At 64.4% G+C, this 57,671-nt stretch carries 47 protein-coding genes, 2 tRNA genes and 1 riboswitch (2 of these 50 only partly in view); of the genes, 15 read left to right on the top strand and 34 right to left on the bottom strand.

The genetic code is table 11. From position 1 onward, the window contains the following. From recN to murB, 8 genes are all read right to left on the bottom strand, one after another. Nucleotides 1-772: the start of a DNA repair protein RecN gene (gene recN, locus J7359_RS03185; protein ID WP_209055093.1), read on the bottom strand. 875 nt of this gene lie to the left of the window's left edge; only the first 772 of its 1,647 coding nucleotides appear in the window; it begins with the start codon at nt 770-772; its stop codon lies beyond the left edge, outside the window. Nucleotides 773-813: 41 nt separating this feature from the next. Beyond that, complete coding sequence (locus J7359_RS03180; protein ID WP_209055092.1) at nt 814-1,665, bottom strand: outer membrane protein assembly factor BamD; 852 nt, start codon at nt 1,663-1,665, stop codon at nt 814-816. A 186-nt stretch (nt 1,666-1,851) separates the two neighbouring features. Next, nucleotides 1,852-2,784: a UDP-3-O-acyl-N-acetylglucosamine deacetylase gene (lpxC, locus tag J7359_RS03175; RefSeq protein WP_209055091.1), complete on the bottom strand. Its 933-nt coding sequence runs from the start codon at nt 2,782-2,784 to the stop codon at nt 1,852-1,854. 228 nt (nt 2,785-3,012) lie between these two features. Continuing rightward, nucleotides 3,013-4,650 (bottom strand): cell division protein FtsZ, encoded by a 1,638-nt coding sequence (gene ftsZ / locus J7359_RS03170; RefSeq protein ID WP_209055090.1) that lies wholly within the window; start codon nt 4,648-4,650, stop codon nt 3,013-3,015. 222 nt (nt 4,651-4,872) lie between these two features. Further along, the gene (gene ftsA, locus J7359_RS03165; RefSeq protein WP_209055089.1) at nt 4,873-6,207 is read right to left on the bottom strand and encodes a cell division protein FtsA; all 1,335 of its coding nucleotides are present in this window, start codon (nt 6,205-6,207) and stop codon (nt 4,873-4,875) included. Nucleotides 6,208-6,213: 6 nt separating this feature from the next. Beyond that, the gene (locus J7359_RS20220; protein WP_348524329.1) at nt 6,214-7,164 is read right to left on the bottom strand and encodes a cell division protein FtsQ/DivIB; all 951 of its coding nucleotides are present in this window, start codon (nt 7,162-7,164) and stop codon (nt 6,214-6,216) included. Further along, nucleotides 7,152-8,042, bottom strand: coding sequence for a D-alanine--D-alanine ligase (locus J7359_RS03155; protein WP_247740176.1), 891 nt, complete (start codon nt 8,040-8,042; stop codon nt 7,152-7,154). Before J7359_RS03155 ends, J7359_RS20220 begins: the two co-directional genes overlap by 13 nt. 193 nt (nt 8,043-8,235) lie before the next feature. Continuing rightward, nucleotides 8,236-9,180 carry a UDP-N-acetylmuramate dehydrogenase gene (murB, locus tag J7359_RS03150; protein WP_209055087.1) on the bottom strand — a complete coding sequence of 315 codons (945 nt, stop codon included), beginning with the start codon at nt 9,178-9,180 and terminating at the stop codon, nt 8,236-8,238. 373 nt (nt 9,181-9,553) lie between these two features. On the opposite strand from murB, the gene J7359_RS03145 reads away from it, so the two are divergent. Next, entirely contained in the window at nt 9,554-10,393 is an 840-nt protein-coding gene (locus J7359_RS03145; RefSeq protein ID WP_209055086.1) for a hypothetical protein, read from the top strand. A 22-nt stretch (nt 10,394-10,415) separates the two neighbouring features. On the opposite strand, the gene J7359_RS03140 is transcribed toward J7359_RS03145, so the two are convergent. The 6 genes from J7359_RS03140 to J7359_RS03115 form a co-directional block, all read right to left on the bottom strand. Further along, complete coding sequence (locus J7359_RS03140) at nt 10,416-10,673, bottom strand: DUF2484 family protein (RefSeq protein ID WP_209055085.1); 258 nt, start codon at nt 10,671-10,673, stop codon at nt 10,416-10,418. Further along, nucleotides 10,670-12,097: a UDP-N-acetylmuramate--L-alanine ligase gene (murC, locus tag J7359_RS03135; protein ID WP_209055084.1), complete on the bottom strand. Its 1,428-nt coding sequence runs from the start codon at nt 12,095-12,097 to the stop codon at nt 10,670-10,672. The genes J7359_RS03140 and murC overlap by 4 nt, the downstream gene beginning before the upstream one ends. Next, a complete protein-coding gene (locus J7359_RS03130) occupies nt 12,094-13,179 on the bottom strand; it encodes a UDP-N-acetylglucosamine--N-acetylmuramyl-(pentapeptide) pyrophosphoryl-undecaprenol N-acetylglucosamine transferase (RefSeq protein WP_209055083.1) in 1,086 nt (361 codons plus the stop codon). Before J7359_RS03130 ends, murC begins: the two co-directional genes overlap by 4 nt. Beyond that, a complete protein-coding gene (ftsW, locus tag J7359_RS03125; protein WP_209055082.1) occupies nt 13,179-14,342 on the bottom strand; it encodes a putative lipid II flippase FtsW in 1,164 nt (387 codons plus the stop codon). The genes J7359_RS03130 and ftsW overlap by 1 nt, the downstream gene beginning before the upstream one ends. Nucleotides 14,343-14,560: 218 nt before the next feature. Continuing rightward, on the bottom strand, nt 14,561-15,304 hold the full coding sequence (locus J7359_RS03120; protein WP_209055081.1) for a cytochrome c biogenesis protein CcdA: 744 nt from the start codon (nt 15,302-15,304) through the stop codon (nt 14,561-14,563). Between the two features lie 111 nt (nt 15,305-15,415). Next, a complete protein-coding gene (locus J7359_RS03115) occupies nt 15,416-18,091 on the bottom strand; it encodes a ribonuclease E/G (RefSeq protein WP_209055080.1) in 2,676 nt (891 codons plus the stop codon). Between the two features lie 718 nt (nt 18,092-18,809). Between J7359_RS03115 and J7359_RS03110 the strand changes: the two genes are divergently transcribed. Next, nucleotides 18,810-19,706, top strand: a complete 897-nt coding sequence (locus J7359_RS03110) for a DUF726 domain-containing protein (RefSeq protein ID WP_209055079.1) — start codon at nt 18,810-18,812, stop codon at nt 19,704-19,706. A gap of 4 nt (nt 19,707-19,710) precedes the next feature. Here the strand turns inward: J7359_RS03110 and J7359_RS03105 are convergent, their stop codons facing one another. The 3 genes from J7359_RS03105 to J7359_RS03095 all read right to left on the bottom strand — a co-directional run bounded on the left by J7359_RS03105 (nt 19,711) and on the right by J7359_RS03095 (nt 22,372). Beyond that, entirely contained in the window at nt 19,711-20,334 is a 624-nt protein-coding gene (locus tag J7359_RS03105; RefSeq protein ID WP_209055078.1) for an inner membrane-spanning protein YciB, read from the bottom strand. 21 nt (nt 20,335-20,355) lie between these two features. Beyond that, entirely contained in the window at nt 20,356-21,255 is a 900-nt protein-coding gene (locus J7359_RS03100) for a DMT family transporter (RefSeq protein ID WP_209055077.1), read from the bottom strand. A gap of 70 nt (nt 21,256-21,325) precedes the next feature. Then, the gene (locus J7359_RS03095; RefSeq protein ID WP_247740151.1) at nt 21,326-22,372 is read right to left on the bottom strand and encodes a DUF1223 domain-containing protein; all 1,047 of its coding nucleotides are present in this window, start codon (nt 22,370-22,372) and stop codon (nt 21,326-21,328) included. 228 nt (nt 22,373-22,600) lie between these two features. Between J7359_RS03095 and acnA the strand changes: the two genes are divergently transcribed. Continuing rightward, on the top strand, nt 22,601-25,372 hold the full coding sequence (gene acnA / locus J7359_RS03090; RefSeq protein ID WP_209055076.1) for an aconitate hydratase AcnA: 2,772 nt from the start codon (nt 22,601-22,603) through the stop codon (nt 25,370-25,372). A 481-nt stretch (nt 25,373-25,853) separates the two neighbouring features. Here the strand turns inward: acnA and J7359_RS03085 are convergent, their stop codons facing one another. Then, the gene (locus tag J7359_RS03085; protein WP_209055075.1) at nt 25,854-30,344 is read right to left on the bottom strand and encodes a tandem-95 repeat protein; all 4,491 of its coding nucleotides are present in this window, start codon (nt 30,342-30,344) and stop codon (nt 25,854-25,856) included. Nucleotides 30,345-30,697: 353 nt separating this feature from the next. Here J7359_RS03085 and J7359_RS03080 point away from each other — a divergent pair, with 353 nt between their 5' ends. Continuing rightward, a complete protein-coding gene (locus J7359_RS03080) occupies nt 30,698-31,063 on the top strand; it encodes a hypothetical protein (RefSeq protein WP_209055074.1) in 366 nt (121 codons plus the stop codon). A 16-nt stretch (nt 31,064-31,079) separates the two neighbouring features. On the opposite strand, the gene J7359_RS03075 is transcribed toward J7359_RS03080, so the two are convergent. From J7359_RS03075 to J7359_RS03060, 4 genes are all read right to left on the bottom strand, one after another. Then, entirely contained in the window at nt 31,080-33,344 is a 2,265-nt protein-coding gene (locus tag J7359_RS03075) for an adenosylcobalamin-dependent ribonucleoside-diphosphate reductase (protein ID WP_209055073.1), read from the bottom strand. A gap of 61 nt (nt 33,345-33,405) precedes the next feature. Further along, nucleotides 33,406-34,305, bottom strand: coding sequence for a lysophospholipid acyltransferase family protein (locus J7359_RS03070; RefSeq protein ID WP_209055072.1), 900 nt, complete (start codon nt 34,303-34,305; stop codon nt 33,406-33,408). After that, complete coding sequence (locus J7359_RS03065) at nt 34,302-35,084, bottom strand: GNAT family N-acyltransferase (RefSeq protein WP_209055071.1); 783 nt, start codon at nt 35,082-35,084, stop codon at nt 34,302-34,304. Before J7359_RS03065 ends, J7359_RS03070 begins: the two co-directional genes overlap by 4 nt. 158 nt (nt 35,085-35,242) lie before the next feature. Continuing rightward, nucleotides 35,243-35,422 carry a DUF3553 domain-containing protein gene (locus J7359_RS03060; protein ID WP_209055070.1) on the bottom strand — a complete coding sequence of 60 codons (180 nt, stop codon included), beginning with the start codon at nt 35,420-35,422 and terminating at the stop codon, nt 35,243-35,245. Between the two features lie 39 nt (nt 35,423-35,461). On the opposite strand from J7359_RS03060, the gene J7359_RS03055 reads away from it, so the two are divergent. Continuing rightward, nucleotides 35,462-36,094 (top strand): histidine phosphotransferase family protein, encoded by a 633-nt coding sequence (locus J7359_RS03055; RefSeq protein ID WP_209055069.1) that lies wholly within the window; start codon nt 35,462-35,464, stop codon nt 36,092-36,094. Between the two features lie 18 nt (nt 36,095-36,112). On the opposite strand, the gene J7359_RS03050 is transcribed toward J7359_RS03055, so the two are convergent. Beyond that, the gene (locus J7359_RS03050) at nt 36,113-37,378 is read right to left on the bottom strand and encodes a glutamate-5-semialdehyde dehydrogenase (RefSeq protein WP_209055068.1); all 1,266 of its coding nucleotides are present in this window, start codon (nt 37,376-37,378) and stop codon (nt 36,113-36,115) included. A 108-nt stretch (nt 37,379-37,486) separates the two neighbouring features. On the opposite strand from J7359_RS03050, the gene J7359_RS03045 reads away from it, so the two are divergent. Continuing rightward, a complete protein-coding gene (locus J7359_RS03045) occupies nt 37,487-37,951 on the top strand; it encodes a DUF1203 domain-containing protein (protein ID WP_209055067.1) in 465 nt (154 codons plus the stop codon). A 47-nt stretch (nt 37,952-37,998) separates the two neighbouring features. Here J7359_RS03045 and J7359_RS03040 read toward each other — a convergent pair. From J7359_RS03040 to J7359_RS03030, 3 genes are all read right to left on the bottom strand, one after another. Next, nucleotides 37,999-38,075: transfer RNA gene (locus tag J7359_RS03040), tRNA-Asp, on the bottom strand. A gap of 26 nt (nt 38,076-38,101) precedes the next feature. Then, nucleotides 38,102-38,178: transfer RNA gene (locus tag J7359_RS03035), tRNA-Asp, on the bottom strand. A 119-nt stretch (nt 38,179-38,297) separates the two neighbouring features. Continuing rightward, nucleotides 38,298-39,398: an anhydro-N-acetylmuramic acid kinase gene (locus tag J7359_RS03030; protein ID WP_209055066.1), complete on the bottom strand. Its 1,101-nt coding sequence runs from the start codon at nt 39,396-39,398 to the stop codon at nt 38,298-38,300. 56 nt (nt 39,399-39,454) lie between these two features. Between J7359_RS03030 and tyrS the strand changes: the two genes are divergently transcribed. Both tyrS and J7359_RS03020 read left to right on the top strand, forming a co-directional pair. After that, nucleotides 39,455-40,699, top strand: a complete 1,245-nt coding sequence (gene tyrS / locus J7359_RS03025; RefSeq protein WP_209055065.1) for a tyrosine--tRNA ligase — start codon at nt 39,455-39,457, stop codon at nt 40,697-40,699. Nucleotides 40,700-40,813: 114 nt separating this feature from the next. After that, nucleotides 40,814-40,963, top strand: coding sequence for a hypothetical protein (locus J7359_RS03020; protein ID WP_209055064.1), 150 nt, complete (start codon nt 40,814-40,816; stop codon nt 40,961-40,963). A gap of 78 nt (nt 40,964-41,041) precedes the next feature. Here J7359_RS03020 and J7359_RS03015 read toward each other — a convergent pair whose 3' ends face one another. The 6 genes from J7359_RS03015 to J7359_RS02990 form a co-directional block, all read right to left on the bottom strand. Beyond that, entirely contained in the window at nt 41,042-42,091 is a 1,050-nt protein-coding gene (locus tag J7359_RS03015) for an SPOR domain-containing protein (RefSeq protein WP_209055063.1), read from the bottom strand. A 71-nt stretch (nt 42,092-42,162) separates the two neighbouring features. Next, nucleotides 42,163-42,795: a uracil phosphoribosyltransferase gene (gene upp / locus J7359_RS03010; protein ID WP_209055062.1), complete on the bottom strand. Its 633-nt coding sequence runs from the start codon at nt 42,793-42,795 to the stop codon at nt 42,163-42,165. Next, nucleotides 42,792-43,751, bottom strand: coding sequence for an adenosine deaminase (locus tag J7359_RS03005; protein ID WP_209055061.1), 960 nt, complete (start codon nt 43,749-43,751; stop codon nt 42,792-42,794). Before J7359_RS03005 ends, upp begins: the two co-directional genes overlap by 4 nt. Then, on the bottom strand, nt 43,748-44,935 hold the full coding sequence (locus J7359_RS03000) for a phosphopentomutase (RefSeq protein WP_209055060.1): 1,188 nt from the start codon (nt 44,933-44,935) through the stop codon (nt 43,748-43,750). Before J7359_RS03000 ends, J7359_RS03005 begins: the two co-directional genes overlap by 4 nt. Continuing rightward, nucleotides 44,932-46,215, bottom strand: coding sequence for a thymidine phosphorylase (locus J7359_RS02995; protein ID WP_209055059.1), 1,284 nt, complete (start codon nt 46,213-46,215; stop codon nt 44,932-44,934). The genes J7359_RS03000 and J7359_RS02995 overlap by 4 nt, the downstream gene beginning before the upstream one ends. Then, nucleotides 46,212-46,607, bottom strand: a complete 396-nt coding sequence (locus J7359_RS02990) for a cytidine deaminase (protein ID WP_209055058.1) — start codon at nt 46,605-46,607, stop codon at nt 46,212-46,214. Before J7359_RS02990 ends, J7359_RS02995 begins: the two co-directional genes overlap by 4 nt. Nucleotides 46,608-46,737: 130 nt before the next feature. Here J7359_RS02990 and J7359_RS02985 point away from each other — a divergent pair, with 130 nt between their 5' ends. Both J7359_RS02985 and J7359_RS02980 read left to right on the top strand, forming a co-directional pair. After that, a complete protein-coding gene (locus tag J7359_RS02985) occupies nt 46,738-49,017 on the top strand; it encodes an NADP-dependent malic enzyme (RefSeq protein ID WP_209055057.1) in 2,280 nt (759 codons plus the stop codon). A 239-nt stretch (nt 49,018-49,256) separates the two neighbouring features. After that, entirely contained in the window at nt 49,257-51,146 is a 1,890-nt protein-coding gene (locus tag J7359_RS02980; protein WP_209055056.1) for a propionyl-CoA synthetase, read from the top strand. A 27-nt stretch (nt 51,147-51,173) separates the two neighbouring features. Here J7359_RS02980 and J7359_RS02975 read toward each other — a convergent pair whose 3' ends face one another. Further along, nucleotides 51,174-52,082 (bottom strand): DMT family transporter, encoded by a 909-nt coding sequence (locus J7359_RS02975; RefSeq protein ID WP_209055055.1) that lies wholly within the window; start codon nt 52,080-52,082, stop codon nt 51,174-51,176. Then, the gene (locus J7359_RS02970; RefSeq protein WP_209055054.1) at nt 52,079-52,774 is read right to left on the bottom strand and encodes an HAD family hydrolase; all 696 of its coding nucleotides are present in this window, start codon (nt 52,772-52,774) and stop codon (nt 52,079-52,081) included. Before J7359_RS02970 ends, J7359_RS02975 begins: the two co-directional genes overlap by 4 nt. A gap of 342 nt (nt 52,775-53,116) precedes the next feature. Here J7359_RS02970 and J7359_RS02965 point away from each other — a divergent pair, with 342 nt between their 5' ends. From J7359_RS02965 to J7359_RS02945, 5 genes are all read left to right on the top strand, one after another. Beyond that, entirely contained in the window at nt 53,117-53,419 is a 303-nt protein-coding gene (locus J7359_RS02965) for a hypothetical protein (protein ID WP_209055053.1), read from the top strand. Between the two features lie 4 nt (nt 53,420-53,423). Beyond that, on the top strand, nt 53,424-54,104 hold the full coding sequence (locus J7359_RS02960) for an NAD-dependent deacylase (RefSeq protein ID WP_209055052.1): 681 nt from the start codon (nt 53,424-53,426) through the stop codon (nt 54,102-54,104). A 74-nt stretch (nt 54,105-54,178) separates the two neighbouring features. Beyond that, nucleotides 54,179-55,285: a hypothetical protein gene (locus tag J7359_RS02955; protein WP_209055051.1), complete on the top strand. Its 1,107-nt coding sequence runs from the start codon at nt 54,179-54,181 to the stop codon at nt 55,283-55,285. A gap of 35 nt (nt 55,286-55,320) precedes the next feature. Beyond that, nucleotides 55,321-55,514, top strand: a riboswitch (cobalamin riboswitch). A gap of 120 nt (nt 55,515-55,634) precedes the next feature. After that, nucleotides 55,635-57,446, top strand: coding sequence for a TonB-dependent receptor (locus J7359_RS02950; protein ID WP_209055050.1), 1,812 nt, complete (start codon nt 55,635-55,637; stop codon nt 57,444-57,446). Next, on the top strand, nt 57,433-57,671 hold the 5' portion of the coding sequence (locus J7359_RS02945; RefSeq protein WP_348524328.1) for an ABC transporter substrate-binding protein. It continues 577 nt past the right edge of the window; the window shows 239 of its 816 coding nt (coding positions 1-239); it begins with the start codon at nt 57,433-57,435; its stop codon lies beyond the right edge, outside the window. Before J7359_RS02950 ends, J7359_RS02945 begins: the two co-directional genes overlap by 14 nt.

Raw genomic sequence — 57,671 nt, 5'->3', positions numbered from 1 at the left:
CATCGGCTGCGTCGGCCGACGTCTCCAACCACCGCGAGGCATCCAGCATGGCGCCTTCGGCCGCTTCCGGTCCCAGCAACTGCAATGCCTGCGCGACATCCTTGCGGATCCGTTCGGCCGCCTGCATCGCACGTCGGCGGGTGTCCAGATCCTGTTCCTCGCCAGCAACCGGGTCCAAATCGTCCAGTTCCTTGACCGCGTGGCGCAGGAAATCCTCTTCCTCGCGGGCGGCTGTCAGCGCCGCTTCGGCAGCTTCCAGTTCCTTCAACGCCTCGCGCCGCGCCGCCCACGCAGTGCGGACCGGGCCAAGATCCTGTGCACCGAACGCATCAAGCAAGGCCCGGTGCCCGCGCGGATTGAGCAGCCCCCTATCATCGTGTTGTCCGTGCAGTTCGATCAGCAGTTCGGACAGCCGCCGCAGGACCTCGCCCGAGGCGCGGCGATCATTGACGAACCCGGTCTTGCGCCCGTCTCCGCCATTGACGCGCCGCAAGATCAATTCGTCATCGTCGATGGACAGACCTGCCTCATCCAGCACTGCCCGCGCAGGATGATCCGCCGGCAGATCAAATACGGCAGTCACCTCGCCCTGGGACGCACCCTGCCGGACCAGATCCGCACGACCGCGCCAGCCGAGCACAAAGCCCAGACAATCCAGCAGTATCGACTTGCCCGCGCCCGTCTCGCCGGTCAGCACGTTGAGACCCGGCCCGAACGTCAGGTCCAGCCGGTCGATCAGCAGCATATCCTGGATTTCGAGGCTTCGCAGCATACCGCCCCCACAAGCCACGCGTCAGCGCGGCATGTCCCCGATCACAGCCAGCGGCCCTGGATCATCTGGCGATAGACATTTCTCAGCCAACTGTCGCCACGTGCCTCGGCTGCCAGTCCGCGCCCACGCAACTGCCGATAGGCATCGTCATAGAAGGGCGACGACTGGAAGTTATAGCCGAGGATAGCCCCTGCGGTCTGCGCCTCGTCGTTCAGGCCAAGTGCCAGATAGGCCTCGGTCAGGCGCAAAAGCGCCTCGGGCGTCTGCGTCGTGGTCTGGAATTCCTCGACAACGACCCGAAATCTGTTGATCGCGGCCGTATAGTGCCTGCGCTTCAGATAATAGCGACCGATTTCCATTTCCTTCGCCGCAAGGTGATCGAAGGCAAGGTCGAATTTCAGGATCGCGCTGCGCGCATATTCGCTGTCGGGATATTGTTCGATCACGGTGCGCAGGGCCTGCAACGCCTGGAAGGTCAGACCTTGGTCGCGACCGACCTCGTCGATCTGGTCGTAATAGGACAGCGCCAGCAAATACTGTGCATATGCCGCATCCTCGTCACCGGGATAGGTGTCGAGGAAACGCTGCGCGGCGCCGCGCGCCTCTTCATATTCCTTGGCCCGGTGATTTGCATAAGCCTGCATGATCAGCGCGCGCTTGGCCCATTCGGAATAGGGGTAAAGCCGCTCGACCTCGCTGAAATAGAAGACGGCGTCTTCCGGGCTGCGACTGTTCTCCAGTTCGAATTCACCGCGTGTATAGATCTGTTCGGCGGTGAAGCGTTCCAGATTCCGCTTGTCCGAGTCGTCCGAACCAAGCGACGAACACCCCGCCAGCGTCATCCCCGCCAACACCGCAGCCATCATGGAAGCCGAGATTTTCGAGCGCGCCATCTTTACCCTGCCCTGCGATTCTGCTGTGCGACCGCCCGTTTCAGGCCGGGCTGCCGGCATCTCCTAGCACAGAACATCAGGGGGCGCAAAATGGCAATCCGTTGAATTTCACGAGTGATTTGAGGCTGTGTCTGGTCCTGATCGGACTGCCACGACGAAACACGACTCGGGCAAGGCGGCCGCGCCTTACAGCGCGGCCATCTCGATTCCTGCCAGTTCCTTGTAGGCGGCAACGCCCGCACCAGGCAGACGATCCTCAAGCGCGGGCGAACAGGTCTCCCACGTCCATGCGGTCGGATCGGCGAACAGGGCCCGCAGCAGGCGGTTCGTCATCGCATGACCGGCGCGATGGCCGGTATAGCGCGCCAGAAGCGGTGCCCCGGCCAAGGCCAGATCGCCCATCGCATCCAGCATCTTGTGACGCACGGCTTCGTCGGTGTGACGCAGGCCGCCCGGCGACAGAACCTGTGCGCCGTCAACGACGACCGCATTTGTATAGGTGCCACCCAGCGCAAGTCCGTTCTTGCGCATCGCATCGACATCGGCCTGACGGCAGAAGGTGCGGCTGTCGGCAAGCTCACGCAGGAACGCGCCGTTTGCCATATCCAGCGTTTTCTGCTGCCGCCCGATCGCCGCGTCCACGAAGTCGATGTGAAACTCGATCTCTAGATGGTCGGCCGGGCTAAGCCGGGCAAACGCCGCCCCTTCGCGCACCTCGACAGGGCGCAGAACGCGAATGGCCCGCAACTGGGCCGACTGCATCGCAATACCGGCGCGCAGGATGCCGCGCACGAACGGCGCTGCCGAACCGTCCAGGATCGGGATCTCGGGTCCGTCCACGACGATCAGCGCGTTATGAATGCCGGTGCCGGCCAGTGCCGCCATCACATGTTCGACGGTCGACAGGGTCACACCTGCCCCGTTGTCCAGCAGCGTGCAAAGCTTTGACGGCGTCACATTGTCCCAACGCGCCACGATATCGACCGCCGGATCCAGATCGGCACGGCGGAAGACGATGCCGTGATCTGCCGGCGCCGGGTGGATGTCCAGCCGTGCGGGCGCGCCGGAATGCAGTCCCACACCGGCGAAGGTCACCATTTTTTTCAGCGTTGCCTGCATGACGAGCCTGCTTTTGAATTCGTTGTCCAAAGCCTGATCGCTTCGGCACAGTTTCAGCTAGGCGCAGCGGCGTTAGCGTTCAATTAACGAATTGTAACGGCATGAAACATTCAGACGCGAACCCGGTGCAACCCCGGCGGGTGCTGTCGTAATTATCTGATAAACAAAAGAAAAAGGCCGCGCGAGGCGGCCCTTTAGGTCAGTCTTCGTGACAGTTTCGTGATCGGCTCAATTCGCCTGACGACGCAGGAAAGCCGGGATCTCGACATTGTCCTGGCCGTGATCGGGATCGGCCAGATCGTCGAAATCGGTTTCCTGCTGGCGTGCGCGTGCGGCGACGCGATCGCTGACCCGTTCGGCAATGGATGAACCGCCCGGCTTCGAGGGAGCATGCCCGCCCTGTTCATTGTGTCCGGCCATCCGCTCCAGCATCCGGCCAAGACCGCTCATCCGGCTTTGACCATGGCTGCTGCGCTGCTGAGCATCGGCGACCTGCTGCGGGGCGCGTTCAGCGGGCTGCTGCTGTGCGCGACCCTGTCCATGATGTTCGACTGCGCGGCGCAGGCGATCCATCACCTCGGGTGCGGGTTGGCCGCGTCCACCGGCAGGCGCGCGCGGAGCGACAAAATCGGGCATGTCGTCATCGACCCGAACCGCAGCCGCACGCGCAGGCTCTTTCGGCTGATACGCGGGCTTCGGCATGTCCTCTTCAGTCCGGGACGCGGAGACCGGCGCGGCAGGGCGCGTTTCGGCGGCCGGGGCCGGGGTGCGGCGCGGTGGCACCGGCAGGTCGTCGCCAGCGACGGCGGCATCGGCCGCGTCATCCTTGCGGGCAACCGACGGCGTCTGGGTCAGCGGCTCAGCCATGCTGCGGCGCGGGGCCGGAACTTCCTCGACAGCGCTGGCGTCGATGCCGGTCGCGACGACGGAAACGCGGATATTGCCTTCCATATCTGGATCCAGCGTCGAGCCGACGATGATGTTCGCGTCGCTGTCCACCTTGTCGCGGATCACGTTCGCGGCCTCGTCCAGTTCGAACAGGGTCATGTCGTAACCGCCGGTGATGTTGATCAGCACGCCCTTGGCGCCGTTCAGGCTGATCTCGTCCAGCAGCGGGTTGGCGATGGCGCGTTCGGCGGCTTCCTGCGCGCGGTTGTCGCCAGCCGCTTCGCCGGTGCCCATCATGGCCTTGCCCATTTCGTCCATTACCGCGCGAACGTCAGCGAAGTCGAGGTTGATCAGGCCCGGGCGCACCATCAGGTCGGTGACGCCCTTGACGCCCTGATACAGCACGTCGTCGGCCATCGCGAAGGCTTCGGTGAAGGTGGTCTTCTCGTTGGCCAGGCGGAACAGGTTTTGGTTCGGAATGATGATCAGCGTGTCCACGACCTTCTGCAGGGCTTCGACGCCCTCTTCGGCCTGACGCATCCGCTTGGTGCCTTCGAACTGGAAGGGCTTGGTCACGACGCCAACCGTCAGGATGCCCATCTCGCGGGCGGCCTGCGCGATGATCGGGGCTGCGCCGGTGCCGGTGCCGCCGCCCATGCCGGCGGTGATGAAGCACATATGCGCGCCCATCAGGTGATCGACGATATCCTCGATCGTTTCCTCGGCGGCCTTGGCACCGATCGACGGCTTGGCGCCTGCGCCCAGCCCTTCGGTCACTTTCGGCCCCATCTGCACACGACTTGTCGCGCGCGATTGCGCCAGTGCCTGCGCGTCGGTGTTGGCAACCACGAACTCGACCCCGTCAAGTTGCTTCTCGATCATGTTGTTGACCGCGTTGCCACCAGCGCCGCCGACACCGAATACGGTGATGCGTGGCTTCAGCTCTTCTTCGTCGTTCATCATCAGATTGAGATTCATGGTTTCCGCCTGTTTGTCTTAGTTCGCCGCGGACGTGGACCGCCCGTTCGAATCCCCCGAATTAACTGCAATCGTAGCGGTTAGGATACCGCGCGTCACCCGAAAAACAGTTCGTCACCGCAAAATCTGGCGTTCCGGCCGGTTCGTATCGGCGGTATCTTGCCAAGCACCCTGAATATGGTAGCCGCACTGCGACAACCCCATAGCGAAACTTTCCTGCAATCACCAGTTGTTGCGGAACCAGCGATAGGCCCGACGCAAGCTGCGGGCCGGATACGCCTCGGCCGGCATTTCGAAATCCCACCATTCGTCCTGCGGATGGGCCGCGAACAAGGCCAGCCCTACTGCGCTGGAAAAACTAGGGTCGGTCAGTTGATGCGCCAGCCCGTCGATTCGCAAGGGTCGGCCGCAGCGGATATTCGGACCCAGGATCCGTGTCGCCAACCCGTCCAGCCCGGGAATCTGGCTGCCGCCGCCCGTCAACACGATCTGCTGACTGGGCATGAAATCAAATCCCGCGGCATCAAGGACTTGCCGCACATTCTCTAGAATTTCCTCGATCCGGGGCCGCATCACACCGATGACGTCGGCGCGGCTGACCAGCCGACGATCCGCCTCCCAGTCACCGGTTTCGCCGCCGACCTCGATCATGTCCCGGTCATCGCGCCCGGTTGCCTCGACCCCGCCGTTCAGAGTCTTCAGCCGTTCGGCCATCGGCAACGGAACCCGCAGCCCTTGCGCGATATCCTGCGTCACCAGCGCGCCGCCAATCTGAACATGATCCGAGAAGATCATGTGTTTCTTGACAAAAATCGAAACGGATGTGCCGCCGCCGCCGAAGTCGATACAGGCGGCGCCCAGTTCCTGTTCATCCTCGACAAGGCTGGCCCGAGCCGAGGCGTATGATGCCGACGCGATACCCGCAAGTTCTAGGTCGCAGCGCCGGATGCACTGGACCAGGTTACCCAACATGTCGCCGTCCACCGTCAGCACATGCATGTCGCAGGCCAGCTTGTTGCCCACATGGTCCCGCGGATCGGCCAGGCCGCTGCGGTTATCAACTGCGAAATTGACCGGCTGCGCGTGCAGCACTTCGCGACCGCGCCCGAAATCCGGCGCATCACATGCCGCCAGCACCGACGCGACATCGTGTTCGCCGACCTTGCCGGATTCCAGCACGATCTCACCCGCCAAGCCGTAAGAGGCCGGCCGACCGCCCGACAGGCAGGCAATGACGTGATCGACGCGCACGCCCGCAAGTTTCTGGGCGGCGGTCACGACCGTCCGGATCGCGCGTTCCGTTTCGGCCATGGTCTCGATCTCGCCACGCCGCATGCCGCGCGACCGGGTCGATGCCGCACCGATTACCCGGAAATTCGCCTGACCCGCCATCGGGCCGACGCCGTCGGTCTCGCGGAACGTGCCGGTGCCATCGAATTTCAGGACCAGGCACGCAATCTTCGAGGTTCCGATATCAAGGATGCCGATCACCCCGCGTTGCAGGGCGGCGCGGCGCATGTTCCGCATTGCCCGCTGCGTCTGATACAATTCCGCCATCTGGTCTCAGCCCCCCTTCTTGTCGTCTTCAAGAATATTGCCGTCCGGTCCCAGCAACGGCTTGCCGCGTGCCTGACGGATGGTGTTGCGCGCGTCGACGCCCAAGCGCAGAACAGGTCGCGAGGGATCGCGCAGATCGACGGTCGTGACATCGCGCCCCAGCATGTCCTGGGCCCGGTCCAGCGCGATCGCCGCTTCCAGCGCGATCACGGCACCCTCTTCGGGCAACATGATCCGCTGGCCGTGATTCAGCACAACGTCCCAGCGCCGCTCGCCGCGGCGCACCAAGCCCCGCAGTCGCGGCAGGATCGGCCCCGCCGCGTCGATCAACTCCAACGCCTCGGCACTTGCCAGATCCGCACCATCGCCTGCGATCAGCGGAAGATCGGGACGGACCTCGCGCGAGGTGACGCCCGCAACCCGATGTCCGCCCTCGTCGAGGATCTCGATGCCGCGCGCATGGCGCCACAACAGCGCGGGTTCGCGTTCGGTGACCACCGCCGACAGGATGCCGCCCGGCTTGATCCGCAGATCGATCGATTCAATGGCGTCAAGCTGCATCACCTGAAACCGCAGCGCCGGAAGGTCGATGTCAAAGCTGGACGCCGGCAGATCGACCGGCAGCATCGCCCGCAACGCCTTGTCCACGACTGGCGATGCGCCTTCGACCGTCATCATCCGGACCTGAAATTCCTCGCGGCTTTGAACCTTGTCGATCAGTGCGGTGACGCCCCCGGTCAAGGTGGCACGGCGATCCTCATCGGACAGCCAAAGCCCTACGGTCATCGCGATCAGGAAGGCCGGCACACCGACACGAAGCAGGCGCCGATACAGCGGCGTCAGCCACATCCGTTCCAGCCGATATTTCAGCCGCGACGGCGCCGGATCGCGCTTGACGCGGGGCGACGGCGGCGCATCGGCGCGCTGCCGGGGACGATGATCGATCACGTCCGGCACAGCGCATCCTCCACCATCCAGCGCATCAGCGCGGGGAAGTCCATACCGGCATGGGCTGCCTGCTCGGGCGCCAGTGAGGTCGGGGTCATGCCCGGCTGCGTATTCACCTCCAGCAGGATCAGACCGGCAACGCCGCGCGCCTCGTCCCAACGGAAATCGGTTCGGGTCAGGCCACGGCAGCCAAGCGCCGCGTGCGCGCGGACGGCATAATCCAGACAGGCTTCGGCAATCTCGGCGGGAACGGCAGCGGGGATGACGTGGCGCGATCCGCCCGCCTTGTATTTGGCGTCATAATCGTACCAGCCCTCGGTGATGATCTCTGTCACCCCAAGTGCGCGATCGCCCAGAACCGTGGTCGTCAGCTCGCGTCCGGGGGCATAGGTCTCGACCATGACCCGCGCCGGCATCGTGTCGGCAAGTTGCGGCGGACCGTTCGCCGCCTCGTGCACGATATAGACCCCGACGCTGGAGCCTTCGTCGTTGGGTTTGACCACATAGGGCGGAGACAGCACATGCCGCGTCCGAACCTCGGCCGCGTCCGCGATCACGCTTTCCACGACCGGCAGTCCAGCATCGCGAAACGCCTGCTTGGCCACGGTCTTGTCCATCGCCATGGCAGAAGCCAGGACACCGGAATGCGTATAGGGCAGGCCCATCCATTCAAGGATGCCCTGCACGCAGCCATCCTCGCCCCAGCGGCCATGCAATGCGTTGAAGACGACATCGGGCGCAATCCGGGCCAGCCGCGCAGCGACATCGCTGCCCAGATCCGGCCCCAGTTCGACCTCGATCACGTCATAGCCCGCCACCCGCAGCGCCGCGGCGCATTCGCGCCCCGATGACAACGACACCTCGCGCTCGGCCGAGGGGCCACCCATCAGAACGGCTACGGTATGGGCTGTCCTGCTCGACCTGCCCGTCACGTTTTCGCCTCATTCGCCCGGTTTTTCCGGGCTGGATTGGTTGAGACGCGGCCGGATTGTTCCCGATCCTGCGCCCTGCTCCGGCAGGATAGCCGCAAAGCGGAAATCGCAAAAGGACATTTTTGCGTTTCCGCGCAGAATGTTGGCCCTAGCGCGGGTCGTCGCCGTCTGGCAGCGGGTCGCCGATGCGGATGACCTCCCATCGCAGGTCGTGACCGCTGTCCTCCAGCACGCGCCGGCGCACCAGCTCGCCCAATGCCTCCAGCTCAGCGGCGGTCGCGCCACCCGTGTTCAGCAGGAAATTCGGATGTTTTTCAGACATCTGCGCGCCGCCCCAGCTGTGACCGCGCAGGCCCGCGCGGTCGATCAGCGTCCAAGCCTTCAGGTCGTGGCTGTCGTCGTCGCGGCCGGTCGAGCTGAAGCCTGCCGGGTTGCGGAAGGTCGAGCCGGCGCTGCGGTCCTTGGTCGGCTGGGTCTCGTCGCGCCTGGCCAGTTGCCGCGCCATCCTGTCGTGCAGCGCGTCAGGGTCGCCCGATGCGGCGCGGAACACCGCTTCGGTGATGATCGCGCCCGGCGGCAGGTCCGCGTGACGATAGGCGAAGTTCAGATCCTGCGGTGTCAGGGTGATCTGGCGACCGCCGCGGGTGACGGCGCGGGCCAGGGTCAGATGATCGGCGACATAGCTGCCATAGCAGCCCGCATTCATCCGCACGGCACCGCCGATACTGCCGGGAATGGTGCGCAGGAAGGTCAGGTCCAGCCCCGCATCGGCGGCGCGGCGGGCGACATGGGCATCCAGCGCCGCTGCCCCGGCTGTCACGGTTTCGTCAGCGATTTCAATGCCGTTGAAGCCGCGCCCCAGACGGACCACCACACCGCGGATGCCGCCGTCACGGACGATCAGGTTGCTGCCGACGCCCATGGGAAAGACCGGCACGGCGGGGTCCAGCGCGGCCAGGAATTCGGCCAGATCCTGCGGATCGGCGGGCTGGAACAGCCAGTCGGCGGGGCCTCCGACGCGCAGCCAGGTCAGGCTGTCGAGGGGCCGGTTCGGGGTCAGCATGCCGCGGGGGGTGGGAAGATCGAAGGTCATCCGATGCTGGTAGCCAGAGCCGCGCGAGGCGTCAACATCGCGACTGTTGCACGGGCCGCGCAACAGGCCGTGCGTTGCGTGATACCGCGACGCGCGCCCCGATGGCGGCAGGGCCAGCAAATGCAGGGATTTCGGCCGCACAGGCCGTGCACCGGGGCGGCACAGCCCGTGCACAGGGCGTACACAGCTTGCGAGCCCGGCGTTAAGGAATCGTTAGGGACTGGAGAGAGCTTCCGCGCAGATCAAATTTCCATTCCCGCGCGCGAGATACGCAAGAGGGTCCTTTAGGCGTTGATTTCCAAACAGCACAGTTCATTGTCTAGACGCGGGGAGTTTCTCACGAGCAGACGATAAGCATGGGAAGGACGTGGACATGGGGCCGTTCGATCATGAAGACGAAACATTGTCGCCGCAGCAGGCGCGAGTTTTGATCGAGAAGGAGGGTTGGACCTACGAAGGCGATATCCGGACTGAGATCGAGACTGCCTTCGCAGACGCGGATCAGGATTTCTTGCGTTTCGTCAGCGCAGGTTACCCTGATGATGGTCATATTCAGCGCGACATGCGATTGCTGCAGGCAAATCTGCGTGCGGTGTTGATCGACGACAATCCCGAGTATCACTTTTTTGAACTGGATCGAAAATCCGAAGATCCACGCCATGCCGAGCGTTTGGAAATGCGCCTCGGACGAGGCCGCATCTTGAAGATAAAACCCACTCTGAAAGGAAGCATCGCGCCGCTGGTCGCCGTTGCCAGTAGCCTGAAGCTGGCGATCGCGACCGATCCCCAACTGGGACATCTTCTCGGGTTGGGTGCGTTGGCCGGAGCGGGGTTCTATTCCAACTTTCTGAAGACTATCCTTGGCGCATATGAGAAGCTTCGGGATCCACGCGAAGTCTGCATCTACGAGGTTCTCTGCATCCGGCAAGCGGTGCTAAGCCCGGAAATCGTGAACCATGATGCCTACAGGGAAAAGGACTTGGACCGCGCGGTCGCGCATCGTTTTCCGACCAAGGACGGGCTGGCCAATGCGATCAGCAATACGCCGGACTGCAGCTATGTCTATCCACTGGGCAAATCGCGCGCCATCAAGCCTGATGCGTGGCGCGGCGACAAGAAAGAATGGTTTACGGATTTCGAAGCGGTGCTTGAGGAAATGGTCAAGCGACAGGTGCTTACCACCAGAAACGGACGCTATTACCCGACATTCTGAACGCAGGCCCCAGAGAACCGTTTCAGTCCAGCGGCGGCAGCATCGGGTCGCGGGGATGGCGGCGGGGTGGCCAGAACAGCGCGGCAAGGCCAAGCGCAAAGCCCGCGACGCCCAGGATCGGCCCCCAGTTCAGGGTCAGCCAGCCCAGCACCGGCACGCCCGTGCCGACCAGCGCCCAGAAGGCGCGCGGGCGATGATGGGCGCGCAGCCACGGCAGCAGGCAGGCCAGCAGCAGCCAGACCGCCGCGACGGCAAAGGTGGCAAGATGCAGCCCGGTCACGCGGCCTTGCCTTGCAGCCGCGCGGGCAGCGCGTTGGCCCAGGCCGAGATGGTGCCGGCGCCCAGGCACACCACCATGTCGCCGGGCCGCGCCTGTTCGCGGACCAGCCGTTCCAGGTCGTCTTCGCTGAGGATCGCGCGGGCGTGGCGGTGGCCATGGGCGATCAGCCCGGCCACCAGATCGTCGCGCGAGGCGCCGGGGATCGGATCCTCGCCCGCCGCATAGACATCGGCGATGGCGACCACGTCCGCCTCGTTGAAGCAGGTGCAGAAATCGTCGAACAGGCTGGACAGGCGCGAATAGCGGTGCGGCTGGTGGACGGCGATCACCCTGCCCTCGGTCGCCTGGCGCGCGGCCTTGAGCACGGCGGCGATTTCCACCGGGTGATGGCCGTAATCGTCGATGATGGTGACGCCATCGACCTCGCCCACGCGGGTGAAGCGGCGCCCGACGCCGCCGAACTTGGCCAGCGCCTCGCGGATCTCGGCCTTCTTCATGCCCAGATGGCGGGCGACGGCGACGGCGGCAAGGCAGTTCGAGACGTTATGATCGCCGGGCATCGGCAGGGTGCATCCCTCGATTATCTCGACCTGCGCGCTGTCCTTGGCGCGTTCGCCCTGCAGCGCGATGTCGAAATGGGCGATGCCCTTTTCATAGCGCAGATTCATGGCGCGGATATCGGCCTGGGCGTTGAAGCCGAAGGTCACGACGCGGCGTTCGGTCAGCCGGCCGACCAGCGACTGCACCTCGGGGTGGTCGGTGCAGCAGACGGCGAGGCCGTAGAAGGGGATCGAGCTTGCGAAATCGTAGAAACCCTGCCGCAGCGCGTCGAAATCGCCCCAGTGTTCCATGTGTTCGGGGTCGATATTGGTGATGATGGCGATGTCGGTCGGCAGGCGGTTGAAGCTGCCGTCGCTTTCGTCGGCCTCGACCACCATCCATTCGCCCTCGCCCGCGCGCGCGTTGCTACCATAGGCGTGGATGACGCCGCCATTGATGACGGTGGCGTCCAGGTTGCCGGCGTCCAGAAGCGTGGCGACCATGGTGGTGGTCGTCGTCTTGCCGTGGGTGCCGGCGACGCAGATATTGGATTTCATGCGCATCAGCTCGGCCAGCATCTCGGCCCGGCGGACGACCGGAAGGCCGCGGCGGCGCGCCTCTTCCAGTTCGGGATTGCCCTTCTTGATGGCGGTCGAGATGACCACCACGCCAGCCTCGCCGATATTCTCGGCGCGCTGCCCCTCGAACACGGTCGCGCCCAGGGTTTCCAGCCGGTCGGTGATCTTCGAGCGTTTCAGGTCGCTGCCCTGGACCTGGTAGCCCAAGGTCAGCAGCACCTCGGCGATGCCCGACATGCCGATGCCGCCGATGCCGGTGAAATGGATCGGGCCAAGCTCTCCGGGCAGTTTGGTGGCGGCGTTCATGGCACTATCTCCGTGATCAGATCGTAAAGGCGGCGGGCCGCATCGGGGCGGCCCAGTTCCAGGGCGGCCGCGGCCATGCCGGACGCGCGCGCAGGGTCTGTGAGGATCGCGAGGATGTCGCGCGTCAGGCTGTCTGCGTCAAGCCCGGATTCCGGCCGGACCAGCGCGGCGCCGGACTGGGCAAGCGCCTGCGCATTGGCGGTCTGGTGATCGCCGGTGGCCGCGGCATAGGGGATCAGGATCGCCGGGCGGCCGATCACGGTGATATCCGCGATCGAGGACGCGCCCGAGCGGCTGACGACAAGCTGCGCCTGGGCAAGCCGTTGCGGCACATCGGTGAAGAAGGGCTGGACATCGGCGCTGACACCGGACCGGGCATAGGCATCGGTGACGCGGTCGGCATCTTCGGCCCGCGCCTGATGGCTGACGCGCAGTCGCGTGCGCAGATCATCGGGCAAGGCGGCGATCGCTGTGGGCACCACGTCCGACAGGACGCGCGCGCCCTGGCTGCCGCCGATCACCAGCAGATGCAGCGCGCCCTGCCCCGGCGCGGCATAGGCCGCGGCGGCGCGGTCCAGCACGGCGGCGCGGACCGGGTTGCCGGTATGGACGCCTCTGACGCCTGCGGGCAGATCGGTCGGCCAGGTGCCGCAGGCCACGCGGTTCACCCGCGCCGCGAAGATCCGGTTGACCCGCCCCATGACGCCGTTCTGTTCGTGGACAAGCCGCGGCAAGCGCATCGTGAATGCCGCCGACAGCGCCGGAATGGTCGGATAGCCGCCGAACCCCACCACGACCGAGGGCCGGTCGCGGCGGAAATCGGCGCGTGCCGCCATCACCCCCGCGGCGATCTTCAGCGGTGCGGTCAGCTTGCCGATGACGCCGCCGCGGGCGGTCGTGGCCGAGGGGACGACGACACGTTCGACCGCATCGGGAAAGCCGCCCGCATAGCGCGCGCCGCGATCGTCGGTCGACAGCTTGACCCGCCAGCCTTCGGCCAGCAGCAGCTCCGCCAGCGATTGCGCGGGAAACATGTGTCCGCCGGTGCCACCGGCAGCGATCAGGGCCAGCCTTGCAGCCATCATCGTGCCCGCCGCAGGATTTCGGCCATCTCGCCCTGTGGCCGCGTCCGGGTCAGCGCCAGCAGCATCCCCAGCGCGATCCCCGAGGCGATCACCGACGAACCGCCATAGCTGACGAAGGGCAGCGTCATGCCCTTGGCGGGCAGCAGCCGCACCGCGACGCCCATGTTGATCAGCGCCTGCACGCCGAAGGCGCAGGCCAGACCGGTTCCGGCGATGCGGGTGAACGGGTCACGTTCCTTCAGCAGGCGCAGCAGCGACCGCACGACGATGGTGCAGTACAGCGCGATGATCGCCAGCACCATGATGGTGCCGTATTCTTCCGCCGCGACGGCGATGATGAAATCGGTATGCGCGTCCGGCAAGGACCATTTCACCGTCCCCTCGCCCACGCCCACGCCGAAGAAGCCGCCCTCCTGAATGGCATTGGTGGCATAGCCGATCTGCGTGCGCGGATCGATTTCGGGATTGAGAAACCCATTGATCCGGCGGGCGAAATGTTCGGACGCGCCATAGGCGAAGACGCCGCCCGCGACCGCCATGCCCGCGACCGCCATCAGCAGGATCAGCGGCGCACCGGCCACGAAATACATCACCAGCCACGAGAACAGCACCAGCGAGGCCTGGCCGAAATCGGGCTGCAGTGCCAGCAGCACCACGATCGCCCCGGCAGTGACGAAGGAATAGAACTTGCCCGGCGGGCCGCCGACCTCCTGGCTGGCGGCCATGAACCACGCGCAAAGCGCCACGAAGCCCGGCTTCAGGAATTCCGAAGGCTGGACCGACACGAAGCCCAGGGACAGCCAGCGCGTCGCACCCTTGCCGAAATCCGTGCCGATCACCGGCAGCGCAAGGATCAATGCAAAGGCCGCCAGAAAGCCAAGGACACCCAGCCTACGGATCTGTCGCGGCGACATCATCGAGATGACCAGCATCACGCACAGCGCGACGCCGCCGAAGAACGCCTGGCGCTGAACATAGTAGAAGCGCGGCAGATTGTTCTTTTCGGCCAGCGGCACCGACGCCGCCAGACCCAGCAACAAGCCGATCGTGAACAGCCCCAGGACGCAGGCAAGTGACCACTTGTCCAGCGTGCGCCACCAGCGTGGAAGAATAGGGTCGCCCGCCCTTGCGGGCGTGGCACCAAAGACCATCTCGGTCATGGGAATACCGCCGTCACTGCCTCTGCATCGTCCGGTTTTTCCGGATCTGTCGGCAAGGATAGCGTGATTTCATCTGTCGCGCCACTCCCGATTGCGGGGCAGACCGCAAAACCGTCGGCACGCGACCACCGAACGGATTCTTCTTTGCGGAAATACCCAACGGGGGTGCGGCGGGGTGAAACCCCTGGCTTTCCAGGGATCGCCGCGCAGACCTGCGATCAGCCCAGTTCGGCCAGCGCCGGAAAGGTTTCAAGCAGCCAATAGGAAAACGCCGAGAATGCCCCGAACAGCAGCATCAACCCGACCACGACCAGCAATGCACCCATGATCTTTTCGATCGTCTTCAGATAGGGTTTCAGCCGGTTCATCAGACCGATGGCACGGCGGATGAAGATCGCCGCCAGCAGGAACGGGATGCCCAGCCCTAGCGCATAGACCGCCAGCAGCGCCGTGCCGCGCGACAATTCGCCTCCGGTCGCCGCAAGCGACAGGATCATGCCAAGCTGCGGGCCGATACATGGCGTCCAGCCGAAGGCGAAGGCCAGCCCCAGCACATAGGCCCCCAGCGCCCCGCCGCCCTGTTGACCGGCGTCGATCCGCGCCTCTTGGTCCAGGAAGGGGATGCGGATGACATGCAGGAAATGCAGCCCCATCACGATCACCACGATCCCCGCCAGTTTGGCCAGCATGTCCTGATATTGCAGGAAGGCGCGCCCGAAGGCCGAGGCGGCGAAACCCATCACCAGGAAGACCGTGGACAGGCCCATCACGAAGAACAGCGCCGGCAGGACCGCGCTGCGTTCGCCGGTCTTCAGCCCGTTGACGCCGACCCCGGTCATATAGGCCAGATAGGGCGGCACGATGGGTAGCACGCAGGGCGACAGGAAAGACAGCAGACCTGCCAGCAGCGCCACGAAAGCGGCGGGCAGGAAGGCGGCACTGGCAAGTTCGATTCCAAGCATGGCGCGACAATAACCACTTGGCGCGTCGCGCCTAGGGACAAATCGTCACGGTTGCGTGGGGGGCGCCGGGGCGCGCGCCAATGCCTGCGCGCGCCCCGGCGCCAAAGCCGTTCAGCGACCCAGCGACCACCAGCCGCGGCGCTTGGGACGATCATCCTCGGGCTGCGCTTCGGGCGCAGCCTCGGCCTCGGCCATTTCGGGCGCACGGCCCTGATCGCCGTCCTCGTCGGCGCGGTCATCGGTCACGGGCGCCGCGGCGTCGGCGAGTTGCGGTGCCGGTTCGGCGGCCGCGGGTTCGTCACGTTCGACCGCCTCTTGCGCCGCGACGTCCTCGGCCGCGACCGCATCCGCGGCGGCGTCCTGCATATCGGCTTGCGGGGCGGGTTCGTGCGCCGCGTCATCAGACTGGGCCGCGACGGGTTGGCGCACCTCCGCAGCCACGTCGGCGCCGGCCTGCGGCGTGGCGTCGCTGGCCGTGGAAGCCGCCTTCGGATAGCCCGCATTCACGCCGGGCAGCGTGTCGGCGCGGGTTTCCTCGCCCTTGTCGTCAAGATCGACCGCGTCCGGCAAGGCGCCTGCGGCGGTGTCGCGATCCGTGTCCTGACGGCTGTCGCGGCGACGGCTGCGCGTGCGCGAACGGGGTTTGCGGCCGGATTCGGGCTGTTTTTCGTCGGCGTCGGTCGAGGCATCGGACGTATCCCCCGACGCGGCCTGTTCCGCCTCATCCTCGCCGCCATCACTTTGGTCAGACGCGGCTGCGGTGTCGTCACCGTTCTGATCCTCGCCGCGGTCGCCCGATTTCCTGCGCCGGCGGCGGCGACGGCGGCGGCCGCGGCCAGCGTCGTCGTCATCCCCGTTGGACGGGCTGGCGTCAGCTTCCGCCGGCTTGCTTGTTGCGGCATCCGGGGTGGCCTCCTCGGACGGCGCAGCGGCGTCGCTGTCGTCGTCCTGATCGCCCACATCCTCATCATCGATCTGCGCCATCAGTTCGGCATCGACGGACAGGACCGGGTGGGCCGCATCGGGAACCGTGCGGGTCGCGGTCTTGAATTTCTCGATCGTGTAATCGGGCGAGATCAGCGCGGGATCACCCTCGATCCGAACCGACATGCCGTAACGCAGCTCGATCCCGGCGATATGTTCGCGCTTGGAATTGATGAGGAAGTTCGCGACAGCCACCGGCGCGCGGACCAGCACCTCGCGCGACCGCTTGCGCGTTCCCTCTTCCTCGACTGCGCGCAGGATCGTCAGTGCGAGGCTGTCATCGGACCGGATCAGCCCGGTGCCGTGGCAATGCGCGCAGGGCTGTGTCGTGCTTTCCAGCATGCCAGGACGAAGCCGCTGGCGCGACATCTCCATCAGTCCGAAGCCCGAGATGCGCCCCACCTGAATGCGTGCGCGGTCGGATTTCAGCCGGTCCTTCATGCGCTTTTCGACGGCGGCGTTGTTCTTGCGCTCTTCCATGTCGATGAAGTCGATCACGATCAGACCGGCAAGGTCGCGCAGACGCAGCTGGCGCGCCACCTCGTCGGCGGCTTCCAGATTGGTCTTCAGCGCCGTTTCCTCGATCGAGCCTTCCTTGGTGGCCCGGCCCGAGTTCACGTCGATGGCCACCAGCGCCTCAGTCACGCCGATGACGATATAACCGCCCGATTTCAGCTGCACGGTCGGGTTGAACATGCCCGAGAGATAGCTTTCGACCTGATAGCGCGCGAACAGCGGCATCGGATCGGCGTAGTTCTTCACGTTCCTGGCGTGGGACGGCATGATCATCTTCATGAAGTCCTTGGCGACGCGATAGCCGCGATCACCCTCGACCAGCACCTCGTCGATATCCTTCGAATAGAGGTCGCGGATATTGCGCTTGATCAGGTCGCCTTCCTCGTAGATCGGCGCAGGTGCGACCGATTTGAAGGTCAGGTCGCGGATCTGTTCCCACAGGCGCAAAAGATATTCGTAGTCGCGCTTGATCTCGGTCCGGGTGCGCTGGCTGCCGGCGGTGCGGATGATCAGCCCGGCGCCCTTCGGCACCGACAATTCGCCCGCGATGTCCTTCAGCTTCTTGCGGTCCGCGGCATTGGTGATCTTGCGGCTGATGCCGCCGCCACGCGCGGTGTTGGGCATCAGAACGCAGTAGCGTCCGGCCAGCGACAGATAGGTGGTCAGCGCCGCGCCCTTGTTGCCGCGTTCTTCCTTGACGACCTGCACCAGCATGATCTGGCGGACCTTGACGACCTCCTGGATCTTGTAGCGGCGGGCGCGCGGCTTTCTGGACGGACGGATTTCTTCGGACACATCCTCGTCGGCGACCGACTCGATGTTGTCGTCCTTGGAGGCGGCGTCGCCCTGTGCGTCGGAACCGGTATCGCCATCGGCATCGCCATCCTGCGGCGCGGCCTCGGCCGAGACGGTTTCATCGCCGGTCTCTGACTTTTCGGCCCTGGGCGCGGATCTGCGACGGCCGCGGCCACTGTTTTCCTCGGCCTCCTGGGCCTCGGCATGGGCGCGTTCCTCGGCCAGCAGCGCCTCGCGGTCGGCTGCGGGGATCTGGTAATAATCGGGGTGGATTTCCGCGAAGGCCAGGAAACCGTGACGATTTCCGCCGTAATCCACGAAGGCCGCCTGCAGCGAGGGTTCGACCCGCGTAACCTTTGCCAGATAGATATTGCCCGAGATCTGACGCTTGTTCAGAGTCTCGAAGTCAAATTCCTCAACTTTCGTTCCATCGACCACGACCACCCGAGTTTCCTCGGCGTGGGTGGCGTCGATCAGCATTTTCTTTGCCATTTTTATGTCTTTCGCGCAGGCATGCGTCCGGCGGCGCCAATGGCACCGACGAAAGATGGCTGCTTGATGATGTGGGCGCGATGGCGGCGATGGCGGTGGTCACGGGTCCGGCTTGGCCTGCGGCCCGCCCTCCGTGCTCTACTCCGACCGTCGCGCGCTTCATCGCGTCTGTTCCTTGTGATGGCCCGTCAGCCGCAGGGCTGGCCGGACCGCTGTCCTACATCGCCCCGGTCGCGATAGGTCGCTGCACAGAGGCTGAGTTTTCCGCGAGACACATGTCGCCTGGCTGTCGGCCGGGACCAGAGGTGCCGCGCTGCGAAACTGTTGGCGTCGCAACCCGAAGTTGAGGGCGCATGACGCATAACCGCAACATAGAGGTGGATGAGGGCAAGTTTCAATGCCCAAAAGAAATCACGTGTCGAATCGGCGCCCGAGTGCCGTGTCGGTCATCGGGGCCGCAAGACCGCGACGCTTCGGGTCGATCGACCCGGGCCTTGTTGCGCGACACCGACGGAAGACAGGCCGCGACCGCGCAACAGCCGTCGTGAAAGCGACACACCATTCATTACATAACGTCTTCAAAATCCTGTTTTGAAACAGATTTATGAAATAACCCCTCAGCGGCCCCAGCCTTCACGCTAGCTTAACGCTTCTTTCACGCCGTTGTCGCAACATCCACCTACCACGTCGCGTAACGGTGGTTGTTCAGGAGGTCGGAATGCCGGTCGTCAAGGTCAACGCACAACACGACGCGCCGCGGCGGTTGTGGCAGACCGCCGAGACGCTGCAGGAAGGGGCACCGATCGTCGTGATGGTGCACGGGTACCGTTACTCGCCCTCCAGCCCGGCACATGACCCGCATCGCCATATCCTGTCGCTGGACCCCGATCACAGCTGTCGGCGCGCCCATTCCTGGCCGCGTGCGCTGGGATTCGGCACCGGTGCACGGGACGAAGGGCTGGCACTGGCCTTCGGATGGGAGGCGCGGGGCAGCCTGGGCGGCGCCTATCGCCGTGCGGGCGAAGCCGGTGCATCGCTGGCCCGGATCGTGTCGCAACTGGCCGAACGGGCCGGACGACCCGTCGCGGTGATCGGACATTCCCTGGGCGCACGCGTGGCGTTGCAATCGCTGCACCATGCCGATCCCGGCAGCATCGGCCGGGTGATCCTGCTGACCGGCGCCGAATTCCGTTGCGCCGCCGCCGACGCGCTGGACAGCCGGGCCGGGCAGGACGCCGAGATCATCAATGTCACCTCGCGCGAGAACGACATCTTCGATTTCGCTCTGGAACAATGGCTGTCCCGGGGCCGGCGTCAGGCGCTGGGGTTCGGGCTGGACACGCCGTCGCGCAACTGGATCGACGTGCAGATCGATCACGGCGAGACGCTGGCCGCGCTGGAATCTCTGGGGTTCCCGACCGAACGGCGGCCGCTGCGCCTGTCGCACTGGACGCCCTATCTGCGCCGCGGCCTGTTCGATTTCTATCGCACCGCGCTGTGCCGGCCATGGGCGCTGCCGATCGGCATGCTGCACGCCCGCCTGCCCGGCCGGATCGAACCGCGCTGGTCACGCCTGCTGGCCGGGCCCGCCCAGTTCGGACTGGCGCGCGGCTAGCGGGTCATTTCCGGCCGTTGTCCGGGTTTCCTTCATCTGCATCTGTCTGGATCGCATGGGCCCGATACAGCCCGGCATTGCCCATCAGGAACACGAACAGGATCAGCGGCAGGCCGAAGGTCTTGAAATAGACCCATGTGGTTTCGGACATCGTGCGCCAGACGACCTCGTTCGCCACGGCCAGTGCCAGGAACAGCAAAGCCATCCGCAGGGTCAGCTTGCGCCAGCCAATCGCGTCCATCGGCAGCGCCTCGGACAGCACCGCCTGCAGCCAGTTCTTGCGCGCAAGCAGGCTGTAGCCAAGAATCGCCGCGAACAGCAGATAGATCATCGTCGGCTTCATCTTGAAGAAGCGCGGATCGTTCAGCCAGACCGACAGCCCGCCGAAAACGATCACCAGCACCAGCGTCGCGATCTGCATGGGCGCCAGCTTGCCGGTCAGCCGCCACTGGATCAGCGTGGCCAGCGCCAGCGCCGGGATGAAGACCAGCGTCGCCAGGATAAACGCGCTGTATTCCTGGCCTGCGATCACGGTCGTCTCACCCCGCTTGAGGATGAAGACCAGGAAGAAGATCAGCACGGGCCCCAGTTCCAGCACCGGTTTGACCCAGGGTTTCGGTTCCTTCATCGCGTCGCTACTCCTGCCTTGTCAGGCGGCGAACTCTACCACCACCGCGCCGGCCGCGATCAGCGCCATCAGCGCGGCCCGCACCGGCCCCACCTTTTCGCCCAGGATCAGCCAGCCGACAAGGGCCGCGAACACGGTCGATGTCTCGCGCAGGACCGCGGCGCGCCCGACATCGTCGATGCGGGTCGCAAGCATGATCGCGCCGAAACTGGCGAACGCGACCAGCGCGCCAAGGATCCCGCGCGTGGCCAGCGGGGCGATTTCGGCGCCGCGCAGCCGCGCGAGGCGGCGCAGGTTCCAGATCGGCATGAACAGCGAATCCAGCACGAAGAACCAGGCCAGGAAGGTGAAGGGATCGGCCGCCAGCCGGATTCCCCAGGCGTCATAGGTCGTGTAAAGCGCGACGAAACCGCCGGTCACGACCGCCCAGGCAAGGGCCGGTCCCAGCGTTTCGCGGCCCACCCTCAGATGGGCACGGTTCCACGCCGCCAGACCGAAGATGCCGCCGGTCAGCAGCAGCACGCCGCCCCACTGGATCAGGTTGAAATGTTCGTGAAACACCACCCCGGCCGCGATCACCGCGAAAAGCGGCGCGCTGCCGCGCACGACGGGATAGACCACCGTATAGGCCCCGCGCGTATAGGTCATCGCCTGCGCGATCTTGTAGGCGATATGAATAACCATCGCCCCCAACAGCACCGGCCACAGCGCGGCCGAAGGCCATGGCACGACGAACAGCGCCACCGGCAATGCCATCACACCATAGCTGAGATCGATCGCGGCGCGGCTGAGCCACGGGTCGTGCCGCCCCTTCTGCAGGGCGCCGAACAGCGCGTGCAGGAATGCCGCCATGACCGCAAGCGCCGAGGCCACCCGCGCGCCTTCGGGCGTGCCCGCGATCTGGATGACCCATTCGCTCATCCGCCGGTGATGGCGTGAATTTGCAGGATCTGCAAGATGTGTTTGCCGTGCCCGGCGTCAGCGCAGCGCGTCAGTCCAGCCGGATCGCAGCCAGGATCGGTCCCGGCAGGTCATCGCCCGTCAGTTCCTTCTGGATCAGCAGCGCGTGGCGCGCATCGGCGGGAAAATCCTCATCCGGCTCGCCGTCCGGGCGCACCGTCAGGCGCAGCGGCGCGGTGCCGTCCCATTTCGCCAGTTCGTCCAGGGCCAGCACCACATTCACATAGCTGACCGTCCGACCGCGATTCTCGCCCGCCGTCACCTTGACGTCGCGGCGCGGCGCATAGCGGACCAACAGGATCTCGACCCGACCGCCAAGATCCGACAGCGGCATCAGCTCGATCGCCTCGCCCTCGGCGGTGGTGTCGCGCTGGACGCTGAGCATGGCGGGCGACAGCCGGTTGGCGTCGATCAGCGCCATCAGCTGCGCCGGACCCGGCGCGACCGCGGTATCCTGACCGTCGATGATCAGCTGCGGCGTATAAAGCGACCTTTCGCCCGAGGCGCGGGCATAGCCTTCCTGACGGGCAGTGAATTCGGGCCGCGCGAAACTGTCGGCCCAGCCAAGATAGTCCCAGTAATCGACGTGGAACGACAGCGGCAGAACGCCGGGCTTGCCCGCCAGAGCGGCCAGCATCGCATCGGCGGTCGGACAGGATGAACACCCCTGAGACGTGAACAGTTCGACCACCACGGGCAATGTCGGCGGGGTGAAACTGTCCAGCGGCGGCGCATCCGGGGCCGCAAAACTGTTGAAGCCCCCCGATTCCGACGCCGCAAAGCCCATCACGCCCGGCGCCGCCCGGCCCGCATCGTCGGGTGCGGGGATCACGGGGGCGTCGTCGGCCAGCTCGGCGGGTGCCGCACCCGCAGCGCCCTCGGCCGGTGCGTCGCTTTCGGAGGTCGCCGCCGAGCCGCCCGCTGCCGATATCCCGACATCGACATCGGCGCCAGGCGCCTGCGCCAGAACCGGCGCCGACATCAGGCAGGCAAGCAGCGCCAACGCAGCAGGAATGCCGCGCATCACCGAAACGCCCGTGATCCGGTCCGCCGACCCTGTCCGCATGCAACTGTCCATGATTTCCCCTTGGCTGTTATCTGCATAGCGGCTGCCATGGGGCGTGAACAAATCAAGGCTTTGTTAGCCATCTCGTGAATTGCGACCAGTGCCTCTTGAGCAACAGCGGCACTTATGGTATGCAACGGCATACAATTTATCCTGACTGCCCTTGCGCTGCATTGCCGCATGGGGCAAATCAGGGGAACGCATGCCCGACCCATCCATCTTGCAGACAGGGAGGCCCTGATGCCGATCCAGACCGGAACCGACACCGCCAAGACGCGCCGCACGCTGAGCGTGGGCGATCAAAAGGTCGATTATTTCTCTATCGCCGCCGCGTCCGACGCGGGTCTGGGCGATTTTTCAAAGCTGCCGGCCGCGCTGAAGGTCGTGCTGGAAAACATGCTGCGCTTTGAAGATGGCGGCAAGACCGTCAGCACCGACGACATCAAGGCGTTTGCGGAATGGGCCGACAAGGGCGGCAAGAACCCGCGCGAGATCGCCTATCGTCCGGCGCGCGTCCTGATGCAGGACTTCACCGGCGTGCCGGCGGTCGTCGATCTTGCCGCGATGCGCGACGGCATCAAGGCCCTGGGCGGTGATCCGCAGAAGATCAACCCGCTGAACCCGGTCGATCTGGTCATCGACCACAGCGTGATGATCGACGAATTCGGCACACCGCGCGCCTTCCAGTTCAACGTGGAACGCGAATACGAACGCAATATCGAACGCTATCAGTTCCTGAAATGGGGTCAGAAGGCGTTCCAGAATTTCCGCGTGGTGCCGCCCGGAACCGGCATCTGCCATCAGGTGAACCTTGAATACCTGGCCCAGACCGTCTGGACCGACACCGATCAGAACGGCAACGAAGTCGCCTATCCCGACACGCTGGTGGGCACCGACAGCCACACCACCATGGTCAACGGCCTTGCCGTTCTGGGCTGGGGCGTCGGCGGGATCGAGGCCGAGGCCGCGATGCTGGGTCAGCCGATCTCGATGCTGATCCCGGAAGTGGTCGGCTTCAAGATCACCGGCGCCATGATGGAAGGCGTCACCGCGACCGACCTGGTGCTGAAGGTCACGCAGATGCTGCGGGCGCATGGTGTCGTGGGCAAATTCGTCGAGTTCTACGGCGACGGTCTGGACAACATGCCGCTGGCCGACCGCGCCACGATTGGCAACATGGCCCCGGAATACGGCGCCACCTGCGGCTTCTTCCCGATCGATCAGATCACGCTGCAATATCTGGAACAGACCGGCCGTGACAAGGACCGCATCGCGTTGGTCGAGGCCTATGCGAAAGAGAACGGCTTCTGGCGCCACGAAGGCTATGAGCCGGTCTATTCCTCGACCCTGCATCTGGATCTGGCCGATGTGGTGCCTGCGATTTCCGGCCCCAAGCGCCCGCAGGACCACACGCCACTGGATCAATCCGCCGACGCGTTCCTGAAGATGGTTCGCGGCGTGCGTTTCCCCGATGCCACGGACGACGCCGAAACCGACTGGCGCGAGGAAGGTGGCACGCGCGATCCCGGCTATGTTCCGGGGGGCCGTCACAAGGGCTTTTCGGAAGGCACGGTCGAGGGCGAGGATTACACGCTGCATGACGGCAGCATCGTGATCGCCTCGATCACCTCGTGCACCAACACCTCGAACCCGTCGGTGCTGATCGCCGCCGGTCTGGTGGCCCGCAAGGCACGCGAACTGGGGCTGAACCGCAAGCCCTGGGTCAAGACCTCGCTGGCTCCGGGATCGCAGGTCGTCAGCGAATACCTGGAGGCCGCCGGTCTTCAGGACGATCTGGACGCGATCGGCTTCAACCTTGTGGGCTATGGCTGCACCACCTGCATCGGCAATTCCGGTCCGCTGGAGCCCGCGATTTCCAAGTCGATCAACGAGAACGACCTGATCGCCGTGTCGGTGCTGTCGGGCAACCGCAACTTCGAGGGACGCATCTCGCCCGACGTGCGCGCCAACTATCTGGCCTCGCCGCCGCTGGTCGTGGCCTACGCGCTGGCCGGCGACATGAATATCGACCTGACGCGTGACCCGCTGGGGACCGACAAGGACGGCAACCCGGTCTATCTGAAGGATCTGTGGCCCAGCACCAAGGAGGTCGCGGACCTGGTGGCCAGCGTCGTCACGCGCGAGATGTTCATCGACAAATACGGCGATGTCTTCAAGGGCGACGAACGCTGGCAGGGCGTCGATGTGACCGACAGCGAAACCTATGACTGGCCGGCGACCTCGACCTATATCCAGAACCCGCCCTATTTCCAGGGGATGTCCAAGGAGCCGGGCAGCATTCACAATATCGAGGGCGCCCGGGTTCTGGCATTGCTGGGCGACATGATCACCACCGACCACATCTCGCCCGCCGGGTCGTTCAAGGAAGCTACCCCGGCCGGACGCTATCTGACCGAACGTCAGGTGCCGCCGCGCGAGTTCAACAGCTATGGTTCGCGGCGCGGCAACCACGAGGTGATGATGCGCGGCACCTTCGCCAATATCCGCATCAAGAACGAGATGCTGGACGGCGTCGAGGGCGGTTTCACCAAGGGACCGGACGGCAAGCAGGAAGCGATCTATGACGCGGCGATGGACTACGCCGATCAGGGCACGCCGCTGGTGATCGTCGGCGGCGTCGAATACGGTGCCGGCTCGTCACGCGACTGGGCGGCCAAGGGCACCAATCTTCTGGGCGTCAAGGCCGTGATCGCGGAATCGTTCGAACGCATCCACCGGTCGAACCTGGTCGGCATGGGCGTCATTCCGTTCGAGTTCACCGACGGCGACAGCCGCAAGACGCTGAAGCTGACCGGCGACGAAAGCATCTCGATCGAGGGGCTGGATGGCGACTTCAAGCCATTGTCGCTGGTGCCGTGCAAGATCACCTATGCCGATGGCACGACCAAGGAGATCAAGCTGAAGGCGCGCGTCGATACCGAGGTCGAGATCGAGTATCTGAAGAACGGCGGCGTCCTGCACTACGTGCTGCGCAACCTCGCGGCGGCCTGAACCGCGACCGGACCAAGATGCAGAACCCCCGGCCTGGCGCCGGGGGTTCTTTTTCGTTCTGGGGCAAGCCCTCGCCAATGGCCCGTCGCGCGAATGTATCGGCGGTGGAAACCGCAGCGTGATGAAAGTCGGTGACCGTTGATCCGAGGGCGCGTGTTCACGTCACGACCCCCCAACCGCATGTGATCGCCAGGTTCGGCATGCCCCGCAAGATCGGCGCCACTGTTTCGATCCTGCTGGGGGGCGGCCATTTCGGTAGGATGGAAGTTCCGGTTGATGCGGCGCGCTGCGCCGAGCCGCGCGCCGGACGACCGGGTCAGGCCCCTGGATCCATGAACACCGCGGCTTGCACGGCAACGGAACAACTCCCGTCGTTTCTGCAATCGCTGTCTGGTATTTTCTTCTGTCCGCCCGTCCCGGGACGGGATCGCCCTGCCCCGGCGTTTTCTCGCCGGGGCAAAGTGGTGATTGACGGATGCGATCACATGTCGAACATGTCCGCCTGCATCGCGTCGTGCATCATTCCGCTGCCAGGCGTCACGGTGACGAATGCCTCGCCCCTGGTGAAGTTGCCCTCTTCATCGGCAGCCCAGTAGGTGAAGCGATCTTCCCCGACGAAACCTTCGTTCGGCCGATACAGCACGGTGCCGTCATCCTGCATGTAAACGGTGCCGTTCCGCGAGTCGATCAGGCCATCGACATAGACACGCCCACCATCGGGATCGCTGTCGTTCGCCACCAGATCGATGATCAGATCCTGATTGACCGAGGTGCTGACGCGGTCGTCGCGGGCGATCGCCCCCCGACCGCCAAGATCGACGACACCGTTGAGCGAATAGCTTCTTTCCAGCATCGCGGCAGAGTAGTCCAGTTCGAAGACCAGCATCTGCTTGACCATCTCACCCGTGGCCCTGTCAGAGATGTAGTCCTCGACCAGCGCGACCGGTGTCCCATCCGGCAATTCCCAATACCCGTTTGCATTGAGAAACTGATCGACGCCCCAGATCCCCTGCTGCTCAAGATCGAAGTTGCGTTCGATATCGCCGATGGAATCCGTCTTGATGCCATCGAAGAACATGTGCTCGCGATCAGACACGATCCGGTCAGCGGTCAGGCGGAATTCAAGCCGGCCGGGCGTGAGGTCACCGCCACCCAGTACCTGCAATTGCCCCGGATAGTTTTGCCGGATATCCGAGTTGGAGATGTTCAGGAACTCTCCGTCGATGACGACATTTTCCAGGCCTTGGCCGGAACCGGTATCGACATTGGCATTATCGGTCAGATTGAAGGCGTGCTCGAAGCCGTCGATCCGAATGTTGTTGAACACCATGTCGAAGGCGTTGCCACCCAGATTGACGCCCTGATAGGCGCGATCGGTCACCTCGCCGGGTTCGGGACGCTGGCCCACCAGATCGAAATCCAGATAGGTATAGTGGCCTGTATAGCTGACGGCGACGCCCTCGCGTGTTTCCCAGTTCAGGAAACCGTCGAAGACACTGCGCACGTCATGGGCCTGATCGGGGTTCTGCTTGACGACGATCAGCCCGGTATTGGTGCCGAACGCCTCGTTGTCGCGGAAGCCCTGGATTGGCGCCTTGTCGGTTTCCAGCATGTCCCGGCCATAGCCCAGTTCGGACTGATGCATCGTGTCGGGATCGATGCTGTCGCGTTCACCCCGGTGAAGCCAGACGAACCCATGGGTGGTGTTTGCCGCCACGTTTTCGACCACTTCGACCAATCGGCCTGCGAACCAGAAACCGTCGCCTGTCCGCCCGTCATTGCCATCGACCTCGCTGTGCTTCACGGCGATGTCGCCGGCGGCCCAGCCCTCGCCCTTGATGGCGATATTGCGATACCAGGTGCCGGTCTCGTTGCCGTCCTCGGCGACAAAGGATGCCCCCCAGACGTCATAGGCGACGTTGTTGGTCAGGTCGGCGTTCGAGGAATGCTGCACGAAACCCCATCCCGGCGAGCCGTCCACGACGTTGCCCACCACGCTGGCCGGGTTTTCGATATCGGCGACGCCGGCTTCGTGGATGTGGAAGGAATAGCGCGCCTCGACATTCGTGTCGGGCGACAGGTTGCCGACGCCACCGAACGCGCTTGCCGGTCCGGCAAATTCGGATTTGTCGGTACGTCCCAGATCGTTGAAGCCCGCATAGCGCACGTCGATGTTGTCGTTGTGCATGAACATGACATGGCCGCGCTGATGGGCGGGCAGATCCTCGCCCCCTTCGCTGGAGAAGGTCACGTTGCGGGTCATGTTGGCCACATAGGCCTTGAGGTCGTCACGCGGCGTGTCGTGATCGAAGGTCAGCGGCCGGTCCAGCGTGATGGTATTGCCGCTGATCGCCGTGATGACGAGTTCCTCGTCCTGGCTTTCCGCGAAATCCGTCGCCTGGATGTCGTTGTTCCAGTAGAAGCCCTGCTGATAGGTGCCGGTCAGGACAAGCTTGTCTCCGACCTGCCAGCCTGTCGGAGCCTCGGCCAGGGTCAGCGTCGTGTCGCCGGCCATCGCATCGACCTGCACCTTCAGATGCGAGCCTTTCTCTTGCCCGGCAATGTCCACCTCGCCGAAGGCGACCATGCCGCGCGACAGCAGCGCCGGATCCCAACCCACGTCGATATTGCCATTGTCGGCAAAGACGATATCGACCGAGGTTCCCGCCTCGATCGGATCATGGGCCGTGCCGATTTCCAGACGTCCCGACGGCGAGACCACCAGCGTATCGACCAGAAGCCTGCTGTCCTGATCGGTCGCGAAATGCAGTTCGCCATCGACGCGAACGGTAAAGATCGAGGCGTCGTTCTGCTGGCTGTAGCCGACCGAGATGCCCTCGGGGATCAGCACGCGCGCACCCTCGCCGGGAACTTCGCCGTTGTGCCAGGTGGACGGGTCGTTCCAGTCGCCATGACCGATCGCCACATGAGTGGAGTCGCTGCGATCGACCAGATTCAGCGTCGCCATGTGGTTGGCCATCCCGGCCGGATGCCCCTCCATCGTGTCTTCGGGCATGTTCATGACCATGTTGACGAAGGCCGCGATCTCGGCCGGGGTCTGCGGCGGATCGATCGGCTCGAACGAGCCGCCGTGGTGATGCCCACCTGATCCGCTGTCGCCACCATCCGAGCCGCCATGATCGCCCGAACCACTGTCGCCACCGTCCGAGCCGCCATGATCGCCCGAGCCACTGTCGCCGCCGTCCGAGCCGCCGTGATCGCCCGATCCGCTGTCGCTGCCGTCTGAACCGCCGTGATCGTCCGATCCGCTGACATCGACCAGAACGCGCGCTTCGTCGCGCCCGCCATTTCCGTCACCCACAAGATAGCTGAAGCTGCCGTCACCTTCGCCGTTTCCGACAAACCGGATCTGGTCGCCGACGATCTCGGCGGTGCCGTTGGTCACGTCGTCAAGGCGGATAATCGACAGCTCGTCACCGTCCGCATCACTGTCGTTCTGCAGCAGATCGGCGATGTCGATGGTCAGAACCTGTCCGGCCTCGACCTCATAGCCGTCGTCGTCTGACGCCTGGGGTACATCGTTGACGGAAGTTACATTGACCACGACCCGAGCCGCGTTGATGTGACCGTTGCCGTCGTTCACGAAATACACGAAGCTGTCCCGACCATTGAAATTGTCATCGGGAACATAGGTCACTGTGCCGTTCGGATTTCTGACGACCGTCCCGTGCTCGGGCTGATCGAGACGATACATCGTCAACGGATCGCCATCGGGATCGATATCGTTTTCAAGAGGATTCAGCGTCAGCTGTCCGTCCTCGTCGATCCGGCGAATGTCATTTCGCGCGTCCGGTGCCCGGTTCTCCTCAGGGGTGCCGGTCGCACCACCGGTGACAGCAATAGACACGGTGGCCGTATCGCGCCCGCCGTTCCCGTCGCCCACGACATAACGGAAGCTGGCGTCGCCCGCGCCGTTGCCGATGAACCGGATCTGGTCGCCAACAATATCGGCGGTCCCGTTCCTGACATCGCTCAGTCCCACGATCGACAACGAATCGCCGTCGGAATCGCGGTCATTCGACAGAAGTTCGGCGATGTCCAGCATGAGGGTCTGGCCGGCCGCGACCGAGAAACCGCCGTCGCCGGCAGCCTCGGGCACATCGTTCACCGGCGATACGTCGATGACCACGCGGGCCGTATCTTCGCCGCCGCGCCCGTCGGAAATCGTATAGGTAAAGCTGTCGCGGCCATGAAAATCGGCCTCTGGAACATAGGTCAATGTCCCGTCGGCGTTGCGCGTGACCGTGCCGTGATCGGGATCGCCGACGGCGCCGAGGGTCAGGCTGTCTCCGTCTGCGTCCGTGTCGTTCGCCAGCGGATCCAGCGTAAGTCGTCCATCCTCAGCAAGCTGCCTCGGATCATCGCGAGATTCTGGTGCAGTATTCTCAGGTATATCGGTGGTCTCGGCCGCATATCTCAACCTGTCGCCGCCAAGATATTCCAGCGGACCACCGTTCAGCCGATGCCCGATGCGCAGTTCGGATGCGCCCCACTGTTCGAAGTAATCGACATTGATCGTGTACCACCCGGCTTCGCTGACCGTCACCTGACCCTCGGTCAGACCGCTTGCGCGCGGATCGGAATATTGCGCGACCAACTCGTCACCAATGGTCAGGCGAAACCCGTCATCGGTCATGTTGTAGAAACTGTGCCGCCCGGCCTCGAGATAGATCTGTCCCGAAAAATGCAGCGCATACTGGTCCGAAATGGCGCGGGTCGCCGGATCGCTCAGCGTTTCCGCGTCCTCGCCAAGAAAGTCGCGCAGCGCGCCGTATGAAGCAGAATAATCGAACGCGTCCGATACAAAGGTCGCGTCCGGGTCGCGCTGCATCCTGTCGAGTGCGTCGAACAGGCTGTCAAAGTCGTCGCCTGTATATACCGCGCCCTGCAGGCCTGTTTCATAGTTCACGCCCGTCGACAGATCGCCCGCCGAAACCGGAGTCCTAGCCATTTCCCGAAGACCTTCCCAATAGATTTCCCGCGACCCGGGCACGGTGCCCGGTGTCGGTCAGTCGATTTCGTTTCCGACGCGGCCAAGAAGGCATAAACAACTTAACATGGTACTAACGGAGAATGCGCCGAGAGGTTAGCGCGACCATATTTTAGGCCATGAACGCGGTGCAAGGATGGGTCCATGCTAATAGGCGGGATCGGCGGTTTTTTACCATCCCGCAGAAAACCTAGGCACAGCCGCGCCAACTGAACCGAATAAGATCAATTTGATCATCGCGTGGAACGCGAATCATCCATCATTTTAGAACCTGCAATTACAGGAAATGCGAACATAACGCTCATAATGACCCGATGTTTCGACTCGCGGTTTTGCGAATCACCTTGCTTTGCAAACGCAGGAAATTCCTGCCTTCCGCATCCGATGGAATTCCGAAAATTTTACCTATTCTTTACAAAGAGCACCGAGGAACTTCGAAAATTGTCAAATCGGCCTGCTTCCCGAGAATGCCGCAGGGCAGCGAAGTGATAAAAACACTGTCGCTGGCATTATTTCACTGCACATATGAACAAGCGCCGGCGTTTGCGCCGCATCGCTCTGGCTACGTTTTCGGATTGGTGTATGGGCCTCGGCAAGTCATGTCAGGCAAAGAAGTTTTCCGCCCAACTTGGTGTCATGAAGACATGCAACTGGGCGGAAAAATGCAAAATGCAGAATAATGTCGGGACTAAACCACTAACCGCATTTTGAGTGACCGCAGCTTGGACAGGTCATGCAGCCTTCGACCATGCGCATTCCATATTGCCCGCATGACGGACAGGCGGGACCGCGCGGCGCTTCGCCCACGGCGACCGCCTCGGCCTTCGGGTCGGTTTTCAGCCCCATCCCTTCGCCTTCCAGGAAGCCGATCGAGATCATGTGGCGTTCGATCACACCGCCGATCGCCGCCAGGATCGAGGGCACATAGCGGCCCTGCATCCAGGCGCCGCCGCGCGGATCGAAGACAGCCTTCAGCTCCTCGACCACGAAGGATACATCGCCGCCGCGCCGGAACACGGCCGAGATCATCCGCGTCAATGCGACCGTCCAGGCATAGTGTTCCATGTTCTTCGAGTTGATGAAAACCTCGAACGGACGGCGATGCCCTCCCTGCACGATATCGTTGACGGTGATATAGATCGCGTGTTCGCTGCCCGGCCATTTCAGCTTGTAGGTCGTGCCTTCCAGCGCGGCGGGCCGGTCCAGGGGCTCGGTCAGATAGACCACGTCGGCACCCTTGTCGGCCTCGGGGGTGCTTTCGGTTTTTTCGCTGACCGACAGGACGCTGCCCGTGACCTCGTTGGGACGGTAGGTGGTGCAGCCCTTGCAGCCCAGATCCCAGGCCGACAGATACACGTCCTTGAAATCCTCGAAGCTGATATCTTCGGGGCAATTGATCGTCTTGCTGATCGAACTGTCCACCCAGTCCTGCGCCGCCGCCTGCATGGCCACGTGGTCCTTGGGCGCCAGGGTCTGCGCATTGACGAAATAGTCCGGCAGCGGCGCATCACCTTTCAGGTCGCGCCACATCTGGACGGCGTAATCGACGACCTCTTCCTCGGTCCGCGAGCCGTCCTTTTGCAAGACCTTGCGCGTGTAGGCATAGGCAAAGACCGGCTCGATCCCCGAAGAGACGTTGCCCGCATAGAGGCTGATCGTGCCGGTCGGCGCGATGCTGGTCAGCAGCGCGTTGCGGATACCATGCTTTGCCACCGCGTCGCGCACCTCGGCGTCCATTTTCGACATGAAACCCGAGGCAAGGTATTTCTTGGCATCGAACAGCGGGAAGGCGCCCTTTTCCTTGGCCAGATCGACGCTGGCCAGATAGGCGGAATTGGCGATGGCCTTCATCCAGGCGCGGGTCTGTTCCACCGCATCTGGCGCGCCGTAACGCAGGCCCAGCATCAGCAGCGCATCGGCAAGGCCCGTCACGCCCAGGCCGATCCGGCGCTTGGCCTGCGCCTCGGCCTCTTGCTGGGGCAGCGGGAATTTCGAGGCGTCGACGACGTTGTCCATCATCCGGATCGCGGTGCGGACCAGATCGTCCAGCGCCTTTTCATCCAGCTTCGCCGCGTCGGTGAACGGGTCGGTGACCAGCCGCGCCAGGTTGACCGAACCCAGCAGGCAGGCGCCATAGGGCGGCAGCGGCTGTTCGCCGCAGGGATTGGTCGCGGCAATCGTCTCGGCGTAGTTCAGGTTATTGGCCTTGTTGATCCGGTCAATGAAGATCACGCCCGGCTCGGCGTAATCATAGGTTGCCTTCATGATCCGGTTCCACAGATCGCGCGCCTGAACCGTGCGATAGACCTTGTCGCCATAGGTCAGTTCCCACGGACCGTCGGCCTTGACCGCCTCCATGAAGTCGTCCGTGACCAGAACCGACAGGTTGAACATGCGCAGACGCGCACTGTCCTGCTTGGCCTCGATGAACTGTTCGATATCGGGATGGTCGCAGCGCATCGTGGCCATCATCGCCCCACGCCGCGACCCGGCCGACATGATCGTGCGGCACATCGCGTCCCAGACATCCATGAAGCTCAGCGGCCCGGACGCGTCCGCCGCGACGCCCTTCACCTCGGCGCCGCGCGGGCGGATGGTGCTGAAGTCATAGCCGATCCCGCCCCCCTGCTGCATGGTCAGCGCGGCTTCCTTCAGCATGTCGAAGATGCCGCCCATGCTGTCGGGGATCGTCCCCATGACGAAGCAGTTGAACAGCGTCACCGCCCTGCCCGTTCCGGCCCCCGCAAGGATGCGGCCGGCCGGCAGAAACTTGAAATCCTCAAGCGCGGCATAGAACCGGTCTTCCCATTTCGCAGGCTCTGCCTCGACCCGCGCAAGATCGCGCGCAACACGGCGCCAGCTGTCCTCGATCGAGGTATCGACGGGCTGTCCCGCGCCATCCTTCATCCGGTACTTCATGTCCCAGATCTGTTCGGCGATAGGGGCGGCAAAGCGGGTCATGGGGCATTCCTTGGTATCGAGGGCGGGAAACTGTACCAGATATTGTCGGATCTGCGAAGCTTCAATCGCTTTTTTCCACGGCCCGAATGTTCCCTTCAAGCCCTTGGCGAACCGCGATTTCGCATTTCAGAGAAAGGGTCTTGCGCGTCTCGTCGGCGACGGGAATCGGCGCATGCAGAATGACATCGACGCTTCCCTGGCGGGGTGCCGACAACACGGCCAGCAGATGATCGGCCAGTGCCATGTCGGCCCACCAGCCATAGAACCGCGGATCCGCGTCCGGCGGCGCGTGATAGATCACGCTCATCGGCTGGATCGCCAGCCCGTCGGGCAGATCCGGGTCCAGAAACCCCTGAAACAGCGTCGGCTTGAACGGCAGGACACGCCTGCCATCGGTCGATGTGCCCTCGGGGAAGAACAGCAGGCGATGGCCCGCGCGGATCCGGGCCGCGAATTCCAGTGCCTGCGCCCGAGCGTGTTTCGGGTCGCGAACCACGAAATGCGTGTTCGTGACCGCCGTCAGGATATTGATTCCGGGCCAGCCCCGAACCTCGGCCTTGCTGACGAAAAAGATCGGCATGGCCGCATTCATCGCCAGGATGTCCAGCCAGCTTGAATGATTCGCCACGACCGCGCCGGGGCCGCGCATCGGCTGCCCCTTGCGCCGCCAGCCGATGCCAATGCAGCTTAAAACCAGCCTGCACGCCACCCGGACATGCGGCCCTGTCCAGGGTCGCCGCGCGCCGTGGACCAGACGCTCGATCCCGCGCATCGGCAGGATCAGGATCACCCCCGCCAGCAGCACCAGGATCGCCGGCACCCCGCGTCGGACGACCCGCCACCAGCCGCGGACGCCGCTGGGACGTGGCAGCGCGGGCGGCACGCCCGCCCGCCAGGTTGCGTCGCCTCGACCCGGGTCAATCCGGATGCCGCCCGAGGTTTCGGCTGATTGGCGGGTCATTGCGGTTGCCAGCGGCTTTCATAGAACTTGCGATGCTTCTCGGACATCATCTTGGTGTCCATCAGCAAAAAGACATCCGTGGTGTTGAAATCGCGATCCACGAAGGCACCGTCGCCCACCAGCCCGCCAAGCCGAAGATAGGCCTTGATCAAGGCCGGCATCGCCACCAGCGCCTCGCGGCGGTCAAGCCGGTCGGCGGGGATCAGGTTCATGTCCTGATACCCTTCGGATCGCGCACGCGGGCACAATTCGGCAGGTGCCAGATGATGGTGATGCAGCCAGCTCAGCGACGGCGCCAGCGTCTGGATATCGGTGCCGTGAAAGCTGGCGACGCCGAACAGAACCTCGATGCCCAGTTCCAGCACATAATCCGCCAGTGCATTCCACAGCAGGAACATCCCGGATCCGCCGCGATAGGCCGGATCGACACAGGACCGACCAAGTTCCAGCACCGAACGCCCCGAGTTTCGCAACGGCGTCAGGTCATATTCCGCATCGCAGTAAAATCGGCCGAATTCCCTGGCCCGCTGACCGGGCAGAAGGCGATAGACGCCGACGACGTGATCCAGTTCCTCGGCCGAACGGCGCCGGTCCACCAGGCACAGATGATCCACCACCGGATCGAACTCGTCCCGTTCCAGTCGCGCGTCGTGGTCCACCAGCGGTCCGGTGCCGCCAAGTTCCTCGATGAACACCCGATAGCGCAGCCGTTGCGCCGCCAGCAGATCGCGTTCGGTGGTGGCGATGCGGATGTCGAAATATGACGGATCAGACTTCATGCGGCCTTCATCTGCAAAGCATGCTGCGGCGCTGGCCTGTCTAGGGGGGGCGGCAGAGGTTTGCAACAGATGCGACGACCCGAAGCTGGCCGCGGATGCAACTATCTCTTGCATGGCACAATCTTTGATTGCAATCCTTGCGCCATGCACCGAACCGTTCATTCCTTGTCTAATCCCACGATCTGCAGCGTCACGCGACGACCGTCGATGACCTTCTTGCCCGCCTCGAGAAAGTTCACGGTGATCCGATCGCCAATGCGTGACTGGACCTGCCCGTCGCCCCAGTCGGGCGCGTCGGGATGTCTGACGATCATGCCGGGTTCAAGTATCTCGTTCACAGCCACCGCTCCGCTCAACCCCACGAAAGGTAATCCCGCATGAGCCTTGATACAACGCAGATCGCGCCGGGCGATCTTGCCGCATTGCTGGGGTCGCGCCTGTGTCACGATCTGGTTTCACCGCTGGGGGCGATCGGCAACGGCGTCGAACTGCTTGAAATGTCGCCAGATTTCCCGACGATCGCCCAAAGTCCCGAACTGCGTCTGATCGCGGAATCGGTGGCGGCGGCGCGGTCGCGAATTCAGGCGTTCCGGATGGCCTTCGGCCACGCGCAAGGCGATCAGCGGGTTGCGCGCGTCGAATTGTCCCGGCTGCTTGACGGTATGGCAGCGCATGGAAGGCTGCGGATCGAACTTGACGCCGACGGTGATTTCGCCCGCCCAGAGATCCGCATGGTGATGCTGGCGCTGATGTGCCTGGAAACCGCGATGCCCTGGGGCGGACGGGTCATGGTGCTGCGCAAGCTGCCCGGCTGGCAACTTGTGGCGGAAAGCGACCGGATGCGTCCCGACCCGGCGCTTTGGTCCTGGCTTTCGGACGGCGCGACCGGCCCGGCGCGCAATCCGTCACCAGCCGAGGTGCAATTCGCGTTGCTGGCCGAAGCCGCGCGCGGATCAAGCCGCGCGCTGGCGTGGGAGCTGGATGACAAAGGCGCCGAAATCGCCTTCTAGCCAGTCCCGGCATTTTCTCTAGCTTCTGATCGTGCCGTCTCCGCTGACCAGATACTTGAAGCTGGTCAGTTGTTCGGCACCGACCGGACCTCGGGCATGCATCTTGCCGGTCGCGATGCCGATTTCCGCGCCCATCCCGAATTCACCGCCATCGGCAAACTGGGTCGAGGCGTTGCGCATCAGGATCGCACTGTCCAGACCGGCGAAGAACCGATTGGCGGTGGCGTCGCGTTCGGTCAGGATGGATTCGGTGTGCTGGCTGCCATGGCGGCGGATATGGTCGATCGCCCCGTCAACCCCGTCGACCAGCTTCGCGGCGATGATCATGTCCAGAAACTCGCGCCCGAAATCGTCGGGCTGGGCCGGCACGGTGCCCGGCAGATCCGCCAGTTCGCCGTCGGCGCGCACTTCGACCCCGGCCTGCACCAGATCGGCGATCAGCGCCTCGCGCAGCGCAGGTTCGGCGCCACGGTCGATCAGCAGGCATTCGGCGGCACCGCAGATGCCGGTGCGGCGCGTCTTTGCGTTCAGCACCACACGCCGGGCCTTTTCGGCGTCGGCATCGCGATCGACATAGATGTGACATATGCCCTCGAGATGCGCGAAAACCGGCACCCGCGCCTCGCGCTGGACAAGCCCGACAAGGCCCTTGCCGCCGCGCGGGATGATGACGTCGATCAGTCCTTGCGCCCGCAGCATGGCCGACACCGCCGCGCGGTCCCGCGTCGGCACAAGCTGGATCGCCGCCTCGGGCAGCCCCGCCTGTCGCACCCCCTCGACCATGCAGCCATGAATCGCCTGGCTTGAATGCAGGCTTTCCGATCCGCCGCGCAGAATCACCGCATTGCCCGACTTCAATGCCAGCGCACCGGCATCCGCGGTGACGTTGGGTCGGCTTTCATAGATCACCCCGATCACCCCGATCGGCGTGCGAACGCGGCGGATATGCAGCCCGGTCGGACGGTCCCATTCGGCGACGACCTCGCCCACCGGATCGCGTTGCTCGGCCACGGCGCGCAGCCCGTCCTCGATCCCGCGCAGCCGGTCCTCATCCAGCCGCAGCCGGTCGATCATCGCGTCGCTCAGCCCCTTGTCGCGACCGAACTGCAGATCGCGGGCATTCGCCTCGAGGATCGCCGGGACATTGCGTCGGATCGACTCGGCCGCACCGATCAGCGCGGCATGTTTGCGTTCGGCGCTTGCCGTCGCCAGTTCGACAGCCGCCGCGCGCGCGGCCTGTCCCATCTGTCCGATCAGCGCCTCGGCGTCGTCCATATCCTTCATCGCCCGTGATCCTTGCCCGTCATTTTTCGAATGTAACGCCCGTTCCGCGCGCCCGCGCGACCCGGAGCCCCTGCATAACCAATCGGAATACAGAACAGGAGTCCCGATATGACCATTCGTTTTCTCGCGATCAACAGCGCGACCGCGTGGGCGTTGCGAACCGGGCTTGATGCAAATGGCATGGCAGCGGAACATGCGGGTCCGTCAACCGGCACCGGCACGCCGTGTCGGCATTGCCTGCGGCAGGTTCCGCCGGGCCGCCCGTATCTGATCGCAGCGCACCGGCCCTTTTCGGGCCTGAACCCCTATACCGAAACCGGTCCGATCTTTCTGTGCGAGGACGGGTGTCCGATGGCAGGAACCGGATTTCCGAATGACATCCTGACCGCGCAGGCCCATATCGTGCGCGGCTACTGCAGCAGGGAACGCATCCTTTACGGCACCGGAGGGGTGATCGCGACCGAACACATCTCCGCGCGCTGCACCGAACTTCTTGCACGGCCCGAGGTTGCGTTCGTCCACGTCCGGTCGGCCAGCAACAACTGCTTTCTGTGCCGTGTGGAACGCGCCTGATGAGATCACGCGGCAAGCAAGCGAGCCTGCACTGAAAGGAAGGGAAATGGCGCGGTTGACGGGGCTCGAACCCGCGACCCCCGGCGTGACAGGCCGGTACTCTAACCAACTGAGCTACAACCGCGCATATATCCGGGCGAAAGGTGTAAGTGGCGCGGTTGACGGGGCTCGAACCCGCGACCCCCGGCGTGACAGGCCGGTACTCTAACCAACTGAGCTACAACCGCACACTCACCTTGCTCCGGCTGATCGCCCGCCGAAGTGAGGGGCGGTTTACGCAGTGCGCACGGTCGCGTCAAGAGAGCAGAACAAAAAATCGCGCCGTCATTTTCGCGGCGCGGAAGGCCTAGTGCGGATGGCTGATCCGACCGCCGCAACTGGGCGTCGGGACTCCGGTCGTCAGCGGACCCGAAATGGGCAATCCACGCTGGACACGCACCGCAAGCCATCCGAAGGCCTGCGCCTCCAGCATGTCGCCATCCAGCCCTGCCGCCTCGACCGGTTGCACATCCGCATCGAGCCGCTCGCGCAGCGACCGCATGATCGCCGCATTGCGCCGCCCGCCGCCGCAGACCAGCACCGTGTCCGGGGCCGACGGCAGCCATCTCCACCCCGATGCCACCGCCCCCGCCAACGCAGCCACCAGCGTCGCGGCGGCGTCGGCGTCGTCCAGATCCTGAACAGCGCGCGGCAAGTCTGCGAACTGGTCACGATCCAGGGATTTCGGCGGTGGCCGTTCGAAATAGGGATGGCGCAGGAAATCCCCCACGATACGTTCATCCGCGTGGCCTGACGCGGCCAACGCGCCGTCGGCGTCATGGGGGAGACGACGACGTGTCCGCATCAGGTCGTTGATCGGTGCGTTGGCGGGACCGGTATCAAAGGCCAGACACGCGCCGGGCGCTTCGGGCGCGGACGCGGCCGGATCGACCCAGGTGATGTTGCCCACCCCACCCAGATTGAGAAACGCAACCGGGCTGCGCGCCAACAGACCGTTTCCGGCGGCCCAGTCCGCACAGGCCCAATGGAAGAACGGTGCCAGCGGTGCACCTTCGCCGCCGCGCCGCACATCCTCGCGGCGGAAATCCCAGATCACGGGTCGCCCGGTGGCGCGCGCCAGTGCCGCACCGCTGCCTGCCTGATGCGTACCGCGACCGCGCGGATCATGGGCCAGCGTCTGGCCGTGATAGCCGATCACCTCGACCTCGGGAAATTCGCCAGCCAGCGCGGCATGGCTCGCGACCGAAATGTCGGCGGCGTCCGCCACCCCCTCATCGCCGGGCCAGCGCCCAAGCGCCGCGTGCAGCGTGGCGGATTCGTTGTCGGAATACGCCCGGAACGCGCTGCGACCAAAGCCACCGATACGAACGCCGTCGGTCTGGATCAGCGCCGCATCGACACCGTCCATAGATGTGCCAGACATCATTCCCAAGGCCCGTATCATCATGCTTTTCCTTTGCTTCCCCAGCCGGTATATCCGCCCCGATCAGAAGGAAACAGCCCATGACCCATGCCCCAAAGTCCGACTTCCTGCGCGTGATGATCGAACGCGGCTATGTCGCCGACTGCACAGATTACGAAGGGCTGGACCGGGCGCTGCTGGCCGGGCCGGTGACGGCCTATATCGGCTATGATGCGACCGCGGCATCCTTGCATGTGGGCCATCTGCTGAACATCATGATGCTGCGCTGGTTCCAGAAGACCGGCAACCGGCCGATCACGCTGATGGGCGGCGGCACCACCAAGGTCGGCGATCCGTCCTTCCGGTCCGAGGAACGGCCGCTTCTGGACGCCGCGGCGATCCAGTCGAATATCGACGGCATGGGCCAGGTCTTTGCCCGCTATCTGGACTATGGCGACGACGCGGCGCTGATGCTGAACAACGCCGAATGGCTGGACGGTCTGAACTACCTGGAATTCCTGCGCGATATCGGCCGGCATTTCAGCGTCAACCGGATGCTGAGCTTCGAGTCGGTGAAATCCCGGCTGGACCGCGAACAGTCGCTGTCCTTCCTGGAATTCAACTACATGATCCTGCAGGCTTATGATTTTCTTGAACTTCATCGCCGCTATGGCTGCCAGTTGCAGATGGGCGGATCGGATCAATGGGGCAATATCGTCAACGGGATCGACCTGACCCGGCGCGTGGACGATGCGGTGATCTGGGGGCTGACCTCGCCTTTGCTGACGACCAGCGATGGGCGCAAGATGGGCAAGTCTGCGGGCGGTGCGGTCTGGCTGAGCAGCGCGATGCTGTCGCCATACGAGTTCTGGCAGTTTTGGCGCAACACCACCGACGCCGATGTGGGCCGTTTCCTGAAGCTGTATACTGAACTGCCGGTCGAGGAATGCGACCGTCTTGGCGCGCTGCAAGGGTCCGAGATCAACGAGGCCAAGATGCGCCTTGCCAACGAGGTGACAACGCTTCTGCACGGTGCCGACGCGGCAGCCAGCGCCGAGGCGACGGCTCGCGAGGTCTTCGAACAGGGCGGTGCGGGCGGCGATCTGGAAATCGCCACCCTGCCCGCCGGGTCGCTGGACGGCGGATTGTCGGTCGTTCAGATGCTGGTCCAGACCGGCATCACCACCAGCGGCAAGGAGGCCAAGCGCCTGATCGCCGAAGGCGGGCTGCGCCTGAACAACGATCCCGTCAGCGATCCGCAACTGCCCATCGACGCGGCGCTGATCGGCGTCGGGCTGAAAGTCTCGGTCGGCCGGAAAAAGCATCGCATGGTGCGGATCGGCTAGCATCGCGCCCCTGTAACGTCTCGGTGACGCGGCGTTACGGAGGCTGGAAATGGCGTGTGGTGCCGACTAAGTGGCCGCGCGTGGAGGGGATCACTCCATGACCGGAGACAAGACATGAGCCGAGCGTCAAAGCCGCAAAGCATCGCAGATCGCAAGCGCGCCCAGGAGGCCGAAGCGGTGCTGGAACAGATGTATGCCTATTTCAGCCGAGAGGAACGGCCCCGCATCGTCGTAACCGAATTCGACGCGCAGCGCGCGGCCTGATCGCCCATCTCTGACCAGCCCGGCAAGCATCAGCAGCGTGCGCCCCCCGACGCGCCAGCGGTGATTGACGACAGCGTGTCAGCGTGCCACGGCCTTGGGATATCCGCTGTCGCGCAATCGGTTCAGCGCCTCGACCAGATCGCGCCGGTCGGTGAACGGCCCTGCCAGAATGACCCTCAGGACGCGATCACCGTCACGGTCGCGCCTCTGCGCGACGCGAAAACCCATCGCGGACAGTTTGCGGATGGCGGACACCGCGTTCCCGTCATCCGCGTATCCGCCGATCTGGACATAGCGCGCCGAGGCCGGGATCATCTCGACCGTGGGCGCCTGCGCCTGGGCTGACCTGGACGCCAGTCCGCGACCCTGCGCAGAACTTGCGACCAGTGCCGGATCGGATTTGCGGGTGGGCGAGACGGCGTTGTCTGTCCGGCGATCCACGGCAACTGACGCTGCAGCCGGCGGACCGGGCCGTTTCGTTTCCGGTCTGGCGGACGACGCGATTTCCGCGTTCTCGCGTTCGTCGCTTTTCCCGGCCTTGATGATCCGTTCTTCAGGCACCGGGGCGCGCATGCCTGCGCACAGCCCCTGCGTGACGTCGCCGCCAAGGATAGGTGCGGCGTTCCCGACCGGCTGATATCCCAGCAAGTCGCAAAGCCTGGAACTGCTGCCTGCAGCGCCGGACAGAACGCCACGCAACGCCGCCTGCTGCGCGGCAAGCTGACCCAACTCGGCTGCGACCGGATCATTGCGGCGAAGGATCGGTGGATCGCGGCGTTCCGCGACCGGCGCGGGGTCCGCGTTGAATTCCCCTTGCCGCAAGCCCGACGCAAGCGTGTCGATCAGGATATCCTCGGCAGAAGGCTGCGATTCATCCTGGGTAGAGGACAAGACACGTTCGCTGTCGGGATCCGTGCGCCGCGATGACAAGGTCGGGGGAAAACCGCAGATGGCCGCGCCGGATCTGTCCAGACGCGGAACCCATCCGCTGCCGTCGCGCAGGAAAACGCAGCCGTCGCCGTCGATATACTGGCCGCCGGCGAAATCCGGCGGCGGTTGCGGCACCGGGGCAGCCTGCCCCGTGGCCGTCAACGCCATCACCCAGACCGCACACCACGACACCCGCATCCATCCACCCGCGATTCGACCATTTGGCCCAGTCCTAGGCCAAAAGCCTGAAACACAGGTTAACGACCGGGCTATTTGGTGCCGAACATCCTGTCTCCGGCGTCGCCCAGCCCCGGGACGATATAGCCGTGATCGTCCAGGCGTTCATCCAGCGCGGCGGTCCATATCGGCACGTCGGGATGGGCCTCGCGCATTCGCGCAACACCTTCTGGTGCGGCCAGAAGGCACAGGAAACGCAGGTTTTTCGCCCCGCGCGCCTTCAGCATGTCGATGGCCGCGACCGAGGAATTGCCGGTTGCCAGCATCGGATCGACGACAATGGTCATGCGCTGATCCAACGCCGGCACCTTGCAATAATATTCGACCGGCTGCAGCGTTTCGGGATCGCGGTAAAGCCCGACGAATCCGACACGCGCCGCCGGGATCAGTTCAAGGATCCCGTCCAGCAATCCGTTGCCCGCCCGCAGGATCGAGATCAGAGCAAGCTTCTTGCCCTCCAGCGTTGGCGCCTGCATCTGGCACAGCGGGGTCTCGATGGTCGTCGTGGTCAGTTCCAGTTCGCGCGTCACCTCGTAAGCCAGAAGCAGGCTGATCTCCCGCAACAACCGCCGGAAGCTGGCGGTCGAGACCTCCTTCTGACGCATGATCGTCAGCTTGTGCTGGACCAGCGGATGGGTGATGATGGTCAGATGCGGGTCGGTCACGGGAATTCCTTTCTCAGCCTGTCGCGGGTCGGCGTATCGCAGAACGCGGCTTCGACGGCCCATCGGTTGATCTGTGCGAAGTCGTCATCGCCCCAACCGAAGGCATCGGCAAGCCGGTCGTATTCATGCCGCATGGTCGTGTGGAAGAACGGCGGGTCATCGGTCGAGACGGTCACCTTGACCCCGGCATCCGCCAGCCGTGCGATCGGATGCACCGACCAGTCAGGATACAACCCCAACGCCACGTTCGAGCCGGGGCAGACCTCCAGCACGGTGCCGCACGCAACCAGATCCCGGACCAGCGCGTCATCCTCGATCGCGCGGACGCCGTGTCCCAGCCGCGTCACGCCCAGATCCAAAGCCTGCCGGATGCTTTCTGGCCCGCCCCATTCGCCGGCATGGCAGGTCAGGCCCAGTCCCGCCTCGCGCGCGCAATCGAAACTCCACCGATAATCGGTCGCCTTTCCAACGGCCTCCGCGCCACCCATGCCAAATCCGGTGATCCAGTTCCCGGCGGTTTCCGCCGCGCACAACGCCGACGCCTTGGCACGATCAGGTCCGAAATGCCGGATGCAGGTGACGATGCCACGGCTGTCGATGCCGTGGGCGCGCATCTGATCTGCGACCTCGACCATCGCTGCCAGATAGTCGCGCCAAGCGGTCAGATCGCCACCGCCACAAAATTCCGGAGAGACGAAAAGCTCGGTATAGATCACGCCCTGCTCGGCACTGCGTTCCAGCACGTCGCGCAGCAGCCGCGCATAGTCGCGCGGAGTCTGCAACACGCTTGTCGCGGCCTCATAGACCCGCAGGAAATCGTCGAAACCGTCATAGGCATAATGTCCGCGCGCGTCGAAGATCCTCGACAGATCGGCATGTTTTTCCGCGGCCAACGCACGGACCAGATCCGGCGGCGCCGCGCCTTCCAGATGAAGATGAAGTTCTATCTTGTTCAAATAAAAGACTTTCCATTTTGCGGCGCGGGCAGTTCCAGATGCGCCATGATCGAAGCGCCGATATCGCTGAAGCCGACCAGCCCGATCCCCCGCGCCCCAAGGCCGAAGCCCAGCACCGGCACCCGTTCGCGCGTGTGGTCGGTGCCGGTCCAGGATGGATCGTTGCCGTGATCAGCAGTGAAGATCGCCAGATCGCCCGGCCCAAGCAAGTCCATGAACCGGCCCGCCACGCTGTCGAACCATTCCAGCTGTGTGGCGTAGCCGGGAATGTCGCGGCGATGGCCGAAATTGGTGTCAAATTCGACGAAATTGGCAAATGTCAGGCTGCCGCGTTCGGCCTCGCGCCCCAATCGCAGAAGGTGATCGGCCAGATCGGCGTCGGACTTTCCCTTGTGCAGATGCGTGATGCCACGATGGCTGAAAATATCGCCGATCTTGCCGACGGCATGCGTCACGCGCCCGGCGCCGGCAGCAATGTCCAGAATCGTGTCCGCGGGCGGTGCGATGGCGAAGTCGCGGCGATGGGGCGTGCGGCTGAATTCGCCCGGTCGTTCACCCAGGAACGGCCGCGCGATGACGCGGCCCACGCGCATCTGATGCAACATCGGCGCCAGCCCCTCGCACAGCGCGATCAGGCGATCCAGGCCGAAATGATCCTGATGTGCGGCGATCTGCAGCACGCTATCGACCGAAGTATAGCAGATCGGCCAGCCGGTCCTGAGATGTTCGGCCCCGAAATCCTCGATCACCTGGGTTCCCGATGCATGGCAATTGCCCAGAATGCCCTGGGTTCCGGCCAGTTCGCAGATGCGCGCAGTCACCGCGTCGGGAAAGGCCGGGACGGTCTTCGGAAAACAGGTCCATTCCCACGGCACCGGCACGCCGGCGATTTCCCAATGACCGGATGGCGTATCCTTGCCGGGCGAAATCTCTGTCGCGCCGCCCCATAACCCTTCTGCGGCCGCCGTCAGCCCCGGCGCGTCCAGCCCCGAGGCAAGCCGGATCGCCGCGCCAAGTCCCAGACGATCCAGATTGGGCAGGTGCAGTGTCTGCGCCTGGGCGATGTGGCCGACGGTATTCGCGCCGGTATCGGGCGTATCATTGTTGAAAAACTGCCCGGCATCCGGCGCCCCGCCGATGCCGACACTGTCCATGACGATCAGGAAGGCGCGGTTTCGGGTCATGCACTGATCCTGTCACGGACCAGCGGACCCGCCACGGCGGGTTCACCAATCCTGTAGGCGGCCTGCACGGCGGCAATGGCGATACCCGCAGCAGTCTCGTCGGCGGCATGAACCATCGCCACGGGCCTGTCCGATCCGACCGGTTCGCCCAACTTGGCCAACGCGCTCAGACCCACGCGATGATCGATCCTTTCACCAGCGCGGACCCGCCCGCCGCCAAGCGCGACAATGGCGTGTCCCAGCGCGGTCACGTCGATCCCCGCGACCGCGCCCTGCCCGACCGGAACCGGACGAATGACAGGGGCTGTTTCAAGATACGCGTCGGGCCGGTCCAGCAGGTCGTGCGGCCCGCCCTGCGCGGCAACCATCAGACCAAAGGTCTCGGCCGCCGCGCCCGACTCGATCAGGCCTGCAAGACCATCCGGGTCCCGGCCGACCAGACGCAGACATTCGGCCGCCAGTTCCAGCGTCAGATCGCGCAGCGCGCCGCCTTCGCCGCGAAGGACGCGGATCGCCTCGGCGACTTCCAGCGCATTTCCGGCGCTGCGCGCCAGCGGCTGGTCCATGTCCGAAATCAGCGCCGAGCTGCGGCAGCCCGCGCCATTCGCGGTCTGCACCAATGCGCGTGCCAGCCGGTCGCTGCTGTCGGGCTTCTTCAGGAAGGCACCCGACCCCGCCTTAACGTCCAGCACCAGCGCATCCAGCCCCGCCGCCAGCTTTTTCGACAGGATCGAGGCGGTGATCAGGTCGATCGATTCGACCGTGGCCGATTCGTCCCGGATCGCATAAAGTCGGCGATCCGCAGGCGCGAAATCGGCGGTCGCAGCAACGATCGCACAACCGACGTTTTCAACAATCCGGCGAAACTGTTCCTCGGATTGATCGCAAATATAGCCCGGGATCGCTTCCAGCTTGTCCAGCGTGCCGCCGGTGTGACCCAGCCCCCGCCCCGAGATCATCGGCACATAGACCCCGCCTGCCGCCAGAAGCGGCGCCAGGATCAGGCTGACCGTGTCTCCGATGCCGCCGGTCGAATGCTTGTCCAGCACCGGACCCGGCAGTTCCCAGCGCATCACATGACCGGAATCCCGCATCGCGCGGGTCAGCGCCACGCGGCCGTTGTCGCCCGCACCCCGCGTCAGCACCGCCATCGCAAAGGCGCCCGCCTGCGCATCGCTGACCGACCCGTCGGCCAGCCCCTGCGCGATCAGCGACGCGCCCGGCCCGTCCAGACCCCGGCCATCGCGAATGGCCGCTATGACCGCGCGCGGATCTGTCATTCGGCCTTGCTCATATGGCCTGCGTCGAAGCGGCCGGGCAGCAATTCACCGATCGTCGTCGCCAGGGTCGCACCATCGATCGTCGCCAGCAGAACCGGCGTGTCATGACGCCCGAACTCGGCCAGCTTCTGCCGGCACCCCCCGCAGGGAGGAACCGGAGACGGGCTGTCCGCGATCACCACCACCTCGACCAGTTCGGTCTCGCCCGCCGCGACCATGGCGGCAATCGCCCCAGCCTCGGCGCAGGTGCCTTCCGGATAGGCCACGTTTTCGACATTGCAGCCGCGATAGATGGCGCCGGACGGGCCGCGCACCGCCGCCCCGACCTTGAACCGCGAATAGGGCACATAGGCCATTTCGCGAACCTCTCGCGCCGCATCCAGAAGTGACATGGCTTACCCTCTTTCCGGTCGATGATGGCAGTTTTGCGCCTTGGGCGGCACCAACGCAAGCCGAAGCCGCCTGTTCCTTGTCCAAGAAATGGTTTAACGGTGAACTAAATTCCCAGACGGAGGGGCAAGGATGGAAGATCGCAGGCAGGACAACGCGCGTCAGGCGGCACTGGATTATCACGAATTTCCGCGGCCCGGCAAACTCGAGATCCGGGCGACGAAGCCGCTGGCGAATGGACGCGATCTCAGCCGCGCCTATTCACCGGGCGTCGCCGAAGCCTGCCTGGAAATCAAGGCCGATCCGGCAACCGCCAGCCGCTATACCGCGCGCGGAAACCTGGTCGCCGTGGTGTCGAACGGCACAGCCGTGCTTGGCCTGGGCAATATCGGCGCCGCCGCCTCCAAGCCGGTGATGGAGGGCAAGGCGGTCCTGTTCAAGAAGTTCGCGAATATCGACTGCTTCGACATCGAGGTGGACCAGTCCGATCCCGAGAAACTTGCCGATATCGTCTGCGCGCTGGAACCGACCTTCGGTGCGATCAATCTGGAAGACATCAAGGCGCCAGACTGTTTCATCGTCGAGAAGCTGTGCCGCGAACGGATGAACATCCCGGTCTTTCACGACGACCAGCACGGCACCGCTATCGTCGTCGGCGCCGCCGCCACGAACGCGCTGCGCGTGGCTGGCAAGACGTTCGAGGATATCAAGGTCGTCTCGACCGGCGGCGGGGCGGCTGGAATCGCCTGCCTGAACATGCTGCTGAAGCTGGGCGTCAAGCGAGAGAATGTCTGGCTGTGCGACATTCACGGGCTGGTGCATGAAGGCCGGGTCGAAGACATGAACCCGCAGAAGTCCGAGTTCGCGCAAGCCAGCGACCTGCGGACCCTGACCGAGGTGATCGGCGGTGCGGACCTGTTCCTTGGGCTTTCGGGACCGGGGGTACTGAAGCCCGAAATGGTCCAGAAAATGGCCGAACGTCCGATCATCTTCGCGCTTGCCAATCCCACGCCGGAAATCCTGCCCGACGATGTGCGCAGCGTCGCGCCCGATGCGATCATCGCCACCGGCCGCAGCGACTTTCCGAACCAGGTCAACAATGTTCTGTGTTTCCCGTTCATCTTCCGTGGCGCCCTGGATGTCGGCGCAACGACCATCAACGACGAGATGGAGATCGCCTGCGTCGAAGGCATCGCGGCCCTGGCGCGCGCCACCACCGCCGCCGAGGCCGCCGCGGCCTATCGCGGCGAGACGCTGACTTTCGGGGCTGATTACCTGATCCCCAAACCGTTCGATCCGCGTCTTGTCGGCATCGTGTCCAGCTCGGTCGCGCGCGCGGCGATGGAATCGGGCGTAGCGACCCGCCCGATCAAGGATCTGGACGCCTACAAGCGCAATCTGGACGGGTCGGTCTTCCGTTCGGCGCTGATCATGCGCCCGGTCTTCGAAGCAGCGGCCACGTCGCAGCGCCGGCTGGTCTTCGCCGAAGGCGAGGACGAACGCGTGCTGCGCGCCGCCAACGCGATGCTGGAAGAGACAACCGACGTGCCGATCCTGATCGGCCGTCCCGATGTCATCTCGACCCGCGCCGAACGCGCCGGACTGCCGATCCGTCCCGACAAGGATTTCGAGATCGTGAACCCCGAGAACGATCCCCGCTATCGCGATTATTGGGAGACATATCACCAACTGATGGCGCGGCGCGGCGTCAGCCCAGACATCGCCCGGGCGATCATGCGCACCAACACCACCGCCATCGCCGCCGTGATGGTTCACCGGGGCGAGGCCGACAGCCTGATCTGCGGCACGTTCGGCCAGTATAATTGGCATCTGCAATATATCAGCCAGGTGCTTGCACGCGGCGGGCTGCATCCGGTCGGCGCCTTGTCGATGATCATTCTTGAAGACGGGCCGTTGTTTATTGCCGACACGCAGTGCCACAACGACCCCACGCCAGAAGAGATCATGGAAACCGTGCTGGGTGCCGCGCGCCATGTCCGCCGCTTCGGCCTGACGCCCAAGATCGCGCTGTGCGCCCATTCGCAGTTCGGCAACCTCGACACCTATACGGGCCGCAAGATGCGCGATGCGCTGGCGCTGCTGGACGCGCGCGAGCCGGACTTCATGTATGACGGCGAAATGCACGTCGATGCGGCGCTGGACCCTGCACTGCGCGAACGGATCTTCCCCGGCTCGCGGCTGGAAGGTGCGGCGAATGTTTTGGTCTTCCCGGGCACGGACGCCGCATCGGGTGTGCGCAACGCGCTGAAGATGCGCGCCAATGGTCTGGAAGTCGGCCCGATCCTGATGGGAATGGGCAACCGCGCCCATATCGTGACACCGTCGATCACGACGCGCGGTCTCTTGAACATGAGCGTGCTGGCAGGAACCCCCGTCGCCCATTACAGTTGACCCACGTCAGAAGCGGCGCGAGCGAATCACCCACGCCGCTTCTGACACGCGATCACGGGTGTTTTTGCAAACTCCGGCGCGGCGCGAAGCCGATTTTGCAGCGCCGCGCTGTTTGCAAACTTTGCCCGGCATGTTTAGCGAATTTTCGTCGCGGCCCCGTTTCCGATCCCGCTAACACTGTTGCGCGACGGCCTGACCGCCCCGTAACACTTCGGGCAGCGTCAAGGAGGGGGCATAAGATGGCATACAGCGACATCTATGACGGCTGGAAATCCGATCCGGAAGGTTTCTGGATGCAGGCCGCGGACAGGATCGACTGGGACAGCCCCCCCAGCAGGGCCTATTTCGATCAGGGGCCGGTGGGCGAATGGTTTGCCGACGGCATGGTGAATACCTGCTGGAACGCGGTCGATCGCCATGTCGAGGCCGGGCGCGGCGATCAGCTGGCGATCATCCATGACAGCCCGATCACCCACTCAACCCGCGGCATCACCTTTCGCGAATTGCAGTCACGCGTGGCCAGCCTTGCCGGCGCGCTGCGCGCCAAGGGTATCGAAAAGGGCGACCGCGTGATCATCTACATGCCGATGATCCCCGAGGCGCTGGAGGCGATGCTGGCCTGTGCCCGGCTGGGGGCGATCCACTCGGTCGTGTTCGGCGGCTTTGCCGCGCATGAACTGGCCGTCCGGATCGACGACGCACAGCCCAAGGCGATCATTGCAGCGTCCTGCGGGCTGGAGCCGGGACGGGTGATCCACTACAAGCCGTTGCTGGACGCCGCCATCGACGAGGCCAGGCACAAGCCCGATTTCTGCGTCATCTTTCAGCGGGAACAGGAAGTCGCCGGGCTGACACCGGGCCGCGATGTGGCCTGGCACGAATTCCAGCACGGCGTCGCCCCCGCAAATTGCGTGCCGGTCGAAGGCAACCACCCGGCCTATGTCCTTTATACGTCCGGCACGACCGGCCAGCCGAAAGGCGTGATCCGCCACACTGCCGGCCATCTGGTCGCGCTGAACTGGACGATGAGGAGCATCTACGGCGTCGATGCCGGCGATGTCTTCTGGGCGGCGTCCGATGTCGGCTGGGTCGTGGGCCACAGCTATATCTGCTATGGCCCGCTGATCGCGGGTGCCACCACCATCGTTTTCGAGGGAAAACCCGTCGGCACACCCGATGCCGGCACGTTCTGGCGGGTGATCCAGGATCATGGGGTGAAATCCTTCTTTACCGCGCCGACCGCGATCCGCGCCGTCAAGCGCGAGGATCCGAAGGGTGAACTGATCCGGGACTATGATCTGTCCAGCCTGCAGGCGGTATTCCTGGCCGGGGAACGCGCCGATCCGGACACGATCCAGTGGCTGGAAGATCAGCTGCATCTGCCGGTGATCGATCACTGGTGGCAAACCGAAACGGGCTGGGCCATCGCCGCCAATCCGTTCGGGATCGAAAAGATGCCGATCAAGAAAGGCAGCCCTTCGGTCGCGATGCCCGGCTATGACGTGCAGGTTCTGGACGAGGCCGGGCATCCGGTCGAACCCGGAACGCTTGGCGCCATCGCGATCAGGCTGCCGCTGCCGCCGGGCACGCTGCCCTCGCTGTGGAACGCCGAAGACCGGTTCCGCAGGGCCTATCTGGACCACTTTCCCGGTTACTACGAAACCGGCGATGCGGGCTATGTCGACAAGGACGGGTATCTTTACATCATGGCGCGCACCGACGACGTCATCAATGTCGCCGGGCACCGCCTGTCCACCGGCGCGATGGAAGAGGTGCTGTCGGGTCATCCGGCCGTCGCCGAGTGCGCGGTCATCGGCGTCGCGGACAGCCTGAAGGGACAGACGCCGCTGGGATTCCTGTGTCTCAAGAAAGGCGTGGAAACGCCCGACGACCAGGTGCTGCGCGAGGTCGTCGCCCGCGTGCGCGACCAGATCGGTCCGGTCGCGGCCTTCAAGCTGGCCTGCGTGGTGGACCGTCTGCCCAAGACCCGGTCGGGCAAGATCCTGCGCGCCACGATGGTCAAGATCGCGGATGGCGAGGATTTCAGGACACCCGCCACGATCGACGACCCGGCGATCCTGGACGAGATCAGGACCGCATTGAAGGGCATCGGCTATCCGAAAGCCTGAGACCGGCGCACTGCCCGCCCGCGCGCCTCAGCCCGGTCGGGTCAGGCTGCCGGCGGGTGTGCGGCGCGGTCGGCGGCGCAGCCTTGCCTCGCGCCACATCGCATAGCCCCCGGCGAACGCGATGATCGCCGCCCCGGCCAAAGTCCAGCCATCCGGTCTTTCGGAAAAGACAAGCACACCCAGGATGATCGCAAAGATCAGACGCGAATAGCGGAACGGTGCGATCGCGCCGATCTCGCCGATCCGTGTGGCGATCACCATGGTCATGTATCCCAGCAACCCGAACCCCAGCGAGACAGCCATCATCCCGGCTTCGACCGGGTTCGGCATCACCATGCTTTGCCCGCCGATCAGGACCAGAACCGCGCCTGCCACGGACATCGCCCCAAAGGCCGAAGCGGTCAGCAACCCCGAGCCGATCCGTGCGGGCAGTTGCCGCGTCACCAGATCGCGCACCGCCAGCGCGACCACCGCCACCAGGGCCAGAACCGACCCTGGCTGAAAGGCATCGGTGCCGGGCCGCACGATCATCATCACGCCAATGAGCCCGACGATGATCGAACTCCAGCGGCGCCAGCCCACAGGTTCGCCCAGCACCAGCGCGGCCCCCAATGTCATCAGCAGCGGCAGTGCCTGCAGGATCGCCGATGCGATGCTGAGATCACCGACCGACAAAGCGGTCAGAAAGCAGACGCCGCAGATCGCCTCGGACAGGTTGCGCAGCATGACGCCGCGATGCAGCAGGTCGCGCCAGCGCAGACCTTCCGTACTGTGCGCCACCCAGGCTCCGAACACCACCATCCCGGCAAAGCCGATCACCAGCAGCAACTGCCCGATCGAGATACCGCGCGACAGCAGCTTCAGCAGCGCATCCTCGCACGCGAAGGCGGCCATCCCCAGCGTCATCAGGGCGGCGGCGCGGGCATTGGGCGTCATGCGCCGTCCTCCACCCTTGCGACCAGCTGCGGCAGGTTGGCAATCGCGTCCAGATGATGCAGCCGCGGATGATCCGACGCCTCGGCCTGTTCGGCCAGCCAGGTCAGATCATGCGGAATGAAGACGCCGTGCCCGCCCAGTTCGACCACCGGCAGCACATCGCTGCGCATCGAATTACCGGCCATCATGAACCTGTCAGGCGCAACGCCGTGACGCGACAGAACGCGGGCATAGGCCTCGGGCGTCTTGTCGGCAAGAATCTCGACCGCGTGGAAACGCTCGGCCAGACCCGATGCGGCGATCTTGCGTTCCTGGTCCATCAGATCGCCCTTTGTGATCAGGAACAGTCGGCGCCCGTCCAGACCCGCAAGCGCGTCCTCGACCCCCTCGATCAGATGAACCGGGTGGGCCAGCATATCCTGGCCCAGTTCAAGGATGCGAGCGATGGCGCGGCCATCGATCCGGGCATCCGTCAGTTCGATTGCGGTCTGCACCATCGACAGCATGAAGCCCTTGATGCCGTATCCGTAACGCTGAAGGTTGCGCCGCTCGGTTTCGTAAAGCCGACTTGCCACGGTGTCGGGATCGCAGTGATCGGCAAGCAGCGCCGCGAACTCGGCTTCCGTGAGGCGGAAGAAGGTCTCGTTCTCCCACAGCGTGTCGTCGGCATCCAGCCCGATCGCGTCGATCATCGTCCCCTCCTGCGTCCAGATGCCGCAGCACCCGCGGCAAGGCGCACCGAGATCATGGCGCGTCGCGGTTGTCAAATGCGCCAGGCCACAGCGCATCCGCGACGACAGCCGTCGGCAGGGCCTTGATCCCGCGTCGAATATTGTTCCGGCGACGGGGCTCGCCCTGCCGGTCGCTGACCGCCGCGCCGTGCCGGTTCGGACAATCACGGACGCTCTCATCACGGTGATTGAGCGAGCTTAACGTTTTTGCTATGACTTGGGACTATGAAGAGGGCATCGAGACCGGTCCAACCGGCACCCCTCTCGCAGAGGATAGGTTCAGGAACCCCGAGGAGACAGTCCATGCTGAATCGCATCGTGATCGCGGCCGCCGCCGTGATGATGACCGCTCCGCTGGCCATGGCCGGCCCCATCGACAGTGCATGCATCAGATCCGACCGCGCGCGCGGCAACGCCCCGCTGTGCGGTTGCATCCAGCAGGTCGCCAACCAGTCGCTGTCGCGTTCCGATCAGCGCCGCGCGGCCGATTTCTTCCGCGACCCGCATCAGGCGCAGGTCGTGCGCATGTCGAAAAGCAACGCCGACAACGCATTCTGGGCGCGCTACAAGAAATTCGCAGGCGCGGCCGAGGCATATTGCCGCTGAGTGAATGCACATCACCGTCCTGACAGGCGCAGGCATTTCCGCCGAAAGCGGGCTTGCCACGTTTCGCGCCAGCGACGGGCTGTGGGAACAAAACCGGATCGAGGATGTCGCCACCCCCGAGGCCTTTGCCCGGGACCCTGATCTGGTGCATGGCTTTTACAATGCCCGTCGGGCCAGGGCCGTCGCCGCGCATCCGAACCCGGCCCACCGCGCGCTTGTCGAACTGGCACGCCATCACGATCTGACCCTGGTCACGCAGAATGTCGATGACCTGCATGAACGCGCGGGCAGCCCCGACGTGATACACATGCATGGCAGCCTGCGCCGCGCGCTGTGCGCGGCCTGCGAACATCGCTGGGACGCACCTGCGGCGATGTCGGTAACCGATCCGTGCCCGCGCTGCAACAAACCCGCGACGCGGCCCGACATCGTCTGGTTCGGCGAGATGCCCTATCACATGGAACGGATCTGGCAGGCGCTTGAGGCGGCCGACATCTTCGCGGCCATCGGCACCTCGGGCAATGTCTATCCTGCGGCGGGATTTGCGCAGCACGCGGGCAGGATGGGCGCGGAATGTCTGGAGTTCAATCTGGACGACAGCGCAAACGCCCGCGATTTCGACCGCCGCATTCATGGCCCGGCTTCGGCAACGGTGCCGGAATGGGTGAACGCGATCTGCCGCTGACGCGGGACGCGCCGTCACGCGGCTTTCATGATAGGATCGCAAGATCACCCTGTTGCGACCGATGAGGCCCTGTCATGAAACTCGCCGTCTGGAATCTGGAATGGCTGAACGACATGGTGACGACCGACGATCAGGGTCGACCGGTCCTGAAGCCGGGCGATGCGCGGGTGCGCGGACCCAAGCCACCCTGGCAGACCGAAAACCCGACCGTGGCCGAACGCAGCGCGCTGATCGCCGAGGGGCTGGCCGATCTGGATGCCGACGCCATCGTGGTGGTCGAGGGGCCGAATCTGACCGCCGAACTGCAGGCGATCTTCGACGCGCTGGCGCCGGGAGAATGGCTTTGCCATGTGCAGCGATCCCGTTATCAGTCGCGGCCCGGCGCGGACGGCCGCCGTCTGGGATCGGCGCAATGCGTGGGTATCGCGCTGCGCACCGATCGCGGCCTGTTCGCTGATCCGCCTGCGATCTTCTGGGACAGCGAGGATGCGGCCTCCGGCAGCATCCACGCAGCGTCGGAGCCGTTCTTCCTGGATATCGAAGAAGATGGCGTCTTCGAATGGTTCCGCTATGAGCGGCGTCCGCTGTATGTCGAGATCCGGCCCGCCAATGGTCGCCCGTTCCGCGTGCTGGGGCTGCACCTGAAATCCAAAGGGATCTTTCAGGCCTATGAATGGTCGAAATGGTGGCAACTGGCCGACGCGAACCGCCGCCGACTGCTGGCACAGTGCCGCCATATCCGGACACATTTCCTGGACCCCTATTTGACCGAGGCCGAAACCTCGGGGATACCGCTGGTCGTCTGCGGCGACATCAATGACGGCCCGGGCTTCGATACGTCCGAGATGCGCCTGCTGGCATCGGGTGTCGAGACGCTGATGGGATCGGTCTGGAAGCCCGTGCTGACACTTGGCAACGCGCTGTACGACAGCCTGCCGGTCAAGGATCGCGACGGCCTGGATTTCAGCGACCTCAGCACCACGCGCTTTCCCGATCCGATCTTCAACGACACTCATCACCGGGTCTGGATCGACCATATCCTGTATTCTCGCAACGCGCCGGCCGGCTGGGTCACCGGGGCCGCGATCCCGCGCGAGACGGCGGCGGGGACCGAATACTGGAAGATCAGCGACCATTTCCCGGTCATCGCGCGCATCAATCTGCCCGCTCCGATCGCATAAGCGCTGTTACTCCTTGCGCGAATCCAGAGGCTGGGTTAACCCCGCCCTGCCTCGGTTCCGGGCCATGCCCGGTGAAAAGGGAATGCGGTGCAACTCCGCAGCTGCCCCCGCAACTGTCAGCGGCGAGCGAGGCCGGAAAATGCCACTGTCCGCATCCGCGCGGATGGGAAGGTCCGGCCAAGCCATGACCCGCGAAGTCAGGAGACCTGCCGAAGGCGATCACCCTGAGTGCATGCGTGGGGCATGTGCGAAGCGGATCTTCCGTCGTGGTGGTATTCGCCGTCCGGCAGAATCTCTTCCGGACAACACGCATCGCGCCCGCCACGGGCGACCGGAAGGACCGCATCTCGTGAAACATCTTGCCATCCTGGCCGCGACCACAGCCGCGTCCGCCCTGCCCGCCACAGCGCAGGAAACCTATGTGCTGCCCGAAATCACGCTGACCGCCAATCTGGAGGAAACCGAACTCAGCCGATCCGGCAGCTCGGTATCGATCCTGACCGATGCGCAGCTTGCCGACAATGCCGGGCAGCCGCTGGCGCGCAGCCTGACCCGACTGCCCGGCGTGACCTGGCGGCAATCGGGGCCGCTTGGCACGACCGGATCAATTCAGCTTCGCGGCGCGCCTGCCCAGTATCTGCCGACGATCATCGACGGAATCGATATTTCCGATCCCGCCGCCGGACAGCCCTATTTCGATATCGGTGGTCTGACGACCGCGTCCATCGGCAGGGTCGAATTGCTGCGTGGCGCACAATCCGCACTCTACGGCTCTCGTGCGGTGGCCGGGGTTCTGAACCTTCAGTCGCTGCGACCGACGGAAGACGGGCTTCGACACAGCTTCTCGATCGAGGCAGGCAGTTACAGTACACTGCAGGCCAGCTATGGGGTCACGCTGCGGCAGGATGACACCGATCTGGCTTTTTCCGCGACGCGAATTCATAGCGATGGATTTTCCGCACGCGACGAGAATGACGGCAATTTCGAGGAGGATGGTTATGACGCGACGCGCCTTACCTTCTACGCCGCGCACACGCTGCAAAATGGCGCAAGGATCGGCCTGAACGGGTTCTGGGAAGACAGCACGGGCGATTTCGACGATTTCGAAGGCGATGTCGCTGGCACGCCGGGTGACGATTATTCTGAAAAGTCATCCTATGGCCTGCGCGCGTTCGCGGATTTCACGACAGGTGCCGTCGATCACCAGGTCGCGCTGACGCGTTATCATATCGACCGCACAAGCTGGTCGAACGGGTTCGCAACACCGTTCGTCGGAACCCGCGACAAGCTGTCCTGGCAGGGCGGGACCGATATCGGTACGTCCAGCGCGCGCGTGGTGTTCGGGGCCGAGACCGAAAAGGAAAAGGCCGACGGTCTGGGTGATACCCGGCTTTCAGGGGTCTTCGGACAGCTAAGCGCCCCGGTGGGCACCGATATCGACCTCAGCGCCTCGATTCGGCGCGACGACCACTCTCGGTTCGGCGGGTTCACTTCGGGTCGATTGGCGGGGGTCTGGCGGGTCCGCGAAGATCTTCTGCTTCGCGCGGCCTTTGGAAACGGTTTCCGCGCGCCCTCGCTTTATGAACTGTTTGGACCTTATGGCGATGCGGGTCTGGACCGTGAAGAAAGCCGCACCGCCGAAATCGGCATCGAAAAGCGTTGGGCCGATGACGGGTATCTGCGTGCGACCGCCTTCTGGACCGAGGCCGACAGCCTGATCGGGTTCGATCCGGCTTCGACCGCCTGTGGGCAACCATTCGGCTGCTATGCGCAGGTCGATGGCAAGGCGCGGCGCAGGGGCGTGGAGTTGGACGGACGTCACGCCTTTGGCCTTGGCTACGCAGTGACGGGCAGTTTCACCTACACCGATAATCAGGTCGCTTCGGAATGGGCCGAAGTGCCGCAGCATGTCCTGAACCTGGGGTTCGAGAAAGCGTTCGCGACCGGAACGACCGCCGCAATCGCGCTGCAACACATCGCCAAGCGTCCGAATGACATGGACGATTTCACCACCGTCGATCTGCTGCTGACCCATGACGTGCACCCGAACGCCGAGGCATATCTGCGGGTCGAGAACCTCTTTGATGAGGAGTATCAGCTGAACGACGGCTACGGCATGCCAGACAGGTCGGTCTATGCGGGCATTCGTGCGTCGTTCTGACCGGATACTCCGCTGGCTGGCGGCGGCGCTGATCGCCGCCGCCGGACCTGCCATCGCCTCTTCTGCCGGGGCCGCGCCGCAGCGCGTGGTGTCGATGAATCTGTGCACCGACCAGATCGCGATGCTGCTGGCGGCGCCGGGGCAACTGGTCTCGGTCAGTGATCTGGCGCGCGATCCGCGCATGTCTCCGATGGCCGACCGGGCGCAGGACTATCCGATCAATCA

Origin of the sequence: Paracoccus sp. R12_2 (genome assembly GCF_017744015.1) — a bacterium.
In the GTDB taxonomy this organism is placed as follows: domain Bacteria; phylum Pseudomonadota; class Alphaproteobacteria; order Rhodobacterales; family Rhodobacteraceae; genus Paracoccus.
Note: the sequence above shows the minus strand (reverse complement) of the source record. Positions and strands in the feature narration are given on the sequence as shown.

Coding starts and splice junctions, on each gene's coding strand:
- J7359_RS03180 (WP_209055092.1), bottom strand. CDS start 1,665: ATGGCGCGCTCGAAAATCTCGGCTTCCATGATGGCTGCGGTGTTGGCG.
- lpxC (WP_209055091.1), bottom strand. CDS start 2,784: ATGCAGGCAACGCTGAAAAAAATGGTGACCTTCGCCGGTGTGGGACTG.
- ftsZ (WP_209055090.1), bottom strand. CDS start 4,650: ATGAATCTCAATCTGATGATGAACGACGAAGAAGAGCTGAAGCCACGC.
- ftsA (WP_209055089.1), bottom strand. CDS start 6,207: ATGGCGGAATTGTATCAGACGCAGCGGGCAATGCGGAACATGCGCCGC.
- J7359_RS03155 (WP_247740176.1), bottom strand. CDS start 8,042: ATGGGTGGCCCCTCGGCCGAGCGCGAGGTGTCGTTGTCATCGGGGCGC.
- murB (WP_209055087.1), bottom strand. CDS start 9,180: ATGACCTTCGATCTTCCCACCCCCCGCGGCATGCTGACCCCGAACCGG.
- J7359_RS03145 (WP_209055086.1), top strand. CDS start 9,554: ATGGGGCCGTTCGATCATGAAGACGAAACATTGTCGCCGCAGCAGGCG.
- murC (WP_209055084.1), bottom strand. CDS start 12,097: ATGAACGCCGCCACCAAACTGCCCGGAGAGCTTGGCCCGATCCATTTC.
- J7359_RS03130 (WP_209055083.1), bottom strand. CDS start 13,179: ATGGCTGCAAGGCTGGCCCTGATCGCTGCCGGTGGCACCGGCGGACAC.
- ftsW (WP_209055082.1), bottom strand. CDS start 14,342: ATGACCGAGATGGTCTTTGGTGCCACGCCCGCAAGGGCGGGCGACCCT.
- J7359_RS03120 (WP_209055081.1), bottom strand. CDS start 15,304: ATGCTTGGAATCGAACTTGCCAGTGCCGCCTTCCTGCCCGCCGCTTTC.
- J7359_RS03115 (WP_209055080.1), bottom strand. CDS start 18,091: ATGGCAAAGAAAATGCTGATCGACGCCACCCACGCCGAGGAAACTCGG.
- J7359_RS03110 (WP_209055079.1), top strand. CDS start 18,810: ATGCCGGTCGTCAAGGTCAACGCACAACACGACGCGCCGCGGCGGTTG.
- J7359_RS03105 (WP_209055078.1), bottom strand. CDS start 20,334: ATGAAGGAACCGAAACCCTGGGTCAAACCGGTGCTGGAACTGGGGCCC.
- J7359_RS03100 (WP_209055077.1), bottom strand. CDS start 21,255: ATGAGCGAATGGGTCATCCAGATCGCGGGCACGCCCGAAGGCGCGCGG.
- J7359_RS03095 (WP_247740151.1), bottom strand. CDS start 22,372: ATGGACAGTTGCATGCGGACAGGGTCGGCGGACCGGATCACGGGCGTT.
- acnA (WP_209055076.1), top strand. CDS start 22,601: ATGCCGATCCAGACCGGAACCGACACCGCCAAGACGCGCCGCACGCTG.
- J7359_RS03085 (WP_209055075.1), bottom strand. CDS start 30,344: ATGGCTAGGACTCCGGTTTCGGCGGGCGATCTGTCGACGGGCGTGAAC.
- J7359_RS03080 (WP_209055074.1), top strand. CDS start 30,698: ATGTTTCGACTCGCGGTTTTGCGAATCACCTTGCTTTGCAAACGCAGG.
- J7359_RS03075 (WP_209055073.1), bottom strand. CDS start 33,344: ATGACCCGCTTTGCCGCCCCTATCGCCGAACAGATCTGGGACATGAAG.
- J7359_RS03070 (WP_209055072.1), bottom strand. CDS start 34,305: ATGACCCGCCAATCAGCCGAAACCTCGGGCGGCATCCGGATTGACCCG.
- J7359_RS03065 (WP_209055071.1), bottom strand. CDS start 35,084: ATGAAGTCTGATCCGTCATATTTCGACATCCGCATCGCCACCACCGAA.
- J7359_RS03055 (WP_209055069.1), top strand. CDS start 35,462: ATGAGCCTTGATACAACGCAGATCGCGCCGGGCGATCTTGCCGCATTG.
- J7359_RS03050 (WP_209055068.1), bottom strand. CDS start 37,378: ATGAAGGATATGGACGACGCCGAGGCGCTGATCGGACAGATGGGACAG.
- J7359_RS03045 (WP_209055067.1), top strand. CDS start 37,487: ATGACCATTCGTTTTCTCGCGATCAACAGCGCGACCGCGTGGGCGTTG.
- J7359_RS03030 (WP_209055066.1), bottom strand. CDS start 39,398: ATGATGATACGGGCCTTGGGAATGATGTCTGGCACATCTATGGACGGT.
- tyrS (WP_209055065.1), top strand. CDS start 39,455: ATGACCCATGCCCCAAAGTCCGACTTCCTGCGCGTGATGATCGAACGC.
- J7359_RS03020 (WP_209055064.1), top strand. CDS start 40,814: ATGAGCCGAGCGTCAAAGCCGCAAAGCATCGCAGATCGCAAGCGCGCC.
- J7359_RS03015 (WP_209055063.1), bottom strand. CDS start 42,091: ATGCGGGTGTCGTGGTGTGCGGTCTGGGTGATGGCGTTGACGGCCACG.
- J7359_RS03000 (WP_209055060.1), bottom strand. CDS start 44,935: ATGACCCGAAACCGCGCCTTCCTGATCGTCATGGACAGTGTCGGCATC.
- J7359_RS02995 (WP_209055059.1), bottom strand. CDS start 46,215: ATGACAGATCCGCGCGCGGTCATAGCGGCCATTCGCGATGGCCGGGGT.
- J7359_RS02990 (WP_209055058.1), bottom strand. CDS start 46,607: ATGTCACTTCTGGATGCGGCGCGAGAGGTTCGCGAAATGGCCTATGTG.
- J7359_RS02985 (WP_209055057.1), top strand. CDS start 46,738: ATGGAAGATCGCAGGCAGGACAACGCGCGTCAGGCGGCACTGGATTAT.
- J7359_RS02980 (WP_209055056.1), top strand. CDS start 49,257: ATGGCATACAGCGACATCTATGACGGCTGGAAATCCGATCCGGAAGGT.
- J7359_RS02975 (WP_209055055.1), bottom strand. CDS start 52,082: ATGACGCCCAATGCCCGCGCCGCCGCCCTGATGACGCTGGGGATGGCC.
- J7359_RS02970 (WP_209055054.1), bottom strand. CDS start 52,774: ATGATCGACGCGATCGGGCTGGATGCCGACGACACGCTGTGGGAGAAC.
- J7359_RS02965 (WP_209055053.1), top strand. CDS start 53,117: ATGCTGAATCGCATCGTGATCGCGGCCGCCGCCGTGATGATGACCGCT.
- J7359_RS02960 (WP_209055052.1), top strand. CDS start 53,424: ATGCACATCACCGTCCTGACAGGCGCAGGCATTTCCGCCGAAAGCGGG.
- J7359_RS02955 (WP_209055051.1), top strand. CDS start 54,179: ATGAAACTCGCCGTCTGGAATCTGGAATGGCTGAACGACATGGTGACG.